Origin of the sequence: Affinirhizobium helianthi (genome assembly GCF_042680945.1) — a bacterium.
GTDB classification, from domain to species: Bacteria; Pseudomonadota; Alphaproteobacteria; order Rhizobiales; family Rhizobiaceae; genus Neorhizobium; species Neorhizobium helianthi.
In genome coordinates this window covers 99065-156735 of sequence record NZ_JBHUEQ010000006.1, presented here as the reverse complement: position 1 = coordinate 156735, position 57671 = coordinate 99065, and the positions used below count along the sequence as shown (strand labels likewise).

Here is a 57671-nt window from a genome sequence, read left to right as displayed (position 1 = left end):
GCAAGCGCGCCAATCCCCGCGCCTCCATGGAAACGAGGGCCGATTTGTCACTTCTGTGCAAACGGTCCAGAGCTGCCTGCAGTCGGGCAAGGTCCGGCGTTGCCGGATGATCTTCGGTCAGTGCGTCGAGCTTGCGGCGAAGGTCGGCGGCCGCCTCGCGGCTTCGTTCAAGCTCACGGCTGGCGGAGGTGATCGCAGCCGTGATCCCCGACCGCGTCTCGATCAGATCACGCAGTTTTCCGGTCAGCGCGGCGGGAAGGATGAGTCGATGGGGATCCTCTTCCTGCGAGCGCCCAAGGGCTTTTAAGTGCTGCCCCAGCAGGGTTTCACTTTCCCGCAACTCCAGACGGCGGCGTGGCAGGTCGCTCTCCATGCCGATGATCACGCCCCGCTCTTCCGCGATGCTGCCAATTGCCGTGGCAGCCGCACGCACCTTGTCATCGATCTGGATGTCGTCCAGTTCCCGCTCCAGCCGGGCAATCGTGCTGCCCATGGTGGCCTTCAAAGTGTGGAGGCGGGTTTCGTCACGGATCATGTCTGGCAGCAGAGCCTGCCACTCACGCGGCGGCTTCGGCAGGCTTTCATAGGCCTGAAGCTCACGAGCGAGACGCTGCACTTCCAGCGATAGCGGGTAGGCCCGAAGCCTGGCTTGAAGCTCAGCCTGCCGGCTTCTGGCGCTCCCCAGTTCCGCCAGCACATCATCATACTGCTTCTGTGCCTGTTCTCTGGTGGCGAGAAGCGAGGCATAGGCTGTAGCGTAGGTGTCGATCTGGTCGCGCTCCTTGCGCACGTCGGCAAGCTTCTGCTTCAACTCGGCCAGTTGGGTCGATCTTGCCCGCTTCTTGTGGAAGAGCTGCGTCTCCTCGTTCACCCGGTTCAGCACCGCGCTCAACTCCGCAAGGCCCGCGCTGGCCGAAAACAGCAGCTCGCCCAGGTCGCCGCGGCTTTCCACGATGGAGCGGCCGCCCTCTTGAAGCGAATGTTCATCGAGCGAAAACATGGCGCGATAGGATTCGCGGGTCAGCCCGCCCAGCGCCGAGGTGAGGAGCGCTTCCGGGAGGGGCTGCCCTGCCGGGTCGAGCAGTGAATTGCTCCGCTTCTTGACGCGGGTGAATTCCTGCTCGCGGCCGTCTATCTCCAGCCGTCCGCCAATCTGCATGGTGCTGTAGGCGTGCAGAAAGTCGTAAGGAGACTTGTCATGAATGCCGAACAGCAGGTCGAGATAGGCTGAGAATGCGGTGGACTTACCTGCCTCGTTCAAGCCATAGACGATATGCAGGTCAGGTGTCTCTGGCTGGCGTTCTCCGAAATCGAGAATGCGGTCGGTGAATTTGCCATAGCGAGTGAGGTCAAGGCGGCGCAGGCGCATCAGTCGTTCTCGCTCCGGGCTTCGGCCATTCGGGCGATCAGCTCTTCTCCACCCTCTGCAATCAGGTTTTCGAGGAATGTCTCGAATTCGGCATCGTCCTTGCCCGTTATCTGCCGTGCCTCTGGCGGCAGATCGTCCATCAGCGACTGAACCATTTCGCGTACCTGCTCGCGATAGCCAGCCGACGAGATCACCTGCTCGCGCATGATCTGGTTCAACTCCAGAATAGGGTCGCTACCGCTTGCTGGCTGGTCCGTGCTCGGTGAATGAATGTCCAGTTCGATCTTCTCAATCCAGGTCTTGCCGGTTCGTTCAGCCCTCTGCTCGGCTTCCGTGCGCAGCAAATCGAGGTCGCGCCGGATCGTCCAGGCAAGCGGGGTCGAGCCTTTCAGCCTGAGGCGAGCAACCAGATGGTCTGATCGGGTTGCCAAGCGCAGGTCCTGCAGGCTCCGTTCAATACGCTCGACAACCTCACGCCAGTCTGTCGAACCCGACAGGTCGACGCTGGCACGCTCGAACTGCGCGATGCTGGTCAGGCGTTCTTCCACCGTAACGCTGCCATCGTCATGAACCGTCACAAGGCTGATGCTCTTCTCGCCAGCCTCGTTGATATCGCGCCCTTGAGGCATTCCCGGCATGATGACCTTGCGCTGGCCCGCGTGCTCAGTGCGCTGGTGAATGTGCCCGAGCGCCCAGTAGTGAAATTCGGCGGCATGAAGATCGGCAGCCGAGCATGGCGCATACTGATCGTGGCCGGGGGCGCCCGCCAGGCTCGTATGCATGATGCCGATGTTGACGGCGCCCGGCACTGCTGGCTTGTATTTGGGCAGAAGGCTTTCTGGCGCATGCGGCTTTGCGAAACTCAACCCATGAATCGCGATCGTCTGCGCGAGATGCTTGAACTCGACGGCCTCTGCCCGCCCGGTGAACACCTTCACCGAGGGCGGCAGCACAAGCTCCTGTGTAATGCGCGAAAGCGCATCGTGATTGCCGCGAATCTTGAAGACCTTGATATTGGGCTCATGCAGACGCTGCATTTGCGTCGCCAGAAAACGCGCCGTCTTCATCGATGTCTGGTCGCCGTCATAAAGATCGCCAGCGATGATGAGTGCATCGACTCGCTCTTCCAGGCACAGATCCACAATGCGGATCAGCGCCTGGCGCGTGGCATCGCCAATCAATGCGGCAAGCTCGGGGTTTCGCAGCGAGAGCGAGCGAAGCGGCGAATCGAGATGTAAATCTGCGGTGTGAACGAACCTGAAGGCCATGTCCTGATCTAGTCGGCTTCGACGCTGGGTTCAATGTCATTCTATCTGACTGCACAACCTGCAGTCATTCGTATCCCTGAAGGCGAAACCTACCGTGTGCGTTGACATGTCGGCCTGCTTGCCGTTAGGTGCAGCTATTCCGAGGGGAGCACCAGACGGTGCTGAGATGGCGGTGAGCCGGACCCTTGAACCTGATCCGGGTCATACCGGCGTAGGAACGGAAAATCGCCATGCCAGCGCTGCTTCGCTTCATCGCCTGACCCGAATCCAAATTGGGCAGGAGTTTGCGTAGCGATGGCGCGTCCATCCACCATTGTCGACCACTTCCGGCTGATCGGTATGGCTATGCCATGACCCTTCGGCAGGCAGCGCTTTCCCTGACTGTTCTCCTGGTCTTCTGGCAGGCGATTGCGACATTGGTTGCGCCGCCCCGCTATCTGCTGCCTGCGCCATCCGCTGTGCTTGAGGTTTTTTGGCACCAGCCGGGTTTTCTGGTTCAACACACACTGTTGACTGGCTGCGAAATTCTGTTGGGCCTGCTTGCCGGATCGGCGCTGGGGGCAGTAACGGCGCTCGGCGTTGCGGCTTTTCCCAGAACAGGGCTGATGCTCTGGCCGCTGGTTCTGGTATTGCAGGCTTTCCCGGTCTTCGTGCTCGCGCCCTTGCTAGTGATCTGGTTCGGCTTTGGCATGGCGTCCAAGGTGGCGATGACGATCATCATCATTTTCTTCCCCGTCGCCTCCGCCTTTCACGATGGCCTGCGCCGAACGGATCGGGCCATGCTGGATGCGGCGGCCCTGACGCAGGCAAGCCATTGGCAAACATTGTGGCATCTACGAGTGCCCCTCGCTCTGCCCGCCCTCATCTCCGGCTTGCGCATCGCCGCGCCGCTCGCTCCACTGGGCGCGGTTGTCGGCGAATGGGTTGGGGCCTCCGGCGGTCTTGGCTTTGTGATGATGCAGGCCAATGCGCGGCTTCAAACCGATGTCATGTTCGCCGCGATGGCCATCCTCGCTCTTTTCACCGTGCTGCTCCGCTTGGTCACGGACCGGCTGACAGCCAATCTCGTCCCTTGGGCGCGCGAGGATGTCTCTCCTCTCCGCGCAGCAACGCTCCCATCAGGAAAGCTTCCATGAAAGCCAGATTCCTCGCCCTGCTCAGTGCGATCTTTTTTCTGTTCAACTCCGGCAGCTCTCTGGCTGCCGACAGGCTGAACGTGTTGCTGGAATGGTTCGTCAATCCCGACCACGCGCCATTGGTCGTGGCCCAACAGAAGGGATATTTCAGTGAGGCGGGCCTTGAGGTAACCCTCATTCCGCCATCCGACCCCTCTGCAGTTCCGCGGCTTGTGGCAACGGGACAGGCGGATGTGGGCATTCATTATCAGCCCAATCTCTATCTGGATCATGCCGCGGGGCTTCAGCTTGTCCGCTTCGGGACGCTGGTGGAGACGCCGCTGAACACTGTCACGGTTCTGGCGGATGGTCCCATCAAGAGCCTCAAGGATCTGAAGGGAAAGAAGATCGGCTTCTCGGTCTCCGGTTTCGAGGATGCCATGTTGAAGCGCATGCTGGAAAGGGAAGGCATTTCCCTTTCAGATGTCGAGCTGGTGAATGTGAATTTCTCGCTTTCACCATCGCTGATCGCCGGGAAAGTCGATGCAACGATCGGCGGTTTCCGCAATTTCGAAATGACCCAACTGCGCCTCGAAGGCCAGGAAGGCCGGGCCTTTTTCCCGGAAGAGCACGGTGTGCCGATCTATGATGAACTGGTTTTCGTGACCCGCAAGGATCTGGTTTCCGATTCTCGCCTGCCGCGCTTTCTTCGTGCCGTGGAAAAGGCATCGGTCTATCTCACCAATCATCCGGAAGAGGCGCTGCAGCTTTTCCTGAAAGCCTATCCGGACCTCGATAACGAACTGAACCGCAAGGCATTCACCGATACATTGCCGCGCTTTGCCAAGCGGCCCGCCGCGCTTGATACCGCGCGTTACCAACGCTTCGGAAGTTTCATGGCAGACAGCGGCCTTGTCGCGAAGGCGCCTGAGGTCAGCGAACTGGCTGTGGAGCTGAAATGACCGTGAGCAGATCCTTGCCGACCTCTCATCATGCGGCAGATCTTCTGGCGAAGGTCCGCGCCCGGCGCCCTCGTGTTCACTGCCTGATGAATACGGTGGTTCAGAAGTTCACGGCCGATGGTATCACCGTGGTAGGTGGCATTCCTTCCATGACCTCATCGCGCGATGAAATCGCCGATTTCGTGGCCAAGGCGGATGCTCTGACAATCAATCTCGGTACATTGGATGCGGAACGCCGTGCCGTCATCCGCATTGCTGTTGAAATTGCCAATGCCGCCGCAAAGCCATGGATCGTTGATCCCGTTCATTGCGATTATTCGCGCGGGCGCCTGGAATTCGCTCGGGAGCTGATCGCGCTCGGCCCGACCATCGTTCGTGGCAATGCAGCGGAGATGGCGCTGATAACAGATACGCGCGCGAGCTTGCGAATTCAGACGGGGCCGGTGGATTTGCTCTCGGATGGGCAACGCGCTGTCAGCATCCAGAATGGGCATGGCTGGATGGCACAGGTCACCGGAACGGGCTGCCTTTCTGGCGGCGTCATCGCGGCCTTCATGGCTGTGGAGAAAGATGCGCTTCTGGCCGCAGCCTCTGCCTTGGCGGTGACGGGTTGCTCCGCCGAAATGGCAGCGCAAGAGGCGAAGGGGCCGGGAAGTTTCGAGCCCGCCTTTCTCGATGCCCTGGCGAATATCACGACGGAAAACATTCGGGAGAGGGCGAGGATCAGTCATGAGAGTTGTTGATTATCGGCTGAACGCCATTGTGGATGCGTCGCTGCTGGATGTTGCGCCACTGGCCGAACTGGCTGCCTGCGCGGCGCGCACCGGTGCCACCCTCATTCAGTATCGGGATAAGACAGCATCGACCCGGCTGATGGTTGAACGGGCAGTGTCGATTGGCCGAGCGATTGCCGGGACAGGTGTGCCTTTCGTGATCAATGACCGGGTCGATGTTGCGCTTGCTGCGAATGCTGATGGCGTGCATCTGGGTGCGGAGGATATGGAGCCTGAAACGGCGAGGCATATTCTCGGTGCCGACGCCATCATCGGCGTGACAGTCAAGTCATTGCCTGATGCCGACAGGGCAGGCCGGGCGCCCGTCAACTATGCCTGCATTGGTGGCGTCTTTGAAACCTTGTCGAAGGTCAATCCTGATCCACCCGTTGGGATCGAGGGCTTCCGCGCTTTGCGTCGCCGCATTTACCAGCTGAATCCCCGGCTGCCCGTCGGTGCCATTGCTGGCATTACCGAGGACAGGATCAACAATGTCATTGCGTCGGGTGCGGATGGCGTTGCCGCGATTTCCGCTCTCTTTCGGATGCCGGATGCCGCCGCTGCCGTATCCGCCTTTCGCAAGCGTATCGATGAAAGCCTGAGGGAGAGTGTGTGATGACAGCGATTGCACTCACTGTGGCTGGTTCCGATAGCGGAGGCGGCGCGGGCATTCAGGCCGACCTGAAGACGTTCTCTGCGCTCGGCGTTTATGGCGCAAGCGTCATCACGGCTGTAACAGCGCAAAACACCCGCGGCGTCATAGCCGTTGAGGATATTTCAGCGGCAGTCATCGCGGCGCAGATGCAGGCAGTCTTCTCTGATCTGAAGGTAAATGCCCTGAAGATCGGCATGGTTTCGCGCATCGAGACGATCAAGACAATCGCCGACGAGCTATCGGCCTTCGGTGGTCCGATCGTGGTGGACCCGGTCATGGTTGCGACATCCGGAGACCGACTGCTGCGGGAGGATGCCATAGACGCTCTCAAGACAAGTCTGCTTCCGAAGGCTCATGTTGTGACGCCCAATCTGCCGGAAGCCGCCTTGCTGACTGGTCTTCCCATTGCCGGATCTGCCGAAGATATGCGGGAACAGGCACAGCGGATACTGGCGCTTGGTCCGCAGGCTGTCCTGATCAAGGGCGGTCATGGCGACACCACCGACAGTGTCGATTACCTTGTGACGTCCGATAACGTGCTTGTGCTTAGCGCGCAGAGGATCGCGACCAGGAATGATCATGGTACTGGCTGTACTCTGGCTGCGGCCATCACGGCAGGTCTGGCACAAGGCTTGACGCTGGTTGAGGCGGCAACAAAAGCGAAAACCTATCTGCACCAGGCACTGAACGCCGGTCGCAGTTTACAGGTCGGTGAGGGCCGGGGGCCTGTACATCACTTCCATCAATGGTGGCCCGCTTGATTGAACGCTTCAGGACGGGTGTGGAACAGGCCGTTGGAGCAGTGCTGGCCGCGTTGCTGGGGCTTCTGCTCTGTCTTGTTCTCGCCAATGTCGTAGCGCGATATGTGTTTCATGCGGGCTTCATCGGTCAGGAGGAGCTGGGCATATGGCTGCATCTTGCGCTGATATCGCTCAGCCTGCCGCTCGCTTTTCGCGGGCCTCTGGCGATGCGTTTCGATGTTTTGAACCGGCTCTTGCCGGAGCAGGCGCGGTTGTGCGCCGAAGTCTTAGCTGACGGCATTTCCACAATCGCAGCGCTGGTGCTGTTGAGCGGTGCGGTTGGCACGATTGCATCCATCGGCGGCATGTCTCCGACGCTTGGCCTGCCGGAGTGGATCCGTTTTGCGTTTGTCGCGGTCGGTGCGATTCTTCTGCTCCTCATGCTGATCCTTGATCGCCTGGCGGAGAAGAAGCACCTGCGGCTTGCTGTTTCCCTGATCCTCGCATCATTTTTCTATTGGGGCAGTCGGTCTGTGCAGTTCGAAACCGAATGGTCGCCAAGCATCTATATGGCAGTGCTGGCCGGGGTCGGGCTTCTCTCCGGGGCGCCACTAGCGCATGCCTTTCTGGCTGCAGCCTGTCTTGCTATGTCGTTCAGGAGCAGCCTGACGGAGCCGGCGCTTGTTTCTTCAACCGTCAACGGCATGTCTCGCTTTCTGTTGCTTGCCATACCCTTCTTCCTTCTCGCCGGATCCCTGTTGACCCTGTCGGGTGCGGCGGAGCGGCTGGTGACATTTGCGGCTTCGCTTGTCGGGCACCGTCGCGGCGGCTTGGCACAGACTGTTCTTCTGACCAGTGTGATCTTTTCAGGCGCATCCGGTTCTTCTGTCGCAAATGCGGCCTTCGGGGCATCAACCTTTCAGCCGCAACTGGTGAGAAACGGATATCCACCTGCTCAGGCGGGCGCGATCATCGCCGCATCCTCGGTGCTGGATAATGTCATTCCGCCATCCATCGCCTTCCTGCTACTGGCTGCAGCAACCAATATTTCTGTCGGGTCTTTGCTGGCGGGTGGTTTCGTCGCGGGTGCCTTGATGGCGCTTTGCCTTGCCGTGGCCATTCGGCTTTCGGTGAAAGGCGGTGCATCCCGTAAGGTGGCGTCGGTACGGGAGCGGTGGAGAGCAGCACATGCCGCGATCCCGGCCTTTGGCCTGGGGATCATCGTCGTGTTCGGCATCCGCTTTGGTATTGTCACCCCAACGGAAGCAGCAGCGCTTGCTGCTGGCTTCACGTTCCTGCTCGCACTTGCTGGAAAACGGCGAGGGGCGGAGATTTTCTCCAGCCTTCGCCAATCCGCGCTCGAAGCGGGAGCCATTGGCATTTTGATTGGGTCGGCGGCCCCTTTTGCCTTCCTCCTGGCTGTCGATGGTGTCTCTGAGCAGCTGACTGGGCTTGTCCATGCCTTCGGAAGCAGCCCCTGGACTGTGCTGCTGGTGGCGAACCTGATCCTGCTGGTCGCGGGGCTGATCCTGGATATTGGTGCCGCTATTCTCTTGCTTGGCCCCATTCTCCTTCCTGCCGCTGCGGCGGCTGGCATTGACCCAATCCACTTTGGCGTCATCCTGGTGGTCAACCTGATGATCCACGGACTAACACCGCCACTTGGCATTCTGATCTATGTGGTCTCCGGGGTGACCGCCATCCCGCCTGCTGATTTGTTTCGCGCTGCTCTGCCCTATCTGGCGGCGCTTCTTGTCGCCCTTGTGCTGCTGTGTGCAGGAACGCTTTTGTTCTGAAAGGTGAAGTTCATGATCTCTGCCAATCGCCGTGCCTTCCTGAAGGTAGCCGCTGGCGCATCGCTTGCACTGCCCTCCCTGCTCGGTTCTGCCCATGCCCGTGCCACACAGGTAACGGTTGCCTCTCTGCTGGGCGAGGATAAGCCCGAAACAAAAATCTGGCGGCACATTCAGGAGCAGGTTGAGGCACAACTGCCGGGTCGTTTCCGGTTCAACATTGTTACGAACGGTGCTCTGGGCGGTGAAAAGCAGGTGGCTGAAGCCAGCCGATTGGGGGCTGTGCAGGCGAGCCTCTCCACCGTTTCGGCACTTTCGGGCTGGGTGCCGGAACTGCAGCTGCTTGATCTGCCGTTTCTGTTTCGAGATGCTGAACATCTGCGCCGTGTTGTGAGCGGTGATACAGGTATAAGCTTGCAGGAGAAGCTGCGGGTGCAGAGTTTCGTTGCTTCCGGTTTCATCGATTACGGTGCGCGCCATCTGCTGACGAAGGAGCCAGTCACAACGCCGCAAGACATTCGGGGCAAGCGAATTCGCGTCATTCAAAGCCCTCTACACACCAAGCTTTGGAGCGCTTATGGTGCGGCCCCTGTGGGTATTCCGATCACCGAAACATATAACGCCCTTTCTACAGGCGTTGCCGATGCGATGGATCTGACCAAATCGGCCTATACGGGTTTCAAGCTCTACGAGGTCGTTCCCTGCATGACCGAGACGGCCCATATTCGTGCCTCTGGCGTCGTCTATTTTTCAGCTCTTTTCTGGAACAGTCTGGGCGAGGAAGAGCGGGGTGTCCTATCGGCAGCGGCGCAATCCGGCGCACGCTACTTCAATCAGTTGGTCCACGAGGATGAAGTCCGCTCTGTGGAAGTGGCCCGGCAGAACGGCGGGCAGCTCCTGCAACCTCTGGACATGGATACCTGGCGAGAAGGCGCAACATCTGTTTGGCAGGATTTTGCAGCAATCGTTGGCGGAATGGACAAGATTCACGCCGTCGTTGAGGCGTAAGGCTTGAACCCTCCTGCCGGTGCTTTTGCATCGCGTTTGGAAAGCGCATAAGCTTCAAGCGAAACCGTGTGCTGCGGTTTTGCAAAACGAACGGTGTCAAAACATGGGCTTAAAGCGTGACGAGCGAATTTGCAAACTCGCGAAACGCATTGGCAAATCGCAATGGCAGAAGATACTGAGTTTTCCGAAACCAACGGGGATGCATCGGCGGTGCCGACGGCTCGGATGTTGGCATGGGCGAAGAATTCTGCTGCCTACAGGCTGTCAAAGCGCATGATGACAGAAAAACAACTGGCGGAGGCCATCAGCCGCAAGGCGCGTCAGAAGTTCGAGGACATCACCGATGAGCAGGTGACGGCGCTCGTGCGTACGGCCGTGCAATTCGGTTATGATGTGAAAGCATTGGACGATACAACCTACGCCCAGGTTCGTACCCGCTCATCTCAACGTGTCGGCAAGTCCAGGAAGGCCATCCGCCAGACACTGGTTCAGAAGGGCGTGGCGAGAGAGATTGCCGATGAGGCGGTCAGCGACGCGGACGACCTGCGGGCAGCGGTCATCTACGCGCGGCGGCGTGCCTTCGGTCCGTTCCGCAAGGTTGGCGTGGATGAAAGGCAGAAGGCAAAGGAGCTGTCTGCCTTTGCGCGTCAGGGCTTTTCCTATGAAATCGGCAACCGCATTTTTGCGATGGATCGCGATGAGGCAGATGAGCTGCTTCTGGATGGCCCGATGTTCTGATCGATCGATCTGGTACCCGCAGGAAGATTTATTTCTGCTTTTTATTACAGATATTTAGTGTGATTTTCCTTGAATTTTAAGGGCTTTTTCTGGCGCTTTCGGTGCGAGCGGAAATGCCTCTCTAAAGGAGCCATTAACCTTTATTTTTTATTACATGCAGGTGCCATTTTGTATGCGGTCGGTATCATGCAGTTTAATAGAACCAACTATTCCAATCCCTCCCAGGACGAAGCATCGCCGGATCAGGATCCGCGCGAGCAGTTCTCGCGGGAAGCGCCGATGACGCCAGCCGTGGATCCCAACCAGGTTAATGTTGCGCAGGCGCCTTGGCAGGCGGCCTTTAGACTGGCGCCCAATGTGCGCTTTACCCGCACACCAGAAAGCGCATTGGCAAAGCCGAAGCTGCGCGCCGAGGTTAGTCCTGTTGCGCCGGAAGAACGTATGCCAGCGGCAGAGAGCCGGCTTGTGGAGCCGCTTGATGTAAATTCCCAGCATCAATATCGCGGGGAAAGCCTTGCCCCCGAATTGCTGGTCGATGCATTGCAAAATGCAGCGCAGGCCATGCAGCATCCCGTGGCGCCCTCGGCGCCGAAGGTGAAGCCGCAACCGTCACCCCGCGCGCTGATCGTGAAGCGCGCCCGTCCGAACTACAACCCGGCTGAGGAAGCCGTTGCGGTCGCGCCGCAATCCGCGCCTGAACAGGTTCAGGCCGCGCCCGCTAATGCGGTGATCTCGACGGAAACCCTGTCGGTTGCGCCTGAAAGCGTCTCGCCATGGCTGTCTGACTTCGCCTTCTTTGAAGGGGGCTTCGATGGCAGTTTCGTGCTGCCGCAAGCGCCGCAGACGGAACCAGTCGTGCCACAGCAGATGCAGCCGGTGGCGGCGGCGCAGAGGCCTGTTCCGCAGGGTTTCCCGGGGCGGCGTCCGACCGAAATCGTTCGCCAGCCGCTGCCTTCCTTGCGCGATTCGGTTGTATCGCTTTATCGCGAGGTTCGCCGCGCAGAGCGACCCGCACCTGTTCAGCAGGAAATCGAAGAACCGAGGAGCGAAGCGCAGGCTGCGGTTCGCCCGGTATCTGCCCATCAAATTACGCCTGTCGGCGGAATCCCGCCCTTCATGCTGTCGCAGCCCTGGGCGCCGGCGCTTTCGCCGCAGAGCGAGCCGGCTGTCGAGACCGTAGCATCGACCCCTGTTGCGGAGTTGCACGAAACTTCGCCTGAGTTTCCTGTTGCAGCCGCAGCGCCGGTACGCAACATCGTCTCGATCAGCCCGCGTGCGCAGATTGGTCTGCCTGGCCTCGGGGATATCAGAACCGTCCGGCCAAGCGATGAAACCTATGAGTTTCCGCCAATCTCGCTACTGCAAGAACCCTACGGCCAACAGACCGAGGCCATGCAGCCGGATACGCTGCAACAGAGTGCTGGTCTGCTGGAAAGCATTCTGGAAGATTTTGGCGTCAAGGGCGAGATCATCGACGTTCGGCCCGGCCCCGTTGTGACGCTCTATGAATTCGAACCTGCACCGGGTGTGAAGTCGTCCCGCGTCATTGGCCTCGCGGATGATATTGCACGCTCCATGTCAGCGCTTTCAGCACGTGTCGCCGTGGTACCAGGCCGTAATGTCATCGGTATTGAACTGCCGAATGCCGTACGCGAAATGGTATTTTTCCGCGAGCTTATCGAGTGTGAAGACTACTGGGAAACCAAGCATCGCTTGCCGCTTTGCCTCGGCAAGACCATCGGTGGAGAGCCGGTGATTGCGGAACTGGCGAAGATGCCCCACCTTCTGGTAGCGGGCACCACGGGTTCCGGCAAGTCCGTCGCCATCAACACCATGATCCTGTCATTGCTCTATCGGCTGCGCCCGGAAGAGTGCCGCCTGATCATGATCGACCCGAAAATGCTGGAACTGTCGGTCTATGACGGGATTCCACACCTGCTTACACCGGTGGTGACGGATCCGAAAAAGGCTGTGCTTGCTCTGAAATGGGCCGTGCGGGAGATGGAGGATCGTTACCGCAAGATGTCGCGGCTTGGCGTGCGCAACATCGATGGCTACAACACCCGTGCGGCACAGGCCCGGGAAAAGGGCGAGACCATCACCGTGAGCGTTCAGACAGGCTTTGACCGCAATTCCGGCGAGATCGTTTACGAGGATCAGGAGCTTGATCTGTCGCCGATGCCATACATTGTCGTTGTCGTGGATGAGATGGCCGACCTGATGATGGTGGCCGGTAAGGAGATTGAAGGCGCTATCCAGCGGCTGGCGCAGATGGCGCGTGCTGCGGGTATTCACCTCATCATGGCAACCCAGCGTCCTTCCGTCGATGTCATCACCGGAACGATCAAGGCCAACTTCCCGACGCGTATTTCCTTCCAGGTCACCTCCAAGATCGACAGTCGCACCATTCTGGGCGAGCAGGGTGCAGAGCATCTCCTCGGTCAGGGTGACATGCTGCACATGGCGGGCGGCGGGCGCATCATGCGTGTTCATGGTCCTTTCGTGTCGGATGCCGAGGTCGAGCATGTCGTCACGCATCTGAAGGCACAGGGGCGACCAGACTATCTGGGCACTGTGACGGAAGATGAAAACGAACTGGAAGACGAGGCTGAGGAAGATTCGGCTGTTTTCGACCGCAGCGGAATGGGTGCGGAAGACGGTGACGATCTCTATGAGAAGGCTGTGAAGGTGGTGATGAAGGATCGCAAATGCTCCACGTCCTACATCCAGCGCCGTCTGTCCATTGGCTATAATCGTGCTGCATCCTTGGTGGAACGCATGGAGCAGGAAGGCCTCGTCGGCCCGGCGAACCATGTTGGAAAGCGGGAAATCATCGCCGGAAGAAGCGGCGCTGCTGCGGACGAATAATAGACTGCTCAGCGGACCGGTGTGCCAGATTGCCACCGGTCCCAGTCGGTTCTGCTTTATGAAGCGAAAGTAACACACCAGGCCAGAGTTCGCCTGTCCGGGGGGATAACTGCGCTCATCTTTCGTTGGTGCTCGGCGGCGGAACCTATATATGTCATCCGTTGAAACAACTTCCGCGACTCGGGTCTGGCGGAACCATTGATCACAATGACACGCCGCTGATGGAACGCAACCTACTTCGCTATATATGGAAGCATACACGGCGCCAGCAGGTGTTTGTCCTGGCCATCGTACTTCTGTCCATGATCCCGTATTTTGCGGCCTTCGATCTACCCAAGCAGATCATCAACGGTCCAATACAGGGGAGCGGGTTCGAGACTCCGGATTCCACCCAGGTCTTCGGCGCGTTTGAACTGTCCATACCTTTCACTGAGCTGACTTACCGTTTTCCCGGCATAGAACTCGACCGAATGTCCATGCTGATGGCGCTGAGTGGCGTGTTCCTGCTTCTGGTCGTCATCAACGGTCTCTTCAAATTCTATATCAATACCTACAAGGGAAGGCTCGGCGAGAGGCTTCTGCGCCGCATAAGGTTCGAACTGGTCGATCGCGTTCTGAGATTTCCCCCCAGTGCCTTGAAACAGGCGCATGGTGCGGAAGTCTCTACCATGGTGAAGGATGAAGTAGAGCCTTTCGGCGGTTTTACCGGGGATGCATTCGTTCAACCGGTCATGTTGGGCGGTCAGGCGGCCGCGGCGCTTTTCTTCATTTTCCTGCAAAGCCTGTGGCTCGGACTCATAGCTTTCGCCATGGTTGCCATCCAGGTGGGCATCATCCCGAAAATGCGGCGGCGCCTGATCGATCTGGGCCGCCAGCGACAGATTACGGCCCGCCATCTCGCGGGCAAGGTCGGGGAGATCGTCGATGGCATTGATACGATTCATGCCTACGACACCAGCAATTACGAACGCGCCGACATCGCCCGCAGATTGGGCCACATCTACAAGATCCGTTACGAACTCTATCAATGGAAGTTTCTCGTCAAGTTCGTGAACAACTTCCTGTCACAGCTCACACCGTTTCTCTTCTATTCGATTGGCGGATATTTCGCGCTGAGGGGTTCACTCGATGTCGGGCAGCTCGTCGCGGTCATCAACGCCTACAAGGATTTGCCCGGTCCCTTGAAGGAGCTGATCGATTGGGATCAGTCACGTCAAGATGTGCAGGTGAAGTATGAGCAGGTCCTGGAGCAGTTTGAACCCGGGCAATTGGTCGATCCCGCCCTTCACCAGCTTAACCCGGTAATGCCTTCCTATACTGCCGAAGCCGTTGTGGCACATAACCTCACGGTGGCTGACGGCAGTGGCGCGCGCACACTGGACAATGTGAGTCTGAAAGTTGAGCGCGGCGAGACCGTGGCGCTTATCGATAATTCCGGCAACGGCGCAGAGAGCCTTGCCGAGGCTTTGGCGCGTATCGTCTGGCCGGTCGCCGGGCGTGTGAGCCTCGGCGAGACGGACCTGCTTGAATTGCCGGAAGCGATTTCCGGCAGGCGCATTACCTATGCCTCTGCCGACGGCTATTTTTTCCATGGCAGTTTGAAGGATAATCTGCTCTACGGCCTGAAACACGCGCCGACAACGACTGTCAGCTATTCCGGCGAGGATGCCAGTACCCGGCGATGGGAGGTTCGAGAAGCGGAGCTTGCTGGGAACTGCTCCTATGATCTGAACGCTGACTGGATCGACCGTCGCTCGACCTCGGTGCTGAGAGGGTTCGATGATGATCTCAAGCAATCTCTCTTGCGTGCGCTCGATGCGGTGCAACTGACATCGGATGTAATGGAACTGGCACTGCATTCCTATCTGGATCCCGAAGAGAATCCCGGCATGGCAGAGCGCGTGGTGGAGATGCGTCATGCTCTGCGCGAGGCTCTGCACGCTGAGGGGGCAGCCCACATCGTCGCGCATTTCGATCCGTCGGCCTATAATGTCGAGGCGACCGTGGCAGAAAACCTGCTTTTCGCGGCCACTCGCATGTCGGGTGCAACTGGCCGCGACGTGACCGATAGCGAGTATCTTTTCGAGGTTCTGGAAGTTACGAAGCTCTTCGACATGCTGTACGGCATGGGCTTGAAGATTGCCGAAGACATTGTTGAAATCTTCGCAGACCTGCCACCTGAGCACCCGTTCTTTCAGCAGCTGGAGCGGATCACCGCAGAAGACATCGCTCAGTATCAGCAGCTTCTTCAGCGCTTGCAGGTCAGAGGAGATGCCGGTCTATCCGAGGAAGAGGCACGCTCCATCGTTCGCCTCAGTCTGCATTATATAGAGCCACGTTTCCGCTTTGGTGTTCTCACGCAGGAAATCATGGATGCGGTTGTCGCAGCGCGGGACAGTTTCTATTCCCATCTTCCGGCCGAGCTGCAGGACCGGGTGGAACGCTACGATCCGCATCGCTACATGGCTGCGGCAACGCTGCGCGAAAACGTGTTGTTCGGCAAACTTTCGCACCGTGTGGCAGATGCCCCGGCCAGAATTCGCAAGATTGCCGGCGAAATCATGCGTGAGAAGGGACTTTTTGAGAGTTTCTTAGGCCTTGGTCTCAGTTTCGAGGTGGGGACAGGTGGCCGGCGTCTTACTCTTACGCAGCGACATAAACTTAGCCTTGCGAGAGCTCTGGTACGACGCTCGGATTTTTACGTTTTCAACCGTCCGCTTCCGGGGCTTGATCGGCGTGTGCAGGAGGAGATCGTTAAGGCTGTCCTCGATTTTCTGAGGGAACAGGACAATGATCCCGCAATTATGTGGGTTCTTTCGAACACTTCGCTGTCACGATTGTTTCATCGAGTGGTCGTATTTGACCGCGGCAAGGTCGTGGAAGATGGCACATTTGAAACCCTCGACCGAGAGAGTGGAATATTCAAATCGCTGGTTGCTTGAGGGGTGACCCTGGCTGGCGGTGAACGGGAGTGATCGGCGCCATGTTGCTGAAGGAAGAAGTGGAACTGCTGCGGAAAGTGCCCTACTTCAACCGCGTGGAACCGTGTAAGCTGAAACTCCTCGCCTTTGCATCTCAACGCGTAAGCTATCAGCCCGGCGAGTGTCTCTTCCGTGAGGGCGAAGCCTCGGATGCCGCGTATGTGGTGCTCGACGGTTCGGTCGAGCTTGCTCCCCTTCCGGCCGACGCAGAGGCTGGCTGCGTGGGCGTAAGCGGAATGCTTGGCGAAATGTGCCTTCTTTCCGATCAGCCCCGCAGATCGACTGCCATCGCCCGAACGCCCGTCGAGGTGTTGAAGATCGGCCGGGATTGTCTCTTGAAGCTGGTATCCGACAATCCGCGCATGAGTTTCGAAATCAGCCGCGTGCTTGCGCAGTCGCTGAGGGACCGGTTCAGTGAAGGGGCAAGCCCTCTGCGGTTCTCCGCGAGATAAACGAGTAGGCCGGCGCTCTATAGTCGGCGGTAGTGAAAGTAGCGCCCCTCGGCAACCGTGGGCAGGCGGGGCAGTTCTTCAAGGTGCGGATGTTCCAGCGGCAGGCCACTGACCGCCACTCCGCCAGTTGTCAGCATTCCCGCCACCATTTGCGGCAGCCATGTCATTGTAATGGCGTCCTTGTCGTCGTAACCTGTGCCGATATCTGCATGAACCAGAGCCGCACCGGCACCGATAAAGGCCTGTCCGCTCTCACGAATCTCTCCTTCCACGAAATCCTGAGGATCAGGCGTTGCGGAGTTGTGCGAAGCGAGCTTGCGGTCAAATGCAATAACGCGGCGGTTCGGAAAATTTTCTCGCAAATGGCTGAATGTGCGACCATTGCCAAGGCCGATTTCGAAGATCGGGCCCTCTGGAATGGCCAGATCATCACGTACATGATTCAGCAGGTCGCGTTGCGCACTCATGCGGTTGATGAAGCTGTCCAGTCTGCTCAAGCTAGGTTCCCTTCCAATGTCGCGATGTCTGGTCTCATGCCTTGACGATGTTGTCGAATGCCAGGCTTCGCCGGGCATAGACATTGCGGGTATCGACGACCAGCGGAACGTGTGTGGCGAGCCGCGCATAGTCCACCCCATCATGATCGGTTGCGATGACCGCCGCATCGAAACCTGCAAGGTTATCGGCTTCAGCCTGAACCGAGCGACGCCCCTTGAGATGGCCGTATTCACGTGTTCGCGGCACCTCGTCGAGGAAGGGATCGTGATATTCGACCTCAGCGCCTCGCTCGATCAGGAGTTCCATCAGACGAAGCGATGGGCTTTCGCGTATATCCGGCACGTTCTTCTTATAGGCCAGGCCCATGATCAAAATACGGGAACGACTAAGCGCCTTGCCCAAACGACGATCCAGAGCTTCCGCCAGCTTTTCGATAACATATCGAGGCATGGAGGTGTTGATTTCGCCGGCCAGCTCGATGAAGCGTGTAGGCTGTTCGAATTCCCGCGACTTCCAGGTGAGGTAGAATGGATCAATGGGAATGCAGTGACCACCAAGACCGGGGCCCGGATAGAAAGGCATATAGCCGAATGGCTTTGTCTTGGCCGCTTCGATGACATCCCAAACGTCAATGCCCATGGCGTCGTAGACAAGCTTCAGTTCGTTTACAAGCGCTATATTGACAGCCCGGAATATGTTCTCGGTGAGTTTCACGGCCTCAGCCGTGCGAACGCTGGCCACCGGCACGATGGTTTCCACCACCGACCCGTAAAAAGCCCGCATCATCGCGCTTGCCAGTTCGCCATCTCCAGCCACGACCTTGGGAATCGTCGAGGTGTTGAATTCACGATTGCCTGGGTCTTCGCGCTCCGGAGAATAGCCGAGATAGAAATCCTGACCTGCCCTCAGGCCAGCCCCTTCGAGGATAGGCCGCATAACCTCCTCCGTCGTGCCGGGATAGGTTGTCGATTCCAACACGATCAACTGGCCCTGACGGAGTGTTTTTGCGATCTCACGACAGGTGTTTTCCACGTAGGAAAGATCGGGATCCCGATAGCGTGTCAAAGGTGTCGGAACGCAGATGGCTATGACATCGCATTCTTTCAGGCGCGTAAAATCGGTTGTTGCGCAAAATCTGCCGCTTCCCGTTTCCTCGGCCAGCACGTCATCCGTGACGGCTTCGATATAGCTCTTCCCTTTATCGATCCGGACGATTTTTTCCGTATCGATATCGAAGCCCAGTGTGTGGAACCCCGCCCGCGAGATGCTCATGGCCAGTGGCAAGCCTACATAGCCGAGACCGATCACGCCGGCCTTGATCTGCTTGTCGCGAATGGCCGCAACAAGCGGATGATTGTCTTCCGGTTCGTGCTTCACACGGGTCTCCGCATTCTTCGTCTCATGTGCGATCAGTTGAGGTTCGAGAGCGCGTCTGTCAAGAGCGCCGGGAAAGTGCCGCGGCACAGCTTCATCAATAAAAACTGATGTGTGCCCCTTGCGAATCCGTCTCCGGATGCGCCTATCTCTCTGCATGAAGATTGCGTTTTATGCACCGCTGAAATCGCCAGACCATCCGGTTCCCTCGGGGGATCGCCTGATGGCGAGGCAGTTGTGGAAGGCGCTGGAGCGCGGAGGTCACGAGGTGAAGCTCGTCTCGGATCTTCGCAGTTTTTCGGCCACTCCGGATGTACCGGAGGAACTGATCCGGCAGGCACGCGACGAATCCGAGCGGATCGCCACCGATTTCGCGAAAAATGGAAAGCCTGATCTGTGGTTTTGCTATCATCCCTATTACAAATCCCCGGATTTGCTGGGTCCCGCTCTTTGCCAGCAGCACGGCATTGCCTATGTGACCGCAGAAAGCTCTTACTCGCAGCGGCGCAATATTGGTGGCTGGGCGCGCTCACAACAAAAGGTGCTGGAGGGGATTAGGCTTGCGAAGGTCAATATTTGCCTGACGCAAAGAGATCGGCAAGGCTTGCTTCACGCACAGCCTGATGCGCGATGTGCCTATGTGCCTCCTTTCATCGATACGGAACCGTTTTTGACGGTTCAACCGGAACCAGTGCCCGGAAACCTGGTGACTATTGCCATGATGCGGGCAGGCGATAAGCTCTCCAGTTATGAAGCCTTGGCAAAGGCCTTGAAACGCCTCGCCGCAGAAGAGTGGACACTGACTGTCGTTGGTGATGGTCCTGTGGCTGAAGCAGTGCGGGAGCTGTTCGCGCCGCTGGGTGAACGCGTGCGTTTCGATGGCCAATTGCCGCCAGACAAGATCGTCTCGGTGTTGAAGACAGGGGCACTCTATCTTTGGCCCGGTCACGGGGAGGCTTATGGACTAGCCTATCTGGAGGCGCAGGCTGCGGGTTTGGCGGTGGTTGCTGAGGGGGTCGCAGGGGTTCCCGAGGTCGTCCATCATAAGGTGAGCGGACTGCTGACTGCGCCTGGCGACACTGATGCCTATGCAAATGCCATCAGGCAATTGCTGCGCGATGATAAATATCGCAAGCAGCTTTCGGAGAATGCGCGCCACATGGCGCAGGAGCGGCATTCGCTAGACGCTGCATCGCGTGACATCAACAGGATTCTGGCAGAGGCCTTAGAGTGCGGAAATGAATGAGACCGAATGGTTGAGAGAACTGGATGCGCTGGCCAAGGCGGGGAAGAGGCTCGATTTTTGGCTTCGAGATGATGACGCTGTGGCAGTAACACCTGCGCTTGAGCGATTGCTGAGTTTGGTGGATGCGCAGGGTGTGCCTCTTACCCTGGCGGTTATTCCGGAAAAAACCGGCTTTCCGCTTGCCGAGCATTTGCAGGCCTACCCCTCGGTCAGTGTTGCTGTTCATGGCTGGTCGCACGAGAGCTTTTCCAGGCCGCCAGCCAAGAAGCAGGAGCTTGGCGACGAAAGGCCCCTGGCCGTGGTGTTGAACGAGATTCAGGCCGGATTGCAGAAGCTGAAGGCCCTGCATGGTCAGCGCTTCCAGCCGGTTATGGTGCCGCCTTGGAACAGAATTTCGGACCGCATTGCCGACTCACTGCCTGGACTGGGCTACGCTGCGCTTTCGGTCTTCGGGCGTGAGAAAGCAGCAGGTCTTCCTCTGATCAACACGCATGTGGACATAATCGACTGGAAGGGGAGCAGAGGCGGCCGCGATCCGGAAGCGGTTTATGCAGACTTGCTGGCTTATGCCAGACAGCCTGGCCTCGTTCTCGGCATTCTCACCCATCACCTCGTACATGATGATATGGCCTGGAGCGTGCTGGAGCGCATTCTGATGCAAACAAAGGAACATCCAGCCTGCCGATGGCTTTCCTTGGGTGACCTCTTGAATTCCTGAGGGCTACCAGGACTTCCAGCCGATCAGCAGCCCTTTGCCTTGATCTGCAGATTTTTGGCGCGCGCGTTCAACCGCTTCGATCGGGGCGCGACGCGGCAGGGTGTCAGCGACAAATGCCGCATCCGGCACGCTGAACACGGTCTGGCGAAAGAGCAGCGTCATGATCAGTGGCCCGGTTGACCACCAGGCGGGACCATCCGGCAGAAGGCGTGTTGCCTCCGGCAGTATGTCGAGAAGTCGGGCAAAAACCGGGTGGTGAGGCGGGGCTGCGATGAACGAGTTGGTCAGCAAGAGGCCACCCGCACCTGTATCTCGTGGTGTTTCTTCCGCGAGCGCTGAGAGCCCCAGCAGAGGCAGAAGATCGGCGAAGCTCTCATCGTCACGCGCAGGATACCAGTCGCAGTCCAGATAGATGCCGCCCTGCTCGTAAAGAATGAAGTAGCGTGCAACATCCACTGCGCCGGGAAAATCACCCGCCTCCATCATATCCATAAATGCGGGATGGCGCTGCACGCCAAGCGCCTCAAGATCATTCTCCCGCCATAGCTTGTAGTGGAAGCCGTTTTTTGCCGCATGGTCGCGCCAACGGGCTGCAGCCGGGGGAACGTCCAGATTGCCGAGCCAGATCTGATGCAGGACCCGTGGCACCGGCTGTCTGTTGAGGGCATTCATCTCTTTCCGCTCGACCGGCAAAACAGTGCAAAGCGGGAGCAGGAGTTCGGGTGGTGGAACGAGGCTGTACTGAAGCCCCGCCTTTCTCACGGTATCGCCGCGTTTTTTGGCGATTTTCAGCAGGGCTGACTGCACTTTGCGCGGCAGGCCGAGGGTCGTCGGGCTACCCAGCCGCGTGGCCACTGGATCCGGATGCATCGCGGCTATTTCATTCAGCAACCGTTCCGCGTCGTCCAGCTTGCCTGCCTCGATCCATTCTCTGGCTCTCTCCAGCGCTTTGCGTGCGTCCTCGGTGGGCAGTTCATTATGCGTCATCTCGGCACTTTCGATGGCGGTCGGTTTAAATGTCTATCTGACACTATAAAGGTAGATTCTATTGCGGGCGTCATCTTCCCGAAATGTTTGCACTGCACATGCCAAGGATGTGGCTGTCCTTTTTAGGCATTGTAGATAGACAGAGGCAATATGCTGCGTTACGGTCGACGAAAAGAGTGGGAACCTGCCTTATTGCTGCCTGCAATTGAGGTGTCCAGGAACAATATTGAATGACAGAGCAGTCGGATTTGCTCCGGGTTGAGGGGCTTTCCGTAACCTTTCCCCTTTGGGGTGGCAGTATCCATGCGGTCAAAGACATCAGCATGCGTATACGCCCCGGAAAGGTCACGGCACTGGTTGGCGAATCGGGCTCGGGTAAATCCGTGCTGGGTCGCGCCATCATGGGTATCGAAACCCCTGCTGCGCAGACCCGTGGACGGGTTATTTTTAACGATCCCGAGACGGGCGAGACGATTGATCTGCTGACGCTTCCGCATGACGGACGCAAGATGCGCGCCATTCGCGGCAATCGCATTGGCATGATCTTTCAGGAACCGATGACCTCTTTCTCACCGGTTCATACAATCGGCGACCAGATCGAGGAAGTTCTCAAGACGCATACCGTGCTTCCGTCAAAGGAAAGGCGGGAACAATGCGAGGAAATGCTGTCTCTGGTCGGGTTTGCCGATCCGGCGCGTGCCTTCGAAATGTATCCGTTTGAGTTGTCCGGTGGCATGCGGCAGCGCGCGATGATCGCAATGGCGCTGGTTTGCCGTCCGTCACTTCTGATTGCCGATGAACCTACGACAGCGCTGGATGTGACCATTCAGGCGCAGATTCTCAAATTGCTGCGCGATCTTCAGTCGCGTCTGGGCATGGCAATCCTCTTGATTACCCATGATCTGGGTGTCGTTGCCTCCATGGCCGATGAGGTGGTGGTGGTCTACCGAGGCGAGGTTATGGAGAGCGGCACGGTGGATGCCATTTTCCGCAATGCCGGACATGCCTACACCAAGGGGCTGATGGCCGCCGTGCCGGATTTCGACATGCCGCGTGAGGCGAGACTGAAGCCCTTGCGTGAGATCGAGGTGCATGCGGCAGGTCTGGTGGATCGCTCGGAGCGTGGTCGGGCCTCGTCGGATGTGGTCCTGAGCGTTCGCAATGTCTCGAAGTCTTTTGCCACGAAGAGAGGCGCCGGTTTTGGTGCTGTCCCGAAAACACTCGCCGTCAACGATGTGAGCTTCGATATCAAGCGCGGAGAAACACTCGGTCTTGTGGGCGAAAGTGGTTGCGGCAAGACGACGCTCAGCAAGATCCTCATGCGCGGTATTTCTGCCGATCAGGGCCAGATAACGTTCCAGTCCGAGGACGGACCAATCAACGTCATGGATGCAAAGGGCCAGGAGCTGAACATTCTGCGCCAACGGATCCAGATGGTGTTTCAGGATCCGATTTCCTCTCTTTCTCCCCGCATGACGGTGCGCAACATTGTGGGTGAGCCGCTGCAGATCCACAAGCGCGGCGATAGCCGCACGCGACTTGAGGCGGTGCGGCGTCTGATCAAGGCGATCGGCTTGCCCGATAGTACCATGAGCCGCTATCCGCACAGTTTCTCTGGTGGTCAGAGGCAGCGAATCGGCATTGCGCGCGCTTTGGCGCTCGGACCCGACCTTTTGATCTGCGACGAGCCTGTGTCCGCACTCGATGTTTCCATTCAGGCGCAGATCCTGAACCTGATGAAGGATCTCAAGCGGGATCTTGGCCTCACCTATCTGTTCATCTCCCACAATCTGGCCGTGGTAAACTACATGGCAGATCGCGTTGCGGTGATGTATGCGGGCCGTATCGTCGAGATCGCGCCTTGCGATGTCATCATGCGCAATCCGGTTCATCCCTATACCAAGAAGCTTCTGGCCGCCGTGCCGACGCCGAATCTGGACAAGCCACTGGATTTCACAGCGGTAGGCCAGCCGAGCGCCGAGGCGCGAAAGCTCTGGGCGCGGCAATTTCTGGAGGAGACGCCGGGAGATCTGGCCCATGCCGATCTGGGGCAGGGGCATCTGGTTCTGGCTCGCCGCAACGTGGATGTGCGGGAGTTGCAGCCATGATCAAGCGTCGCCATGTCCTTGGCCTGCTGGCGGGCTCACTTATCCCCGTGCGAAGCTTCGCGGCCTATCGGGATTCGGAGTACCTCAAGACTTTGAATGCAGCCGAATCACTTGCCCCGATCTCCGAGAGGCTTCCCAAATCTCCCCGGGTGATCAAGCTTTCACAGAGCGGGAAATTGCCCGGGCGGCATGGCGGGACGATCCGGATGTTGATCGGCGGACAGCGCGATATCCGCTATATGCCCATCAACAGCTATGCGCGGCTGGTCGGTTATAATGAACATCTGCAACTGGAGCCGGATATTCTCGAAAGTTTCGAGATCAGCGAGGACCGGATCTTCACGTTCCGGCTGCGTGATGGGCATCGCTGGTCTGACGGAAGCGAGTTTACCGCCGAGGACTTCCAGTATGTGTGGGATGACATGTTCCACAACAAGAAGCTGTTCAAAGGTGGTGTTCCGGCAAGCCTGAAGGTGAATGACAAGCCGCCGCGCTTTGAGGTGCTGGACCGCCTGACGGTACGTTACAGCTGGGATGATCCGAACCCGGATTTCTTGGCAGATATTGCATCGCCCTCGCCGCTGCGGCTGATGCATCCCGCTGCCTATCTCAAGCAGTTTCATGTAAAGTATCAGGACAAGAGTAAGCTCGCCAGCCTCATCAAGGAACAGGGGGTTGAGGACTGGGTGGCGTTGCATCAGAAGATGTCGCGCACGGTGCGACCGGAAAATCCCGATCTGCCAACCCTTGATGCCTGGAGGCCCCGCACACCGCCGCCAGCAGGTCGGTTCGTGTTCGAGCGCAATCCCTATTATCATCGCGTCGATGAGAACGGCCTGCAATTGCCATATGTGGACCGGGTGTTGATGGATGTCAGTTCCTCGGATCTGATCGCTGCCAAAACCGGCACAGGCGAAAGTGACCTGCAGGTCACCAATTTGGACTTTGCCGATTACACCTTTCTCAAAAATGCCGAGCAGCGCTATCCGCTCACCGTCGATCTCTGGAAGCGAATCCAGGGAACGCGTGTCGCTCTCATGCCTAACCTCAATTGCAAGGATGAGGTCTGGCGCAAGTTGTGGTGGGATGTTCGGGTACGCCGTGCGCTCTCGCTTGCCATAAACCGTCGTGAAATCAACAAGGCGGCTTTCTTTGGATTGGCCAGGGAAAGTTCCAACACGATCTTGCCGGAAAGCCCTCTTTTCAGGGCGGAATATCGGGAAGCCTGGTCTGCTTACGATCCCGCTTTGGCTAACAGGCTGCTTGATGAGGCAGGTCTGGACCGCCGCGGCAGCGGCGGCGAGCGGCTTTTGCCGGATGGCCGTTCCGCGCGGATCATTATCGAAACCGCTGGTGAGAATACCGTTGAAAGCGATGTGCTGGAACTCATTCGGGACCATTGGTACGAGGTCGGCATCAAGATCTTCGTGCGTGTCTCACAGCGTGAGCTGCTGCGTCGCCGCGTCAAAGGTGGTGAGACGATCATGACCGTGGCGCAAGGATTGGATAATGGCGTTCCCACTGCGGATATGTCGCCGAAGGAATTGGCTCCTACATCCGACGATCAGATGCAATGGCCCTTGTGGGGTCTCTACCACCAGTCCGCCAATAATGATGGCCGGGCACCGGACATGCCGGAAGCCGTGGCGCTTTACAAATTGTTTTCCGACTGGCGGGCAGCCGGGGATTTCGCCAGCCGCGAACGGATCTGGCACGCAATGCTGAACCTCTATACCGACCAGGTCTTCACCATCGGAACCGTGAACGCCACGCTTCAGCCGGTGGTTCATTCCAGCCGGCTGCGCAATGTGCCCAAGGATGGCCTCTACGGTTTCGCTCCCATGTCCTATCTCGGCGTCTATATGCCGGATACCTTCTGGTATGACGACCATGCGTGAAATGCTTCGCTACATCGCTTGGCGCTTTATGGTGATGATCCCCACACTGATCCTCATCTCCATGCTGATTTTCACGATCATCCAGCTTCCTCCTGGCGATTTCTTCGAAAGCTATGTGGAAGAACTGAAGGCGATTGGCGAAAAGGCCGATATGCAGGAGATCGAGGATCTGCGCGCCCGCTATGGTTTCGACAAGCCCATGCCGATCCGTTACCTGAACTGGGTGGGTGGCATGCTGACCGGGGATTTCGGCTATTCCTTTGAATATCGTATGCCGGTTTCGGATGTTGTCGGTGATCGCCTGTGGCTGACCATCATGGTATCCACCGTTACGATTATTCTGACTTGGTTGATCGCCTTTCCCATCGGCATTTACTCAGCCACGCATCAATATAGCTGGAGCGATTACGGCCTGACATTGCTGGGGCTGATCGGACTTGCAGTGCCAAATTTCGTGCTTGCTCTGGTCCTGATGTACCTTGCGAACATCTGGTTCGGAACCTCCATCGGGCATCTGATGGATCAGAAATATCTTTCAGCGCCGATGAGCTGGGACAAGTTCAAGTCTATTCTCGAGCATTTGTGGATTCCGGTTATCATCATCGGCACGGCTGGGACAGCCTCCATGGTGCGGCGAGTCCGCGCCAATCTTCTGGATGAACTGCATAAGCAATACGTGATGACCGCACGTGCCAAAGGGTTGCACCCTTTCAAGGTGTTGATGAAATATCCCTTCCGCATGTCGCTGAATTTCTTCATCTCCGATATCGGCTCAATCTTGCCCGCGGTCATTTCCGGAGCAGAGATCACCGCCGTTGTCCTGTCGCTGGAAACGACCGGCCCAATGCTGATCCGCGCGCTTCAGAGCCAGGACATGTATCTCGCTGGCTCTTTCCTTATGTTTCTGGCGTTTCTCACGGTTGTCGGCGTTCTGGTCTCGGATATTGCGCTTGCCATCCTTGATCCACGTATCCGGCTGCGCGGAGGGAGCACGAAATGAGCGCGAACCTTCCGACCAAGGACCAGGCCCTGCCGCATTACGTCAAGGAGGGGCCTTTTGATCCTTATGCTGACGATCAGGGCACTGCCTCATCGCTTGATGAGGCGTCTCAGCTGAAATTGATGTGGTGGCGTTTCAAGCGGCATCGATTGGCGCTGTTCTCCGGCATTGCGCTGTTGATCGCCTATTTTATGATTGTGATTGTCGAGTTCCTTGCACCTTATAAGGTTCATACCCGCAACATCGACCATATTTTTGCGCCGCCGCAGTCTGTGCATCTGTTTCACGAGGGGCAGTTTATCGGGCCCTTCGTCTATGGCCAGCAGATGACACTGGACATGACAACTTTGCGGCGCGTCTACACGGACGACAAGACGAACATCCAGCCCTTACGCTTTTTCTGCCATGGCGAACCCTACCGGTTCTGGGGCTTGGTAGAGGCGGATCTGCATCTCGTATGCCCGGCGGAAGGGGGGCAGTTCTTCCTTCTTGGAACCGACCGGCTTGGCCGCGATATCTTTTCGCGCATTCTCTACGGTGCTCGCATTTCGCTGACGATCGGTCTTTTCGGGGTCATCACCAGCTTCGTGCTCGGCATTGTGATTGGCGGTCTCGCGGGTTATTGGGGCGGCTGGTTCGATCTCGTCGTTCAGCGCGTGATCGAAGTGCTGCACTCCATCCCGACTATCCCGCTCTGGCTCGCGCTTGCGGCCATCATGCCGGCGGATTGGAGCCCGCTTCTCGTTTATCTGGGCATCACGTTCATTCTGGGCCTTCTGGACTGGACGGGGCTGGCAAGAGCCGTGCGTTCCAAATTGCTGGCGCTGCGTGAAGAAGATTACGTGCTTGCGGCCCAATTGATGGGGGCCAGCAGCACGCGCATTATCGGCCGTCATCTCGTGCCGGGCTTTATGTCGCACTTGATTGCCAGTGCGACGCTCACAATTCCCGGCATGATCCTGGGGGAGACCACACTGAGCTTTCTAGGGCTTGGTCTGCGCCCTCCGATTACCAGCTGGGGTGTCTTGCTCACGGAAGCGAGATCGGTCAGTGTCCTCGCGCTCTATCCATGGCTTTTATTACCTGTCATTCCGGTAATTTTTGTCATCCTCGCCTTCAATTTTCTCGGTGACGGGCTTAGAGATGCTGCCGACCCCTATAAGTAAATGCTCACGGATAGCGCAGGGGAGGCGTTTTCCGGCCAAAGGAACATTCAAGGAGAAGACCTGAAGCCCATGCCGAGACGCCTTGGAAACGCTCGTATTCTTATGTACAGCCACGATACTTTCGGGCTGGGTCATCTGCGCCGTTGTCGAACGATTGCCCACTCGCTGGTGGAAGATTATCGCGGCCTCAACGTGCTCATCATCTCAGGTGCCACAATTGCGGGTGCCTTCGATTATCGTGCGCGCGTCGATTTCGTGAAGATCCCCAGCGTGATCAAATTGCGCAATGGCGAATATACTTCGATGGATCGCCATATCGATCTTCAGGAAACGATGAAGATGCGCCAGTCGATCATTCGCCACACCGCTGAAACGTTTGAACCGGATATCTTCATCATCGACAAGGAGCCATTGGGCTTGCGTGGCGAGGTTGAAGACACGCTCGTTTACCTGAAGACCAAGGGAACGACACTGATTCTGGGCCTTCGGGATGTGATGGACGCTCCGCACCTGCTTGAAGCAGAATGGAAGCGCAACGACGTGCTGCGCAAGATCGGGCAACTATACGATGATGTCTGGGTCTATGGGCCACCGGATTTTTACGACCCGCTGACCGGCATTGATGTGCCGCAGTCGGTTCGCTCCAAAATGAATTTCGTCGGTTTCCTTCAACGCAAGGCCTCGCTGGAAGCAACCGCGCCGCATCCGGAGCGTGATGATTATCTGCTTGTGACCACTGGTGGCGGTGGTGATGGCGCAGATCTCGTGCGGGACGTGATTGCTGCCTATAAGGCGGATCCGACGCTTACCATCAAGGCGAATATTGTGCTTGGTCCCTACATGTCTGCCGAGCAGCGCAACGGGTTTCGCCAGGCTTGCGAAGGTCATCCCTTGCTGGAAATCATCGAGTTCGACAACCGGATGGAAGATCGGATTGCGGGCGCCAAGGCAGTCGTCGCAATGGGCGGCTACAACACCTATTGCGAAATTCTGTCGTTCGACAAGCCAGCTCTGATCGTTCCGCGAACGCAGCCGCGCGAGGAGCAGTTGATCCGTGCAACGCGAGCGCAGGAACTGGGGCTGGTCAGCATGCTTTCGGCGGAGGATTCAGCTGACAGCACGCGGTTTGCTGCAGCGATCAAGGACCTCCTTGAGCGGGATCCGCCTTCAGTCAGTGCGCCGGGCTTGCAGCTCGAAGGCTTGCCCACTATCTCCCGCATCGTTGCCGACTGCTTCAAGCGCAAGGGCGAACATCACCTATCCATCGTCCAAGGCTGAGTTTTCGTGGTCCACAAGAAGAAGATCCTTGTCCTGTTGAAGGGCTATCCCCGGCTTTCGGAAACCTTCATTGCGCAGGAGTTGCTGGGGCTGGAGCGGGCGGGCTATCACCTGGAACTGGTGGCAATGCGCCGCCCAACAGACAAAAAGCGGCATCCGGTTCATGATGAGATCAAGGCCAAGGTCTGGTACCTGCCTGAATATCTGCATGATGAGCCGTTGCGCGTTGGCAAGGCGTTCCTCTCCTGCATCAGAAAGCCAGGCTTCTTCCGGGCTCTCTCTGCTTTCCTGAAGGATCTGAAGCGCGATTTTTCGCCCAACCGCTTCCGCAGGTTTGGGCAGGCCGCGGTTCTTGTGGCGGAGTGGCCGCAGGATGCGGAATGGTTACATGTCCATTTCATCCATACGCCTGCGTCTGTCGCACGCTATGCCAGCATGATCGGGGCAACTCCCTGGACCGTTTCGGCTCATGCCAAGGACATATGGACGTCAGAGTCGTGGGAATTGGAGGAAAAGCTCCAGCATGCAGAATGGGCCGTGACATGCACGCGCGTGGGCTTTGAGCGGCTGACCGAACTTTCGCGCGGCCGAAACAATGTACATCTCAGCTATCATGGCCTCGATCTCGACCGCTTTCCGCATTTCGAGGCTGTGCGGTCTTTACGTGATGGCTCGGACGCCGCTGATCCGGTCCGGCTGCTCAGCGTTGGACGGGCAGTAAAGAAAAAGGGCTATGATGTGCTCTTGCAGGCACTTGCAAGGCTTCCGGCCGATCTCTCCTGGCATTTCACGCATATTGGCGGGGGAGATGAATTGCAGCGGCTGATAGCTTTGGCCGCCGAACTTGGGTTGGAGGGCCGCATTACCTGGAAAGGCGCGCTCGACCAACGCGAGGTTCTGGAGCATTACCGTAGCAGCGATGTGTTTGCGCTTGCGTGCCGTGTCACGGCGGATGGTGATCGCGATGGGCTGCCGAATGTCATGGTGGAGGCGGCAAGCCAGTGTCTGCCGGTGGTTTCGACACGCGTTTCCGGTATTGTTGAGCTGTTTGAGAGCGAGACGAACAGCCTGCTCGTTTCATCGGAAGACGCGATGCAGCTTGCGCATGCGCTTGAGCGAATGTTTCGGGAACCCGCCTTGCGCCAGAAGCTAGCATTGGCGGCCGAAACAAAGGTGCGCAGCGATTTCGACCATCACAACAGCATTCGCGATCTGGATCGCCTCTTCACGCTCAGCAAGGCGTAAGGCAGAAGTGTGATGGCAAGCGGGAACGGCAAACGCATTTTCTTCTATGTGCAGCACCTTTTGGGCATCGGCCATCTGGTAAGGGCAAGCCGGATCGCGCAGGCGATGGCATCTGCTGGTCTGGATGTGACGATGGTGACGGGCGGAAGCCGGATCGAGGGAATGCCGGGTGAGGGAATACGTCATGTGCAGCTGCCGGAAGTTTACGCATCGAACAGCGGATTTAGCGGCCTTGTCGATGCTGGCGGCGCAGTTGTCGATGAGGCGTTCCAGGCAAAGCGCGTCGAATTGTTGCTGGGTGCTTTCCGGGAAGCCCAGCCCCATGCCGTAATCATTGAAGCTTTTCCTTTTGGCCGGCGTCAGATGCGTTTTGAACTGCTGCCCCTCCTGGAAGCCGTCAGATCTGCAACACCAAAGCCGCTTCTCTTTTCGTCCGTGCGGGACATCTTGCAGGAAAATCGAAAACCCGGTCGTGACGAAGAGACTGCTTTGCTGGTGGAGGAGCATTTTGACGGTGTGCTGGTCCACGGGGATGAGAACTTCGTTCGGCTTGAGCAGACTTTCCCCTTAACCCATCGCATTGCGCATAAGGTGCTTTACACCGGCTTGGTGCTGCCTGACCCTGCAGCACCTTCCGAGGACCAGTACGACGTCGTGGTCTCAGCCGGCGGTGGTGCTGTGGGAGCAGGCCTTATTCAAGCAGCCCTTGAAGCAAGGGAACGGCTTGGGGATCAGCGTAGTTGGTGTGTGATCACCGGGCCGAACCTTCCAGCTGCAGAATTTGAGCGATTGACGCAACGCGTACCGCCGGAGGTTACGTTAGCGCGCTTTCGCACAGATTTTCCGGGTCTTCTGATGAACGCAAAGCTTTCCATTTCCCAGGCCGGATACAATACCGTGGGCGACTTGCTGCGTGCACGCTGCGCCAGTGTGCTTATCCCCTTCGCCTCCGGTGGAGAGACGGAACAAACAGTACGGGCGCAGAAGCTTGCTGATCTCGGTTTCGCGGTATCGCTACCAGAATCTGAACTGAATGCGCTTTCGCTCTGCCAGGCAATTGAGCAGGCTGAGCGTCAAAGACGAAAGCCAGATTTCACCATCTCAGTTGATGGTGCGTCTCGCACAGCCAACATTATTCAAGATCGGCTCTCATTGGTTTGATGTGTATGCGTTACAATCGCATCCTTGGCGGTGTGGTTCCTACGATCTGGCTGTTCAGTCGGAGCTTTGGCATACAGCCCGTTATGACAGACGCGCAGGGTTAGTGGCGACATCCACACGATCTGGATAGCACCGTCCTGAACGGCTGTGTTCCGGTCAGGATAAGCCGAATACCTCTAGGCAACGCCAAGCAAGTGCAGGTCAGGGGGGTGTCCGGACCGCGTTTACGCAGTGAGATAGAGCATTTCAGGTGATCCGGTTTTGATCGGAAATTCTCTAGCGCTTTTGCTTGTCGCTTTGTTGCCGGTCGTGCGGATTTTTCTCGTCCTGGCGGGCCAGTTCGCGGTCAATTGTTGCACGGTCTCCTTCGGCGGGAGCCTGTTCGGGTTTCTTGACATCGTCTGCCATACTCGCCTCCTTGGTTCACCAGTACAACAGTCTGGCAGGCGCTAGGTTCCCGTGGGGGGGACGGGCAGAGACCAGAGCATTTCCGGTGAAAACGGGGTCACCTGAAATCCTCTATATCTCTGCTTTTACGCAGTCCGGACGCAAAACCGCTAACGCACTTTTGCTGGACGTGCTTTAGATGGCGGGGCGTGCCAATTGTTGTGGGTCCGGTGCGAGGCAGCGTGCGATACGGGTTCTGCCTACGTCGATGACATGGCGCATGGCAGCGATGGCGCGTTCAGGATCACGCGAGGCGATGGCATGAACAATCTTGAGGTGATTATCCGCCACTTCATGGATGGTGGAAGCGGAGGAAGCGGGCGAGGAGAGCCGGAAGGAGATGGCAAGTGCCGCCTCGATCAGCGCACTGGCAGAGCGCATGAAAGGATTGCCTGACATGCGCGCTATGGCCAGATGAAATTCGAGGTCCACCTTGGCAATGGTTTCTGGCGTATGGGAAACATCATCGAACTGAGCGGCAATAGCATAGAGCGCGACGATATCGTCGCTCGTTGCGCGTAAGGCTGCGGCGGCTGCAGCGGCAGGCTCCAGAGCCAGGCGCATTTCTGCCAGATATTCAATGAAGACCAGGTCAATTCCAGCATCGCAACGCCAGCCCAGCACGTCCGGATCAAAGAAGTTCCATTTGTCGCTGGGCAGCACACGGGTTCCAACCTTTGCCTTTGGCTCAATAAGCCTCTTGGCTGCCAGTGTCTTCATTGCTTCACGCAATACCGTGCGTGATACATTGAATCGTTGAGACAACTCGGCATCGCCGGGAAGGATTGACCCCTCCCGTATCGCGCCAGAAACGATTGCACTACCGAGTTCCGTTACGACATGCGCGTGGCTGCTGCCGCGTTTCTTACCCGTGATGGTCGTTTCGAGAAGGCTCACTCAAATCCCCTTAGGTTGCGCCCTTCATGGCGCGCGAGCTGGAATACCAGATGATGCTGCGCTGCAGTGCAATAAACACGAACAGCAGAATGCCAATAACGATTTTCGTCCACCAAGACGAGAGGGTTCCATCAAACACAATGTAGGTCTGGATGAGCCCCTGGATGAGAATGCCAACCAGCGTGCCCGCCACGAGACCGGAACCACCCGTGAGCAGAGTGCCGCCGATGACGACAGCCGCAATGGCATCCAGTTCCACGCCGACAGTTGCCAATGAATAGCCCGACGACGTGTAAAGCGTATAGGCAATTCCAGCGAGACCGGAGAGGAAGCCGCTCAGGGCGTAGATCCCGATAAGAGTACGTCCGACCGGAACGCCCATGAGTTCTGCGGACTGTGGATTGCCGCCGAGCGCATAGACATTGGCCCCAAAGCGGGTGCGGCTGGCAATCAGGCTGCCAATCGCAAAGATGATGAGCATTAGCATGGCCATTGCCGTCAGCCGTCCTCCGCCCGGAAGGCGTAGCGAGAGGCTCTGGATGGCATCGATGAAGGGATGCGAAATCGGCACGGATTGCGTGGAGACAAGATAGGCCGCGCCGCGTGCGAGGAACATGCCCGCCAGCGTTACGACAAATGGGGGAATGGATAGAAACCGGATCATCGCACCCATGCCCGCACCAAACGCAGTGGACATGCAAAGCACCAGAATGAATGCTGTCATTGGATGCAGTTCATAGGAGCCAACCGTCACCGCGACGAAGACGCTGGTGAAAGCAATAACGGAGCCGACAGAGAGATCTATGCCGCCGGACAGGATGACGAAGGTCATGCCAACGGCTGCAATGCCGAGGAATGCGTTGTCCGTCAGCAGATTGGCGATGACGCGTGTGGAAAACATGCCAGGGAACTGCGTGACACAAACCGCATAGGCCAGAAGGAAGACCACCAGCGTTGCGTAGAAGGGAAGATTGCGGGAGTTGCTCACGAGGCGGTCTCCTTCGCGTGCGGCTGTACGGCAGGCGCTTTTGTCTTGGGTGCTCTTAGAAATGTGGTCAGAAGACCAAGTGCGGGCGATTGCAGGGTCAAGACGATTATAATGATGACGGCCTTGATGATCAGGTTGAATTCCGGCGGGAAGCCCGACACCAGAATGCCTGTGTTGATGGACTGTATGATCAAGGCGCCGATGAGGGAGGCTACCAGCGAGAAGCGTCCGCCATTCAAGGAAGTACCGCCGACAACCACCGCAAGAATGGCGTCCAGTTCCAGCCAGAGGCCGGCATTATTGGCATCCGCGCCGCGAATATCTGCGGTCACAATCAATCCTGCAACGGCTGCCATGACGCCCGAGACTGCATAGACGAAGAAGAGAAGCGCCTTGGCCTGAATACCTGCCAGCATGGCGGCGCGCCGATTGATGCCAATCGCTTCAATAAGATAACCAAGCGCTGTCTTGCGCACCAGCAGCCCGACCAATATGCCTGTGAGAAGCCACAGAATGACAGGAACGGGAACGCCTGCAAACGAGCCGGACCCAAGAGTGGAAAAGCTGTCATTATTGAACGTCAGGATCACGCCTTCCGTGATCAACTGCGCGATGCCGCGTCCGGCCACCATGAGGATGAGCGTCGCGATGATGGGCTGAATATCGAGAAGTGCAACGAGAACCGCATTCCAGATTCCGCAGGCAAGCCCTACCAGAAGCGCCACAGTGATAACCACCGGCAAGGGATAGCCGTCTGCAATCAGCGTTGCCGCAACTGCGCCACATATCGCGATAACCGCGCCGATGGAGAGATCGATGCCGCGCGTGGCTATTACGAGTGTCATGCCAATGGTGAGCAGCGCGACCGGTGCTGCACGAACGAGGATATCGATCAAACTGCCGTAGAGACGGCCGTTCTGAACTGTGATCGAAAGGAAACCCGGAGAAATGGCTGTAATCAGGCCGAGGATGACGGCGAGTGCCACCAGTTGCGGTGTGATGCGCCGAAAAAGCGTGAGCGCACTGCTCATTCTGCGGCCTCCATCTGCTGCGGCTTTGCAATGGCCTGCATGATATTATCTGCGGTGATCTGCGACCCGGAAAGTTCCGCCACGTGCTGACGGTCCGCCAGAACGATGACGCGATGGGCGACGGCCGTCAGTTCTTCCAGCTCTGAAGAGATAACGACAAGCGACATGCCTTGCTCGCAGAGCCGCTCGATCATTTTCAGAATCTCGGTATGGGCACCAATATCGATGCCTCTTGTTGGCTCGTCCAGGATGAGCAGCCGTGGCTCCGTTGCCAGCCAGCGCGCCAGAATGGCCTTCTGCTGGTTACCGCCGGATAGAAATTTGATCGGGCGGTTGGGATCAGGCGGGCGAATGTCGAGAGAGCGGATATATTCCTCTGCCAGCTCAAGCTGTGCCTTGCGAGAAATGGGTTTCGCCCAGCCTTGTCTGCCCTGCAAGGCGAGTGCGATGTTCTCGGCGATGGAGAAGTCGCCGATGATGCCGTCCGTCTTTCGCTCCTCCGGGCAAAATCCAAAGCGTTGCGCAATGGCTGCCTTGGGCGAGGTGAGGGATACGGGCTGGCCATCCACCAGAGCCTGGCCGCTATCCGGTTGATCGACACCAAACAGCAGAAACGCCGTTTCCGTACGACCGGACCCCAGAAGTCCGGCAATGCCGACCACTTCGCCGGGGCGGATCTTGAGATCGAAAGGTGCGACGCTTCCCCGCTTGCCATAGCCTTCAAAATGGAATGCCGCCGGGGTCGCATCATTCTCATCCGGTTGAACGGCAGCAGCCTCATGCGTGAGAAACTCGAACTCCCGGCCCAGCATCATGGAGATGAGTTCAAGACGTGGAAGATCGCGCAGAACCCTGGTGCCGACCAGCTTGCCATTCCGCAGCACCGTGGCGCGATCTGCAATGGCATAAACCTGGTTCAGGAAGTGGGTAATGATGATGATGCCAAGCCCTTCGCTGCGCAACTGGCGAAGAACTGCAAACAGCATCTCCACTTCCTGCGCGTCTAGGCTGGCGGTCGGTTCGTCCAAAACCAGCACCTTGCCGGAAAGGTCGACAGCACGGGCAATCGCGATGATCTGCTTCACGGCAACGGAGTAGCTCGAAAGAAGCGCATCGACATCAATATCAAGGCCATAGCGCGCGAGCAGGGCACGGGATTTTTCCCGCATAGCCTTGCGGTCGACCATGCCGAACCGGCGCGGCTGCCTGCCAAGGAAGAGATTTTCGGCAACCGAAAGGTTCTCGAGCAGATTCACCTCCTGGTAAACCGTGCCGATACCCAGCGCTTGTGCCTGCGCGACGTCTGTGGGGAAAATCTCTTCGCCATCAAGTCTGATCGTGCCTTGATCGCGCTTGTAAACGCCGGTGAGGATTTTGATGAGCGTGGATTTTCCAGCGCCATTCTCCCCGAGGAGAGCATGAACCTCGCCACGCAGCAGCGAGAAATCCACATTATCGAGAGCGGTATTGCCGAGGAAGCTCTTGCCAATGGAGCGCGCTTCCAAAAGGGGTGCCTGATCGGACATGTGTTCGACCCATCATATGAGCGGATATGGACCCTACTGGGTTTACACGGCTGATCGCATCAGCCTGATTCTCCGCTCCAACCAAACTGGTGACGGAAAAGGCGCGCGTTCTGGCGCGCCTTCACCACACAGCGAGGGCGGTGCGTTGGCTAGTATGGAAACTCGGCCAACGCAGGCCGGATGTTGTCTTAGTAGCCGAGACCCTTCTTGGACTCGTAGACCTTCATCGGGTCATCCTTGGCCGTATAGAGCTTGGATTCAGTCTGGATCCACTTTGGCGGCTCTTTCTTTTCCTTCAGATACGCCATCAACGCATCGAATGCCGGACCCGCCATGTTGGGTGTCAGTTCCACGGTGGCATTGGCTTCGCCGGCTGCCATGGCCTTGAAGATATCTGGAACTGCGTCGATGGAGACAACCTTGATATCGGTGCCCGGCTTCAGGCCAGCTTCCTTGATCGCCTGGATGGCACCAACGGCCATGTCGTCATTATGGGCATAGACTGCGCAGATGCCCTTGCCGCCACCTTCCGCCTTGATGAAGCTTTCCATGACTTCCTTACCCTTGGTGCGGGTGAAGTCCCCGGTCTGCGAGCGCACGATCTTGATGTTGTCATGGCCCTTGATGGCTTCTTCGAAGCCTTTCTTGCGGTTGATGGCAGGCGAAGAGCCCGTGGTGCCTTGAAGTTCGACCACCTTGCAATCCTTGCCAGCTACGTCTTTCACAAGGAAATCGCCAGCTACCTTGCCTTCATGAACCGTGTCGGACGTAACGGCTGTCAGATAAAGATCCTTAGGTGCTTCTATTTCGCGGTCGAGAAGGATCACAGGAATTTTTTCTTCCTTGGCTTCCTTCAAAACAGCATCCCAGCCGGTTGCAACAACCGGTGCAACGAAAATCGCATCAACGCCCTGAGCAATGAAGCCACGAATTGCCTTGATCTGGTTTTCTTGCTTCTGCTGTGCGTCCGCGAACTTCAAGGTCACGCCGCGCTTTTGGGCTTCCTGCTTGGTAACCGTCGTTTCAGCAGCTCTCCACCCCGATTCCGAACCGATCTGCGAGAAGCCAACCGTCATGGCCTGCGCTGAAACGCTAGCTGCCAAAGAAATGGAAAATGCCGCCGCAATCGTTGCGAGTGCCTGTTTCATCTTTATCCTCCCAGAGATGATCAGCAGTGAACGGCGGCAGAAAGATCATATAATAATACTTTTGAGAAGTGCTATTTTGTGAATCCCCCAAAAAAATCGTGTGACTCTGAAGTTAAATCGATATAAATGCCTCACATAGCCTTAAAGCCCTGTGCTGTCATGGTTTCCATGCGGCATGGAAGCCTTCGGTGATGTGCTTGACAAGGGGTCTCTGCACCTAATAGTCATATTTTTGAAATCGCGCTTTGGCGCAGGGAGGTGCCACGGTTTGCCGTGGCTTCAAAAAGACGGACATCGGGTTAAAATGTTGAGACTTCTGCAGGTTCTGGTCGATGGGCAGCCGCGCGTGGTTGCTTGGGATGGTGAGGGCGACGCTCTCGTTGTCGAGGGTGTTTCTTCTGTTTACGAGCTGGCATCGAAGGCCATCTCGGCGGGCCGCTCCTTCGCAGAGCAGATCGCCGAGCAGCCGAAGGGTGCTGTTGTCGATCTGCAAAAGGCGCAGGCTGAAAAGCGCCTTCTGATCCCCGTTGCGCATCCTGATCCTGCGCATTTCATTGTTGCAGGTACAGGGCTCACCCATCTCGGCTCCGCCGATGGTCGTGACAAGATGCACAAGGCTGCGCAATCGACTGAAAAGCCAACCGATTCGATGCGCATGTTCCTGATGGGCGTTGAAGGCGGCAAGCCAAAGGCTGGTGAAGTCGGTGTCCAGCCTGAGTGGTTCTACAAGGGTGACGGCAGCCAGCTGCGCGCCACGGGTGAGGAGCTGGTTTCCCCTTCTTTTGCGCTGGACGGCGGCGAAGAGCCGGAACTGGCTGGCATCTATCTCATCGGCCCGGATGGTACGCCCTTCCGCCTCGGCTTCTGTCTCGCCAATGAGTTTTCAGATCACGTGACCGAGAAGGGCAACTATCTCTGGCTCGCGCATTCAAAGCTTCGTCAGGCCTCTCTCGGCGCCGAGCTTCTGGTTGGAGATCTGCCCGATCACGTCGAGGGCACATCGCGCGTTCGCCGCGGCGATCAGGTGATCTTCGAGAAGCCCTTCCTGTCGGGTGAGGCGAATATGTCGCACACGATTGCGAACCTCGAGTATCATAACTTCAAGTATGATCTCTTCCGCCGCCCTGGCGATCTGCATGTGCACTTCTTCGGTACGGCGACCCTTTCCTTCTCCGAAGGCGTGAAGACCGAGGTGGGTGACGTGTTCGAAATTTCTGCGGCACCTTTCAAGCTGCCTCTTTCAAACCCGCTGACCGTTGCGAAGGAAACGCCTGTTTCCATTCGCAAGCTCTGATTGGAGGTGGCTATGCCTTCCATTCGTCTTGCAATCGTTGGTCTGGGGAAGATCGCTCGAGATCAGCATCTCGGTGCGATTGAAGCCACGCAGGGCATCGATCTCGTGGCTGTCGCCAGCCGTAATGCCGCTCTCGATGGCATTGCATGCTTTCCCGATATTCACACTTTGCTCGCATCCGGTGTCGAGGTCGATGCGGTTTCGCTTTGCACGCCGCCGCAGGGCCGGTTCGAGCAGGCACGTGCTGCCCTTCTTGCGGGCAAGCATGTGATGCTGGAAAAGCCTCCGGGTGCGACAATCGCTGAGGTCTTTGCGCTGGAAGCCCTGGCGCAGAAGCAGGGCGTCAGCCTCTTTGCGACCTGGCACTCGCGTGAATCTGCCGCTGTTGAGCCTGCCCGCAAGCTTCTGAGCGAGCGCAAGGTTCGCTCCGTGGAAGTCGAGTGGAAGGAAGATGTGCGCCACTGGCATCCCGGCCAGGCGTGGATCTGGGAGCCGGGCGGCCTGGGCGTTTTCGATCCGGGTATCAACGCGCTCTCCATCGTTACGCGCATCATGCCGGAAAGCTTCCATCTCGTTTCGTCCGAATTGTCCTTCCCGGCCAATCGGGCAGCGCCGATTGCGGCGGACCTCACATTTGAAAGTGCCGGTGGCATCAAGGTTTCTGCAGCGTTCGACTGGCGGCAGACAGGTCCGCAGACCTGGGATATTCGTGTTGAGACCGATGAAGGCCCTGTCGTTCTGACACATGGCGGCAGCCGTCTCATTGTCGATGGGAAAGCGCAGATCGTTGAAGAGGATCGCGAATACCGGAATCTCTATGGTCGTTTTGTCGAGTTGGTCGGGTCTGGCCGCTCGGATACGGATTTTTCGCCGCTGGTGCACGTCGCGGATGCCTTTATGCTTGGCCGCCGCAATGTTGTTGAGTCCTTCGAGGACTGATTTCGCCAGCTGAACCCATTTCCTGCTTGAGAAGACAATCATGAGCAACTCTGACAATCTCCCTTCCAAAACTGGCCCGAATGGCAAGCTGCGTTCGCGTGCATGGTTCGATAATCCTGCCAATGCCGATATGACGGCGCTCTATCTTGAGCGCTACATGAACTTTGGCCTCAGCCAGGCCGAGCTTCAGTCGGATCGTCCGATCATCGGTATCGCACAGACCGGCTCTGACCTGTCCCCTTGCAACCGCCATCACCTGGAACTGGCGAACCGCCTGCGCGAAGGCATTCGTGAAGCTGGCGGCATTGCCATCGAGTTTCCGGTTCACCCGATTCAGGAAACCGGCAAGCGCCCCACGGCTGGCCTTGACCGTAACCTTGCCTATCTGGGCCTTGTTGAAGTTCTCTACGGCTATCCGCTGGACGGCGTTGTCCTGACGATTGGCTGTGACAAGACAACGCCTGCCTGTCTCATGGCGGCGGCCACGGTCAACATCCCGTCGATTGCTCTGTCCGTCGGTCCCATGCTGAACGGCTGGTTCCGCGGCGAGCGGACCGGATCCGGTACGATTGTCTGGAAAGCCCGTGAACTTCTGGCGAAGGGCGAAATCGATTATGCCGGTTTCGTCAAGCTGGTTGCATCGTCTGCGCCGTCCACCGGCTATTGCAACACCATGGGCACTGCGACCACGATGAACTCGCTGGCAGAAGCCCTGGGCATGCAGCTGCCGGGCTCCGCAGCCATCCCGGCACCCTATCGCGACCGTCAGGAAATGGCTTACCTCACCGGTTTGCGCATCGTTGAAATGGTCAAGGAAGATCTGAAGCCTTCCGACATCATGACAAAGGAAGCCTTCATCAATGCGATCCGCGTCAACTCCGCTATCGGTGGTTCGACCAATGCGCCGATCCATCTGAACGGTCTGGCCCGTCACCTGGGCGTAGAGCTGACGGTTGATGACTGGCAGACCTATGGCGAAGAAGTGCCGCTTCTCGTCAATCTGCAGCCGGCTGGTGAGTATCTCGGCGAGGATTACTACCACGCAGGCGGTGTTCCCGCTGTCGTCAACCAGCTGATGCAGCAGGGCCTCATTCATGAAGATGCCTTGACGGTCAACGGCAAGACCATTGGCGAGAACTGCCGTGGCGCCGTGATCGAAGACGACAAGGTTATCCGTCCCTACGATAAGCCGCTGAAGGAGCGTGCAGGGTTCCGTGTTCTGCGCGGCAACCTGTTCTCTTCCGCCATCATGAAGACCAGCGTGATTTCGAAGGAGTTCCGTGATCGTTATCTTTCGAACCCGAACGACCCGGACGCCTTTGAAGGCCGTGCCGTCGTGTTCGATGGACCGGAAGATTATCACCACCGCATCGACGATCCGGCACTTGGCATCGATGCCAACACGGTGCTTTTCATGCGTGGCGCAGGTCCGATCGGTTATCCGGGCGCGGCTGAAGTGGTCAACATGCGCGCACCAAGCTACTTGCTGAAGGAAGGTGTAACCTCCCTGCCGTGCATCGGCGATGGCCGCCAGTCGGGTACGTCCGGCAGCCCGTCCATTCTCAACGCATCGCCGGAAGCGGCAGCAGGCGGTGGCCTGGCACTGTTGAAAACTGGCGACCGCGTGCGTATCGATGTGGGTCGCGGCAAGGCCGACATTCTGATTTCTGACGAAGAACTCGCAGAGCGCCGTCGCGAATTTGAAGCGAATGGTGGCTACAAGTATCCGAAGCACCAGACACCGTGGCAGGAAATCCAGCGCGGTATCGTGGGGCAGATGGAGACCGGAGCCGTTCTGGAACCGGCTGTGAAATATCAGCGCATTGCACAAACGGAAGGTATTCCGCGCGACAATCACTGATAGAAAAGGAACAAGCGAATCTTGCGGAGAGCAGGATTCGCTTGCGAACACTGGCGGGCTCGATGGGGGCCTCGACCAAGGAGGAGAGCAGATAATGAAAATGATGAAATACTTGACGACTGCAGCAATGTTTGCCGCCATGGCATTCGCTGCACCTGCTGGCGCAGCCGAAAAGGGCCTGGTTGGCGTTGCGATGCCGACGAAGTCTTCTGCCCGCTGGATCGCCGACGGCGACAACATGGTCAAGGTTCTCAAAGAACGCGGTTACGATGTTGACCTGCAGTATGCGGAAGACGACATTCCGAACCAGCTTTCTCAGATCGAAAACATGATCACCAAGGGAGCCAAGGTTCTCGTTGTTGCTTCGATCGACGGCACCACACTGTCTGACGTTCTCCAGCAGGCTGCTGACCAGAAGATCAAGGTTATCGCTTACGACCGCCTGATCCGTGACACGCCGAATGTTGACTACTACGCAACCTTCGACAACTTCCAGGTTGGCGTTCTTCAGGCAACGACTCTCGTCAAGGCTCTGAAGGCTGACACGGAAAAGGGTCCGTTCTACATCGAACTCTTCGGCGGTTCTCCGGACGATAACAACGCCTTCTTCTTCTACAACGGCGCGATGAGCGTTCTGCAGCCGCTGATCGACAAGGGCGTCCTGAAGGTTGGTTCCGGTCAGGTTGGCATGGACAAGGTTTCCACACTGCGTTGGGACGGTGCAACCGCTCAGGCGCGTATGGATGCCATCCTGTCCGCATTCTACGCCGACAAGAAGCTCAATGCAGTTCTGTCTCCCTATGACGGTATCTCCATCGGTATCCTCTCCTCGCTCAAGGGTGTAGGCTACGGTTCTGGCGACATGCCGATGCCGTTCGTTTCCGGTCAGGATGCTGAAGTTCCGTCCGTCAAGTCGATCATCGCTGGCGAACAGTACTCCACGATCTTCAAGGACACGCGCGAACTGGCCAAGGTGACCGTGGACATGGTTGATGCGGCGATGAACGGCAAGGAGCCGATCGTCAATGACACCAAGACCTACGACAACGGCAAGAAGATCGTTCCGTCCTACCTGCTGAAGCCTGTTGCAGTCGACAAGTCCAACTGGAAAGAAATCCTGGTTGGCAGCGGCTACTACAAGGAAGACCAGCTGAAGTAATTCTATCATTAACAGTGCGGCGGCGCGTTTGCTCGTGCCGCCGCATTCTTTGTTTCCCATCGGAGATGATGGCATGCTCGCACCTGTCACTGCGGCCGAGCGCCCACCGATCTTGGAAATGCGCGGCATCTCCAAATCGTTCGGCGTGGTCAAGGCCTTGACTGACGTCAGTTTCACCGTTCGCGAAGGAGAAATCCACGCGCTGGTCGGTGAGAATGGCGCTGGCAAGTCCACCCTCATGAAAGTTCTGTCCGGCGTCTATCCGCACGGATCCTACGACGGCTCCATCCTGTTTGCGGGCGAGGAGCGGCAGTTCCGCAACATCAACGATTCCGAAGCTCTCGGTATCATCATCATTCACCAGGAACTGGCACTGATCCCGCTGATGTCCATTGCCGAGAACATCTTTCTCGCCAATGCGCCATCTCGTTTTGGCGTGATCGACCGTTCTGCGGTGCACGAGCGCACAAAGGCGCTGCTGGCCAAGGTTGGCCTGAACGAGCAGCCTGATACGCTCATCACGAATTTGGGCGTTGGTAAGCAGCAGCTGGTTGAGATTGCAAAGGCGCTGTCAAAAGACGTGCGTCTGCTTATTCTCGATGAGCCGACGGCTTCACTCAACGAAAAGGATAGTGCTGCGCTTCTGGAGCTTCTGAAGGAGTTCAGAAACCAGGGCATCACGTCAATCCTCATCAGCCACAAGCTGAACGAGATCTCGGAAGTCGCAGACCAGATTACGGTTTTGCGCGACGGTCGCTCGGTCGGCACGATGGACTGTCATGCTGGCGAGATTTCCGAGGACGAAATCATTCGGCGCATGGTCGATCGTGACATGGAAAGCCGTTACCCCAAGCGCGAGCCGAAGATCGGCGACGTCATATTCGAAGTCGATAACTGGTCGGTTTATCACCCGCAGCATTCGCACCGTCAGGTGGTCAAGAATGTTGGCATGAAGGTCCGTGCTGGCGAAGTGGTCGGCATCTCGGGCCTTATGGGTGCGGGGCGCACTGAATTCGCCATGAGCATTTTCGGTCGTTCCTGGGGCCGCAACATCACTGGTACGGTCCGCATGAAGGGCCAGGAAGTGGATGTATCGACCGTCAATAAGGCAATCGATGCAGGTCTTGCCTATGTGACGGAAGACAGAAAGCATCTCGGGCTGATCCTGGCAGAGGATATTCGCAAGAATATCTCGCTTGCCAATCTACCCGGTGTTTCTAACCGCGCCGTGATTGATGACATCGCCGAGATGAAGGTGGCGCAGGAATTCCGCGCGCGTATGCGCATCCGCAGCCATAATGTCTATCAGGAAACGGGCAAGCTTTCTGGCGGCAACCAGCAGAAGGTTGTTCTGTCGAAGTGGCTCTTTACCGGGCCTGATCTGCTCATTCTTGACGAGCCGACACGCGGTATCGACGTCGGTGCGAAATACGAAATCTATTCCATTATCAACGAACTCGCGGATGCCGGAAAGGCAGTCGTGGTGATCTCCTCCGAAATGCCGGAGCTGATCGGGATTTGTGATCGCATCCTGGTCATGCACGAAGGTGAATTCGTCGGCGAAGTTGCCGGCGAGGGCGCCACGCAAGAGAACATCATGCGCGCCATCATGCGCCGCAAGGGGAGAGACGAATGACCACGAACGAAACATCCGCGTCCGCGCGCCCTTCGGCGACCGCGTTCCTGAAGGATAATCTTCGCGAATACGGGATGCTGCTGTCGCTGCTCGTAATCGTGATCTTTTTCCAGGTTGCGACCGGCGGCATTTTGCTGAAGCCGTTGAACCTCACCAACATCATCATGCAGAATAGCTATATCGTCATCATGGCGCTGGGTATGCTGCTGATTATTGTAACGGGCCACATTGATCTGTCCGTTGGTTCGGTGGCTGGCTTCATCGGCGCAGTCGCGGCCATGATGATGGTTCAGTACAATTTCGACTTTGTAACCGCAGGCATTCTCTGCCTCATCCTCGGTGGCGTCATCGGGGCGGTGCAGGGTTATTTTGTCGCCTACTTGAAGATTCCGTCGTTCATCGTGACACTCGCAGGCATGCTTGTGTTCCGCGGCTTCATGATTGCCGTATTGAGCGGTCGTTCGATCGGTCCGTTCGATGTGACTTTCCAGAGGTTGTCATCGGGCTTCATCCCCGAGTTCATCTCCTCGGAAGGTGGCATTTATCTGACTTCGCTCGCGCTGGGCGTTGCTGTGGCTGCCTTCCTCGTCTGGCAGAACATCAAGAACCGTGGACGGCGCGTTTCGCATGGGGTCGAGACCGAGCCTTTCGGTTTCTTTGTCGCCAAGAACATCGTTGTTCTCGCTGCCGTAAGCTACGTCGCGTACCTCATTGCTTCGCACCGCGGCATGCCGAATGTGCTGATCATCATGGCACTTCTTATTGCTGCCTATGGGTTCTTCACAAACCGCACAATCATCGGCCGTCAGATCTATGCTGTCGGCGGTAACGCACGCGCTGCTGAACTGTCCGGCATCAAGACGAACCGTCTGGTCTTCTGGACCTTCGCCAACATGGGCGTGCTGGCGGCTCTAGGCGGTCTCGTGGTTGCTGCGCGTCTGAACAGCGCCACTCCGAAGGCTGGTGCTGGTTTTGAGCTGGACGTCATTGCAGCCTGCTTCATTGGCGGTGCTTCTGCCTATGGCGGCGTCGGCAAGGTGACGGGTGCAGTTATCGGCGCGTTCCTGATGGGCGTTATGAATAACGGCATGTCCATCCTTGGCATCGGCATTGATTACCAGCAGGTCATCAAGGGGCTGGTATTGCTCGGCGCGGTGTGCGTGGACGTTTATAACCAGCGGCGCTAACAGGTTTCTGAACAGATTAAAGGCCGTAGTCTCGCTTGAGACTGCGGCCTTTTTTGTTTTCACTCCGAGCCAGCAGCACATGTGTGCACCCTTTTGCCTATGAGAGCGGGATCAAAAAAAGAAAATCAGAGCGCGAGAGGCGGATCTTGAATGCCAGTGCATAGAATATCCCGGGAGCCATTCCCATGAGTTGCGCATTTCGCATCTGTTGTCGTGCAGTTGTATTAAGAAACACGAATAGTTGGCGGCGGTGAATACGACCGAATGTCAACGTACGTTGTACTATGGTTGTTTCGAATTATATCAATATTAATCAAAATGAAGGCTAAATGCGCGCAAACGCAAGTTTCGTTCTTGCTGTGATGCCATTGGAGCAAGCTGTGCCACGCCTCAACATCAACAACCTCATTCTGTCCTTCGCGGTAATTGTAACGCTGGGTCTTGTGCTTGGCATAGGTTTACAAACAGCCACGTTTGAAAAACTGCGCGTGAAGGGGCCGGTTTATGATCAGATCGTGGACGGCAAGGATCTGGTAGCCGATATTCTGCCGCCGCCCTTGTTCATTGTTGAAGCCTATATGCTGGCAAACGAAGCCTCTATTGAGCCGAGCTTGATGCCATCCAACCTGCAGCGCATAGCCGCGCTTGCAGATGCCTATGGACAGCGGCGGACATTCTGGTCGCAAAAGGCTCTGCCGCCTGAAATTCGTACCGGACTGGATGATGTGCTGGCGAAGGGCGATGTTTTCTGGCAGCGTATGAATGGCGATTTCCAAAAGGCGGCCAGCCAAGGCAAGCCCGAAGATGTGCAGCAATCCCTCTCCCTCCTTCGCGAAGCCTTCAATGTCCATCGGGACGCAGTGGTTGCCCTGGCAACCACCTCGGATAAATGGCTTGGTGGCTCCGAGGCGATTGCAACGAGCACGGGCCAGACCATGAAAATCCTGGCGCTGACGGGCAGCGCGCTATCTGTCATCATCTTCCTGGCCGGTCTTTGGCTGGTCCGTCGCCGTGCCATCATGCCGCTGCTCGTCCTCTCTGAGACAATGCGGCAGCTTGCGGGCGGCAAGCTTACAATCAAGGTGCCGTTTCTCTCACGTCAGGATGAAATCGGAAGCATCGCCACATCCGTTGATGCGTTCCGGCTGGCAGGCATCGAGCGGGAACGTCTGCAAGCTGAAATCGATCTGCGACGTCAACAGAACGAAAACGCTCTGGCAGAGCAGGCGCGCCTGCAGGCCGAGGAGGCAGCCCAGCTGAAGGTTGTAACGGAGGCGCTTGAGACGGGATTGAAGCGGCTGGCTGACTGTGATGTCAGCTTCCACATAGATACGCCTTTCGAAGCCCGGTTCGAAGCTTTGCGCCTGGATTTCAACCAGTCCATCGCCACATTTCGCAGCACCTTGCAACAAGTCCTTGCCCGGACTTCTCATCTGGAAGAGCGTGCGTCGGCCATGCGCGAGGCTGCTGCCCAGCTTGCCCGCCGGACGGAACAACAGGCAGCCGCAGTTGAGCAGACATCAGCCTCGCTGGTGCAGGTGACAGCCAATATTCAGTCTTCGTCTGAAAGGGCTGAAGAGACACGCCTTTTGGTTCAGGAAGCCAAGCAATCGGCAACCGACTCCACCCAGATTGTCAGCGATGCGGTCGGCGCCATGAAGCGCATCGAAAGTGCATCCGAGCAAATTGGCCAGATCATCGATCTTATTGATCAGATTGCTTTCCAGACCAATCTCCTGGCTCTGAATGCAGGGGTGGAAGCGGCACGAGCGGGCGAAGCGGGCAAGGGGTTTGCCGTGGTGGCGCAAGAAGTGCGGGATTTGGCACAGCGATCTGCCTCAGCGGCGCACGATATTACGGCACTTATCCGCAGTTCTGCTTCGGAGGTGTCATCCGGTGTTCAGCTTGTCGGTCAGGCACGTTCGGCACTCGGGCGTATTAACGAGTTTGTCGCAGAGATCGACCTGAAGATGGATGCCATCACCAATGCATCGAAGGAACAGACCCGGGGTTTGCAGGAAATCAGCTCCGCTGTCGGCTCTATCGATCAGATGACGCAGAAGAATGCCGTGATGGTGGAGGAAACATCTGCTGTCAGTGAGTCCGTCGCGGCCGACGCCAGCAACCTTGCCATTCTGGTGGGACGCTTCAGAATTGGCGAAAGCGCTGGCCGAGCCAATGCTCGCGCCGAGGGACTACGCAGAGCCGGCTGACATCCTCACGCAGCCTGGCGCGCACTTTTCAGTCTGATCTATATCTGAGAAGGCATGTCCGGTCCTGCATAAGGGCCGGATTTTTCTTGTCCTGCGGATCGGCGATCCTGCCCATTTAGACCAGCTTTAAGTTTTATTTCACGCAAAGGGCTGGTTTGTTTCTAACTATGGCTCAAAGGTACATAAGAAAGCCCGGACATTTCGCGTCGGACTGCCATACACTTCTTGCACAGAGCGGAGGTTTTCCCGTCGAGGAGGGCGGGGAAACGATCAGGCAGAGCTATCGTGGCGAGGAGGAGACCTGTCCACGATAGCTGCCCCCGCACTATTTCGAATGCACTTCTTTGGAGGAGAAGAACGTGACTTCGCATTGCAAGCTCAACTTCGCGCACCCGCCCGCACGCCCTGGCGAAAAGCCCGACTTTTCTTCCCATGAAATTCCCGAGGCCGGGGTGCTTCCGCTTCTTCCGCATGACGTGGAAGCTTCAGATTGTATCGATCATGCCAACTCTCTGATCCGTGTCATGGACGATGCGGGGCATGCAGTCGGTCCTTGGGCAGACTATCTTGGCATGGCTGATATCGAGCTTTTGCGAGCCGGTCTGCGCGATATGATGATGTCGCGCATTCTGGATATGCGGATGCTGAATGCACAGCGCCAGGGAAAGATGTCCTTCTACATTCAGGCTGTAGGAGAGGAGGCGATAGCCTGCGGCTTTCAACGCAATTTGCGCCAAGGCGACATGAACTTTCCAACCTATCGGCAGCAAGGACTTTTGATCGCCGGCGGCTACCCCCTGGAAAAGCTCATGGGGCAGTTCTACTCCAACAGCTTCGATCCGCTGGAAGGGCGGCAATTGCCCACGCTCCATTCAGCGCGGGACTATGGCTACTTTACCGTTTCCGGCAATCTCGGCACGCAATATGTGCATGCTGTCGGCTGGGCCATGGCCAACGCGCTGACTGGCAAAGAGAATATTGCGATTGGCTGGATTGGCGATGGCTCGACAGCCTCAAACGATTTTCACACGGCCTTGCTTTCGGCCTCGTCCTACTGGCCGCCGGTCGTCCTCAATGTCGTGAACAACCAGTGGGCAATTTCTACCTATACCGGCGTGGCGCGCGGACATGGGCGCACCTATGCGGCAAGGGCGCTCGGCTACGGTATTCCCGCCATTCGAGTGGACGGGAATGATTATCTGGCGGTGCTTTCGGCCTCGAAGTGGGCCACGGAGCGCGTTCGCGCCGGTCACGGCCCCATTCTTGTGGAATGGTACACCTATCGGGTGGGCGCGCATTCATCGTCAGACGACCCGAGCGCCTACCGTGCCAAGGATGAGGCGCTGGCCTGGCCGCTGGGAGACCCGATTGAACGGCTTAAGCAGCACCTGATTGTGCGGGGGGAATGGACCGAAGAGCGGCATGTCCAAGCCGAGGCGCAGATCCTTGCCGAAGTGATGGAGGCGCAGAAGAGGGTTGAAGCTGCAGGAACCATGATCGATCCGCAGCCCATTCCTGGCGCAAGCATCTTCAAGGGTGTCTATGCGGATATGCCTGAGCATATCCGCCGCCAGAGGCAGGAAATGGGGGTCTGATATGGGCAAGATGACAATGATCGAAGCCTTGCGCGATGCCATGGATGTCATGCTGGCGCGGGATCCGAAGGTGGTCATATTCGGCGAGGATGTCGGATATTTCGGCGGTGTCTTCCGTTGCACATCAGGACTTCAGAAGAAATACGGCGAAGAACGCGTGTTCGATACGCCGATCAACGAGAGTGCGATTGTCGGGCTGGGCATCGGCATGGCGGCGCAAGGCATGAAGCCCTGCGTTGAGATTCAATTCGCGGATTATGTCTATCCTGCCTATGACCAGATTACGCAGGAAGCGGCGCGCATTCGTCATCGCTCCAATGAAGATTTCACCTGTCCGATTGTTATCCGCATGCCCACCGGCGGCGGCATCTTTGGCGGGCAGACACACAGCCAGAGCCCAGAAGCCTTGTTCACCCATGTGGCAGGCTTGAAAGTGGTGCAGCCCTGCACCCCTTATGATGCCAAGGGGCTTCTGATTTCAGCCATGGAAGGCGAGGATCCAGTTATCTTTCTTGAGCCGAAGCGGCTCTATAACGGACCCTTCAATGGCGACCACAAGGCGCCTGCGCAAAACTGGAAGAACCATGTGCTCGGCGAAGTGCCGGAAGGGCATTATTCGGTTCCGATTGGAAAGGCGCGTATTCATCGCGAAGGCGGCGCGGTGACCATCCTGACCTATGGGACGATGGTTTTCGTTGCGGAAGCTGCCGTGGCGGCGCTCGGGGTGGATGCGGAGATCATCGATTTACGTTCGCTGCTGCCCCTCGACCTGGAAACCATCGAGGCTTCCGTGCGCAAGACGGGCCGCTGCGTTGTGCTGCATGAGGCGACCAAAACCTCTGGTCTGGCGGGGGAAATCATAGCCTGTGTTCAGGAGGCCTGCTTCTATCATCTCGAAGCACCGATTCAGCGCGTCACGGGCTGGGATGCGCCTTATCCACATGCGCTCGAATGGGATTATTTCCCTGGTCAGGAGCGCGTGGCCCGCGCTCTGCAAGCAGTGATGGAGGCTTGATATGGCAATTCGGACAATCAGGCTCCCGGATGTTGGCGAAGGCGTGACTGAGGCCGAACTGACTGAAATTCTCATCAAGGAAGGTGATGTGGTCCGGGAGGACGATCCAATCGCCGCCGTGATGACAGACAAGGCAACCATTGAAATTACATCTGCCTATAGCGGCAAGGTCATATGGATCGGCGGTGAGGTGGGCAAAAGCATGGCCATTGGTTCGGATCTTGTCCGGATCGAGGATGATGCAAACTCATCAGAACCAATCCTTCAATCCTTGTCTGAAACTCCACTGGTAGAACAGCTGAAAGGGTCAAAGGTAGAAACGAAACAGGCTTGCCCCCTTCAAGAGGAGGCGTCGCGACCTGCGGTAGCGGCTTCGAAAGTCTCACCTCCTGCAGCCGCCATTCCTGTTCGGGCGGAAGGCGCATCAGTTTTGGCGTCGCCAGCGGTGCGGTCGAGAGCAAGGAGCGGGGGCATCGATCTTCGCGCGGTTGCGGGAACTGGACCCGCCGGACGCATCACCCATGACGATCTCGACCGCTTGTTCAACCAAGCGGGTTCTGCCGCGCCTGCCCCTGGGAAGTTCACGCAGAAGGAAGTGGTGGAAACGGTCAAGGTTGCGGGTCTGCGCAAGATGATCGCCAGACGCATGAGTGAGGCCAATGCCGCTATTCCGCACATTACCGTTGTGGAAGAAGTTGACGTCACCGAACTCGAGGCGCTTCGCGCCAAACTCAACGAGGCGAGGGGTGACAAGCCGAAGCTCACGCTTTTGCCCTTGATGGCTGCCGCGCTCGTGAAGGCCAAGGACGGCTGCCCCAAGATCTTCGCGCGCTATGACGATGAGGCGGAGGAGGTTCACTATTCCAGCGCTGTCCATATCGGCATCGCCACCATGACCGATGCTGGCTTGATGGTGCCGGTGCTGAGAGATGCTCAATCAGCAGGTCTCTTTGAAATTGCAGCCGAGTTATCACGCCTCTCTGAAGCCTGCCGCGCGGGCAAGGCCAAGCGCGAGGAGCTTTCCGGCTCAACCATTACCATCACCTCGCTTGGCAATCTGGGCGCGATTGCCACGACGCCGATCATCAATAAGCCGGAAGTTGCCATCCTTGGCGTCAACCGCATGGCGGTTCGGCCAAGCTGGAACGGCAGCGCCTTCGTACCGCGCACCATGATGAATATATCGGCCAGCTTCGACCATCGTATCATTGACGGTTGGGATGCGGCGGTCTTCGTTCAGAGGATGAAAACCCTTCTCGAAACGCCAGCCCTGATTTTCATGAAGGATTGATGGAATGACCGATCTTTCATGCAAAGTGCTGGTTCTTGGTGCTGGCCCCGGCGGCTATGTCTGCGCCATTCGCTGTGGGCAATCGGGGCTGGATACGATTATCGTGGAGAAAGCCGCACCAGGCGGAACCTGCCTCAATGTCGGGTGCATCCCGTCCAAGGCACTGATCCATGCTGCCGAGCAATTTCATACGGCCAGATCTATGGCAGATGGACATTCTGCTCTCGGCATATTCGTCGCTGAACCCACCATCGATATGGCAAGGACGGTGGCCTGGAAGGATGGCGTGGTCAGACAGTTGACCGGCGGTGTTTCCGGCCTCTTGCGCAAGGCTGGCGTTCGCAGGATCGATGGTTTGGGCAGGATTGTTGATGGAAAGTGCGTTGAGGTCCAAACCCGCGATGGCACGCTGCGAATTCGTTGCGAAAGTCTCGTCATTGCCACGGGTTCACGTCCCGTCGAACTGCCGTCTCTGCCCTTTGGCGGGAACATTCTGTCTTCTACCGAAGCGCTCTCGCTGACGGAACTGCCGCGAAGCCTTGCTGTTGTGGGTGGTGGCTACATAGGGCTGGAAATTGGCACGGCCTATGCCAAGCTCGGTGTCAATGTCTCCGTGTTTGAGGCTCAGCCGCATATTCTGCCGCAATATGATGAGGAGCTTTCAAAGCCAGTTCTGGCCAGATTGAAGGCGCTTGGGGTAAAGGTGCATCTTCGTGCCGTTGCCGAGAGTTACGATCATTCGACCCGGATGCTGACAACACGCATCAATGATCAGCAGCACCAGACGGAAGCGGAAAAAGTGCTTGTGACCGTGGGGCGCAAGCCGGTTCTGGATGAGGCCGCAGTGAACGTCCTTGGCCTCGATATGAATGGCCGCTACCTACGCATTGACGAAAAATGCCGTACCTCCATGCGTGGGGTCTATGCCATTGGCGATGTGACGGGTGAGCCAATGCTGGCGCATCGCGCCATGGCGCAAGGCGAAATCGTGGCCGAAATCCTGGCTGGGCATAATGTGGCGTGGGATAAACGTGCCATGCCTGCGGTCTGCTTCACCGATCCGGAACTGGTCGTGGTTGGTCTTTTGCCTGATCAGGCTAGGGCGGAAGGCCATGATGTAAAGGCTTCGACCTATTCTCTTCGTGCCAATGGCCGAGCGTTAACGCTTGAACGTCAGGATGGCTTTGTCCGTATCGTGCATGAGCGCCAGACGGGCCTTGTGCTCGGCATACAGGCTGTGGGCGAGGGCTGTGCGGAAATGGCCGGAGAATTTTCGCTCGCTATCGAAATGTGCGCGACGGTGACGGATATCGCCGCTACGGTTCACGCGCATCCGACACTGGGAGAGACTGTGCAGGAAGCAGCCTTGATGGGACTGGGCAAGGCGTTGCACGCTTGATGTTATGAGGAATTGACATGGATTTTTCACTGTCTGAGGAACAGATTGCCATTCGGGAAATGGCTGAGAGCTTCGCTCTGGAGCAGATTGCGCCACATGCGATCGAGTGGGACCAGGACAGACATTTCCCGGTCGATGTCATTGTTCAGGCGGCAGGTCTTGGCCTTGGCGGCATCATGGTTTCTGAAGAATTTGGCGGTTCCGGCCTTGGTCGCGTGGAGGCCGTTCTGGTTTATGAGGCTCTCGCCAAGGGTTGCCCGGCCATTTCCGCCTATCTCTCCATCCACAATATGGTTGCCAGCATGATCAACAAGCATGGCACATCAGCGCAGAAGCAGAAATATCTGCCACGTCTTTGCGCGGGAGAGGTTCTGGCTTCCTACTGCCTGACAGAGCCTGCATGCGGCTCTGACGCTGCGGCACTGACCACCCGTGCCGAGAGGGAAGGTGAAGCCTACGTCCTGAGCGGGCAGAAGATGTTCATCTCTGGCGCTGGCTCGACCGATCTTTACGTCGTGATGGCGCGCACGGGTGGTCCCGGTCCCAAAGGCATTTCGGCATTTCTGGTCGAGAAGGATGCGGAAGGGCTGTCTTTCGGTGCCAACGAGAAGAAAATGGGCTGGAGCGCCCAGCCGACCCGCACCGTCATGCTGGATCGGGTGAAGGTATCTGCCGATGCCATGCTGGGCCCGGAAGGTGCGGGCTTCAAGCTTGCCATGGAAGCGCTGGATGGTGGTCGCACCTCGATTGCAGCCTGCTCGCTGGGCGGTGCCCAGTCTGCCTTCGACAAGGCGCTTGCCTACACGAACGAGCGCAAGGCCTTCGGACAAAAACTCAGCGAATTCCAGGCTCTACAATTTACACTGGCGGAAATGGCCATTGATCTGGAAGTGTCACGCACCTTCCTGTGGCGCGCAGCTCAGGCGCTTGATGCCGGTAGCAGCGATGCAACGCGCCTGTGCGCAATGGCCAAGAAGCATGTGACGGATGCCGGTTTCGAGGTTGCCAACCGTGCTCTGCAACTTCACGGTGGCTATGGCTATCTTGCGGATTACGGTGTGGAGAAGATCGTGCGCGATTTGCGCGTTCACCAGATCCTTGAGGGCACGAACGAGATCATGCGGCTGATTGTGGCCCGGTCAGTTTTGGCCGAAGCCTGAGAAAGTCATACGCACACGGAGGACTTGAATTTATGAGTTACCAGACCCTTCTGATCGAAAAGCGCGATAATGTTCTTTTGGTTCGCCTGAACCGCCCGGAGGCGCTGAACGCGCTGAATTCCACCGTGGCGCAGGAACTGATTGCCGTAACTGCAGAGGCGGATGCCGACGACAGCATTGGCTGCCTCGTGTTGACCGGCAGCGAGAAGGCTTTTGCCGCCGGTGCGGACATCAAGGAAATGCAGCCGCTGACATTTCAGGATGTGGCGGTGACTGACAAGTTCGCCGAATGGTCGCTTTTTACAGGACGGCGCAAACCAATCATTGCTGCGGTTGCCGGTTATGCGCTGGGCGGCGGATGCGAGCTTGCCATGATGTGCGATTTCATTCTCGCAGCCGATAGCGCAAAGTTCGGCCAGCCGGAAATCAAGCTCGGCACGATTCCTGGCATGGGCGGTTCCCAGCGCCTCACGCGCTTTGTCGGCAAATCCAAGGCTATGGACATGGTTTTGACAGGTCGCATGATGGATGCCGCCGAGGCAGAACGCTGCGGCCTCGTATCTCGCGTAGTTCCGGCAGCGGAGCTGGTGGAAGAGGCGGTGAAGGTTGCCGCGGTCATTGCTTCTATGTCTCAGCCCGTTGCGGCGATGGCCAAGGAAGCCGTCAACCGTGCATTTGAGACCACTTTGACGGAAGGTCTGATCGCGGAGAGACGCCTGTTCCATTCCACCTTCGCCCTGGATGATCGCAGCGAAGGCATGGCCGCCTTCGTGGAGCGCAGGGCACCCGACTTCAAGAACCGCTGAAGCTCTGAGCCACAGCCGTCAGTCGGTTTTCCGTGAGCCGACTGACGAAACAGCAATAGACATACAATCTTTGGGAGGAGGTTGCTGTGTTTCATTCCAGCATGACATTCGATCTGGGCGAAGACATCGCCGCGCTGCGGGAAACAGTTCACACCTGGGCCCAAGAGCGCGTAAAGCCCATGGCGGCTGAGGTGGATCGCAGCAACAGCTTTCCCAATGCGCTGTGGAAGGAAATGGGCGAGCTTGGCCTTCTTGGCATTACTGTTGGCGAGGAGTTCGGCGGCGCTGGCATGGGCTATCTCGCCCATACCGTGGCGGTTGAGGAAATCGCACGCGCCTCTGCATCCGTCAGCCTATCCTATGGCGCGCATTCAAACCTCTGCGTGAACCAGATCAAGCTCAATGGCTCCGAGTCGCAGAAGCAGAAATACCTGCCAGCACTTGTTTCCGGTGAGCATGTCGGAGCGCTTGCCATGTCTGAACCGTCAGCCGGTTCCGATGTGGTCTCCATGAAGCTGCGTGCCACCAAGCGGAACAGCTACTATGTTCTGAAGGGCAATAAGTACTGGATTACAAACGGTCCGGATGCCGACACGCTGGTAGTCTACGCCAAGACCGATCCAGAGGCGGGATCGAAAGGCATCACCGCCTTCATCGTTGAGAAAAGCATGAAGGGCTTTTCCACCAGTACGCATTTCGACAAAGTGGGAATGCGCGGCTCTAACACCGCAGAACTGGTTTTCGATGATGTTGAAGTGCCGTTTGAGAATGTTCTGGGCGTGGAAGGGCGCGGCGTTCGCGTGCTCATGTCCGGTCTCGATTACGAGCGCGTGGTGCTTTCCGGCATAGGTCTCGGAATCATGGCGGCCTGCCTGGATGAGGTGCTGCCCTATGTGAGCAGTCGTGAACAGTTCGGTCAGCCGGTTGGCAATTTCCAGCTCATGCAAGGAAAGATTGCCGATATGTATGTCGCGCTCAACACCGCACGCGCCTATGTCTACGAAGTGGCAAAGGCTTGCGATCGCGGGCAGGTGACGCGGCAGGATGCAGCGGGGGCTGTGCTCTATGCCAGCGAGCAGGCCATGGTGCAGGCGCATCAGGCGGTGCAAGCGTTGGGCGGCGCTGGTTACCTGAATGACAGCGCAGTTAGCCGCCTTTTCCGCGATGCAAAGCTGATGGAGATTGGTGCTGGAACTTCAGAGATCCGGCGCATGCTGATCGGTCGTGAATTGATGGCAGCAATGGCCTGACGCATGCCTGGCACCAGGAGGACTGGATGAAACTGAAATCCCAACACATCGCCGGATCGGAGAGCGCGAAGACAAATCGCGCCGCGCACTTGGCCATGCTGGAGACCATCCGCTCTGCCGCGGTTTTTGCCGCAGAAGGTGGGGGAGCCGAGGCACGCAATCGCCATGTTTCGCGGGGCAAGATGTTGCCGCGCGAACGGGTGGCCAATCTACTGGATATTGGCTCGCCCTTCCTTGAGATTGGTGCGACTGCTGCCTTTGGCATGTATGAGGATGCGGCGCCGTGTGCCGGTCTGATCGCTGGTATCGGACGTGTTGAGGGGCAGGAGGTGATGGTTGTTGCCAATGACGCAACTGTCAAAGGCGGCACCTATTATCCCATGACAGTGAAGAAGCATCTTCGTGCGCAAGAGATTGCCGAAGCTTGCCGCCTGCCTTGCATCTATCTGGTCGATAGCGGAGGTGCCAATCTACCCAATCAGGATGAGGTCTTCCCGGATCGGGATCACTTCGGGCGCATCTTCTACAATCAGGCCCAGATGAGCGCGCAAGGGATCGCGCAGATCGCGGTGGTCATGGGGTCTTGCACGGCTGGTGGCGCCTATGTGCCAGCCATGTCCGATGTCTCGATTATCGTTCGGGATCAAGGCACGATTTTCCTGGCCGGACCTCCCCTCGTGAAGGCCGCAACCGGGGAAGTGGTGAGTGCCGAAGATCTCGGCGGCGGCGACGTTCACACCCGCCTTTCGGGTGTGGCGGATTATCTGGCGGAGGATGATGGCCATGCGCTGGCTTTGGCACGGCGCGCAGTGGCAAATCTCAACTGGAAAAAGCCTGCCAGTGTTGAATGGGCCGCGCCGGAAGAGCCAGCCTACGATCCCGCCGAAATTTTCGATGTAGTTCCTGCCGACCTGCGCACGCCTTACGATATCCGCGAAGTCATTGCCCGCATTGTTGATGGTAGCCGGTTTGATGAGTTCAAGGCCCGGTTTGGCGAAACGCTGGTCACCGGCTTTGCCCATCTGCGAGGATGCCCCATAGGTATTGTTGCGAACAACGGCGTGCTTTTCTCCGAAAGCGCCCAGAAAGGCGCGCATTTCGTCGAGCTTTGCTCTCAGAGGGGCATTCCGCTGATCTTCCTGCAGAATATCACCGGCTTCATGGTGGGCAGGAAATATGAAAACGAAGGCATTGCCCGCCATGGGGCCAAGATGGTTACGGCCGTTGCCACCACCTCGGTTCCCAAGATCACAATGCTGGTTGGTGGCTCTTTCGGTGCTGGCAATTATGGCATGGCTGGCCGCGCTTTTTCGCCGCGTTTTCTCTGGACCTGGCCGAATTCTCGCATCTCCGTGATGGGTGGGGAGCAAGCGGCTGGCGTTTTGGCAACTGTGCGCCGCGAGGGCATTGAGCGGAAAGGCGGTCAAT

General features: G+C 57.5%; 46 protein-coding genes and 1 riboswitch (2 of these 47 running past the window's edge). Of the genes, 35 read left to right on the top strand and 11 right to left on the bottom strand.

The annotated features are described in order from the left end of the window. Positions 1–1369, bottom strand: the beginning of a protein-coding gene (locus ACFSE1_RS05805) for an ATP-binding protein (RefSeq protein WP_377397739.1). 2099 nt of this gene lie to the left of the window's left edge; 1369 of the gene's 3468 nt are visible here — the first part of the coding sequence; the start codon lies at positions 1367–1369; its stop codon lies off the left edge, out of view. Further along, positions 1369–2637: a metallophosphoesterase family protein gene (locus tag ACFSE1_RS05800; RefSeq protein ID WP_377397736.1), complete on the bottom strand. Its 1269-nt coding sequence runs from the start codon at positions 2635–2637 to the stop codon at positions 1369–1371. The genes ACFSE1_RS05805 and ACFSE1_RS05800 overlap by 1 nt, the downstream gene beginning before the upstream one ends. 132 nt (positions 2638–2769) lie before the next feature. Continuing rightward, positions 2770–2872: riboswitch (TPP riboswitch) on the top strand. Positions 2873–2987: 115 nt separating this feature from the next. Here ACFSE1_RS05800 and ACFSE1_RS05795 point away from each other — a divergent pair. The 11 genes from ACFSE1_RS05795 (at position 2988) to ACFSE1_RS05745 (ending at position 16722) form a co-directional block, all read left to right on the top strand. Next, complete coding sequence (locus ACFSE1_RS05795) at positions 2988–3773, top strand: ABC transporter permease (RefSeq protein WP_377397733.1); 786 nt, start codon at positions 2988–2990, stop codon at positions 3771–3773. Continuing rightward, on the top strand, positions 3770–4714 hold the full coding sequence (locus tag ACFSE1_RS05790) for an ABC transporter substrate-binding protein (protein WP_377397728.1): 945 nt from the start codon (positions 3770–3772) through the stop codon (positions 4712–4714). The genes ACFSE1_RS05795 and ACFSE1_RS05790 overlap by 4 nt, the downstream gene beginning before the upstream one ends. After that, positions 4711–5457, top strand: coding sequence for a hydroxyethylthiazole kinase (locus ACFSE1_RS05785; protein ID WP_377397725.1), 747 nt, complete (start codon positions 4711–4713; stop codon positions 5455–5457). Before ACFSE1_RS05790 ends, ACFSE1_RS05785 begins: the two co-directional genes overlap by 4 nt. Beyond that, the gene (gene thiE, locus ACFSE1_RS05780; RefSeq protein ID WP_377397722.1) at positions 5444–6103 is read left to right on the top strand and encodes a thiamine phosphate synthase; all 660 of its coding nucleotides are present in this window, start codon (positions 5444–5446) and stop codon (positions 6101–6103) included. The genes ACFSE1_RS05785 and thiE overlap by 14 nt, the downstream gene beginning before the upstream one ends. Further along, entirely contained in the window at positions 6103–6903 is an 801-nt protein-coding gene (gene thiD / locus ACFSE1_RS05775) for a bifunctional hydroxymethylpyrimidine kinase/phosphomethylpyrimidine kinase (RefSeq protein WP_377397719.1), read from the top strand. The genes thiE and thiD overlap by 1 nt, the downstream gene beginning before the upstream one ends. Further along, the gene (locus tag ACFSE1_RS05770) at positions 6888–8678 is read left to right on the top strand and encodes a TRAP transporter large permease (protein ID WP_377397716.1); all 1791 of its coding nucleotides are present in this window, start codon (positions 6888–6890) and stop codon (positions 8676–8678) included. Before thiD ends, ACFSE1_RS05770 begins: the two co-directional genes overlap by 16 nt. Positions 8679–8690: 12 nt before the next feature. Then, entirely contained in the window at positions 8691–9683 is a 993-nt protein-coding gene (locus tag ACFSE1_RS05765; RefSeq protein WP_377397713.1) for a TRAP transporter substrate-binding protein, read from the top strand. Positions 9684–9845: 162 nt separating this feature from the next. Further along, entirely contained in the window at positions 9846–10421 is a 576-nt protein-coding gene (recX, locus tag ACFSE1_RS05760; RefSeq protein WP_377397710.1) for a recombination regulator RecX, read from the top strand. A gap of 186 nt (positions 10422–10607) precedes the next feature. Further along, positions 10608–13289: a DNA translocase FtsK gene (locus ACFSE1_RS05755; RefSeq protein ID WP_377397707.1), complete on the top strand. Its 2682-nt coding sequence runs from the start codon at positions 10608–10610 to the stop codon at positions 13287–13289. 221 nt (positions 13290–13510) lie between these two features. Further along, entirely contained in the window at positions 13511–16231 is a 2721-nt protein-coding gene (locus tag ACFSE1_RS05750; protein ID WP_377397704.1) for an ABC transporter transmembrane domain-containing protein, read from the top strand. Between the two features lie 41 nt (positions 16232–16272). Further along, complete coding sequence (locus ACFSE1_RS05745) at positions 16273–16722, top strand: cyclic nucleotide-binding domain-containing protein (RefSeq protein ID WP_377397701.1); 450 nt, start codon at positions 16273–16275, stop codon at positions 16720–16722. A 17-nt stretch (positions 16723–16739) separates the two neighbouring features. Here the strand turns inward: ACFSE1_RS05745 and ACFSE1_RS05740 are convergent, their stop codons facing one another. Together ACFSE1_RS05740 and ACFSE1_RS05735 are read right to left on the bottom strand one after the other, a co-directional pair. Then, a complete protein-coding gene (locus ACFSE1_RS05740) occupies positions 16740–17219 on the bottom strand; it encodes a class I SAM-dependent methyltransferase (protein ID WP_377397698.1) in 480 nt (159 codons plus the stop codon). Between the two features lie 34 nt (positions 17220–17253). Next, a complete protein-coding gene (locus ACFSE1_RS05735) occupies positions 17254–18597 on the bottom strand; it encodes a nucleotide sugar dehydrogenase (protein WP_377397695.1) in 1344 nt (447 codons plus the stop codon). A gap of 154 nt (positions 18598–18751) precedes the next feature. On the opposite strand from ACFSE1_RS05735, the gene ACFSE1_RS05730 reads away from it, so the two are divergent. Together ACFSE1_RS05730 and ACFSE1_RS05725 are read left to right on the top strand one after the other, a co-directional pair. Beyond that, positions 18752–19840 carry a glycosyltransferase family 4 protein gene (locus tag ACFSE1_RS05730; protein WP_377397692.1) on the top strand — a complete coding sequence of 363 codons (1089 nt, stop codon included), beginning with the start codon at positions 18752–18754 and terminating at the stop codon, positions 19838–19840. Further along, positions 19833–20558, top strand: a complete 726-nt coding sequence (locus ACFSE1_RS05725) for a polysaccharide deacetylase family protein (RefSeq protein ID WP_377397689.1) — start codon at positions 19833–19835, stop codon at positions 20556–20558. Before ACFSE1_RS05730 ends, ACFSE1_RS05725 begins: the two co-directional genes overlap by 8 nt. A gap of 3 nt (positions 20559–20561) precedes the next feature. Here ACFSE1_RS05725 and ACFSE1_RS05720 read toward each other — a convergent pair whose 3' ends face one another. Beyond that, complete coding sequence (locus ACFSE1_RS05720; protein ID WP_377397686.1) at positions 20562–21545, bottom strand: glycosyltransferase family 32 protein; 984 nt, start codon at positions 21543–21545, stop codon at positions 20562–20564. Positions 21546–21775: 230 nt separating this feature from the next. On the opposite strand from ACFSE1_RS05720, the gene ACFSE1_RS05715 reads away from it, so the two are divergent. The 7 genes from ACFSE1_RS05715 (at position 21776) to ACFSE1_RS05685 (ending at position 31401) form a co-directional block, all read left to right on the top strand. Continuing rightward, the gene (locus ACFSE1_RS05715) at positions 21776–23653 is read left to right on the top strand and encodes an ABC transporter ATP-binding protein (RefSeq protein WP_377397683.1); all 1878 of its coding nucleotides are present in this window, start codon (positions 21776–21778) and stop codon (positions 23651–23653) included. After that, entirely contained in the window at positions 23650–25551 is a 1902-nt protein-coding gene (locus ACFSE1_RS05710; RefSeq protein ID WP_377397680.1) for an ABC transporter substrate-binding protein, read from the top strand. The genes ACFSE1_RS05715 and ACFSE1_RS05710 overlap by 4 nt, the downstream gene beginning before the upstream one ends. A gap of 1 nt (position 25552) precedes the next feature. Next, entirely contained in the window at positions 25553–26551 is a 999-nt protein-coding gene (locus ACFSE1_RS05705; RefSeq protein WP_377397878.1) for an ABC transporter permease, read from the top strand. Further along, complete coding sequence (locus tag ACFSE1_RS05700) at positions 26548–27717, top strand: ABC transporter permease (protein ID WP_377397677.1); 1170 nt, start codon at positions 26548–26550, stop codon at positions 27715–27717. Before ACFSE1_RS05705 ends, ACFSE1_RS05700 begins: the two co-directional genes overlap by 4 nt. Positions 27718–27786: 69 nt before the next feature. Next, entirely contained in the window at positions 27787–28995 is a 1209-nt protein-coding gene (locus ACFSE1_RS05695) for a glycosyltransferase family protein (RefSeq protein ID WP_377397674.1), read from the top strand. 6 nt (positions 28996–29001) lie between these two features. Continuing rightward, entirely contained in the window at positions 29002–30240 is a 1239-nt protein-coding gene (locus ACFSE1_RS05690) for a glycosyltransferase family 4 protein (protein ID WP_377397671.1), read from the top strand. A 12-nt stretch (positions 30241–30252) separates the two neighbouring features. Continuing rightward, positions 30253–31401 (top strand): glycosyltransferase family protein, encoded by a 1149-nt coding sequence (locus ACFSE1_RS05685; RefSeq protein WP_377397668.1) that lies wholly within the window; start codon positions 30253–30255, stop codon positions 31399–31401. A gap of 276 nt (positions 31402–31677) precedes the next feature. Here the strand turns inward: ACFSE1_RS05685 and ACFSE1_RS05680 are convergent, their stop codons facing one another. The 6 genes from ACFSE1_RS05680 to ytfQ form a co-directional block, all read right to left on the bottom strand. After that, positions 31678–31809, bottom strand: a complete 132-nt coding sequence (locus ACFSE1_RS05680; RefSeq protein ID WP_377397665.1) for a hypothetical protein — start codon at positions 31807–31809, stop codon at positions 31678–31680. A gap of 174 nt (positions 31810–31983) precedes the next feature. Next, on the bottom strand, positions 31984–32745 hold the full coding sequence (locus ACFSE1_RS05675) for a FadR/GntR family transcriptional regulator (RefSeq protein ID WP_377397662.1): 762 nt from the start codon (positions 32743–32745) through the stop codon (positions 31984–31986). A gap of 10 nt (positions 32746–32755) precedes the next feature. Then, positions 32756–33733 carry a galactofuranose ABC transporter, permease protein YjfF gene (yjfF, locus tag ACFSE1_RS05670; protein WP_377397659.1) on the bottom strand — a complete coding sequence of 326 codons (978 nt, stop codon included), beginning with the start codon at positions 33731–33733 and terminating at the stop codon, positions 32756–32758. Continuing rightward, complete coding sequence (locus ACFSE1_RS05665; protein ID WP_377397656.1) at positions 33730–34764, bottom strand: ABC transporter permease; 1035 nt, start codon at positions 34762–34764, stop codon at positions 33730–33732. Before ACFSE1_RS05665 ends, yjfF begins: the two co-directional genes overlap by 4 nt. Continuing rightward, positions 34761–36290 (bottom strand): sugar ABC transporter ATP-binding protein, encoded by a 1530-nt coding sequence (locus ACFSE1_RS05660; protein ID WP_377397653.1) that lies wholly within the window; start codon positions 36288–36290, stop codon positions 34761–34763. Before ACFSE1_RS05660 ends, ACFSE1_RS05665 begins: the two co-directional genes overlap by 4 nt. A gap of 188 nt (positions 36291–36478) precedes the next feature. Then, on the bottom strand, positions 36479–37438 hold the full coding sequence (gene ytfQ, locus ACFSE1_RS05655) for a galactofuranose ABC transporter, galactofuranose-binding protein YtfQ (protein ID WP_377397650.1): 960 nt from the start codon (positions 37436–37438) through the stop codon (positions 36479–36481). A gap of 304 nt (positions 37439–37742) precedes the next feature. Between ytfQ and araD1 the strand changes: the two genes are divergently transcribed. The 15 genes from araD1 to ACFSE1_RS05580 form a co-directional block, all read left to right on the top strand. Beyond that, positions 37743–38732: an AraD1 family protein gene (gene araD1, locus ACFSE1_RS05650; RefSeq protein ID WP_377397647.1), complete on the top strand. Its 990-nt coding sequence runs from the start codon at positions 37743–37745 to the stop codon at positions 38730–38732. Between the two features lie 12 nt (positions 38733–38744). Further along, entirely contained in the window at positions 38745–39671 is a 927-nt protein-coding gene (locus ACFSE1_RS05645) for a Gfo/Idh/MocA family protein (RefSeq protein WP_377397643.1), read from the top strand. A gap of 40 nt (positions 39672–39711) precedes the next feature. Further along, complete coding sequence (locus ACFSE1_RS05640; protein ID WP_377397640.1) at positions 39712–41532, top strand: IlvD/Edd family dehydratase; 1821 nt, start codon at positions 39712–39714, stop codon at positions 41530–41532. 94 nt (positions 41533–41626) lie between these two features. Beyond that, positions 41627–42691, top strand: coding sequence for a multiple monosaccharide ABC transporter substrate-binding protein (gene chvE / locus ACFSE1_RS05635; protein WP_377397637.1), 1065 nt, complete (start codon positions 41627–41629; stop codon positions 42689–42691). Positions 42692–42764: 73 nt separating this feature from the next. Further along, a complete protein-coding gene (mmsA, locus tag ACFSE1_RS05630; protein WP_377397635.1) occupies positions 42765–44327 on the top strand; it encodes a multiple monosaccharide ABC transporter ATP-binding protein in 1563 nt (520 codons plus the stop codon). Further along, the gene (gene mmsB, locus ACFSE1_RS05625; protein ID WP_377397632.1) at positions 44324–45514 is read left to right on the top strand and encodes a multiple monosaccharide ABC transporter permease; all 1191 of its coding nucleotides are present in this window, start codon (positions 44324–44326) and stop codon (positions 45512–45514) included. Before mmsA ends, mmsB begins: the two co-directional genes overlap by 4 nt. A 329-nt stretch (positions 45515–45843) precedes the next feature. Next, the gene (locus tag ACFSE1_RS05620) at positions 45844–47727 is read left to right on the top strand and encodes a methyl-accepting chemotaxis protein (RefSeq protein ID WP_377397629.1); all 1884 of its coding nucleotides are present in this window, start codon (positions 45844–45846) and stop codon (positions 47725–47727) included. A gap of 359 nt (positions 47728–48086) precedes the next feature. After that, on the top strand, positions 48087–49322 hold the full coding sequence (locus tag ACFSE1_RS05615) for a thiamine pyrophosphate-dependent enzyme (protein ID WP_377397626.1): 1236 nt from the start codon (positions 48087–48089) through the stop codon (positions 49320–49322). A 1-nt stretch (position 49323) separates the two neighbouring features. Then, positions 49324–50337 (top strand): alpha-ketoacid dehydrogenase subunit beta, encoded by a 1014-nt coding sequence (locus ACFSE1_RS05610; RefSeq protein WP_377397623.1) that lies wholly within the window; start codon positions 49324–49326, stop codon positions 50335–50337. 1 nt (position 50338) lies between these two features. Next, the gene (locus tag ACFSE1_RS05605; protein WP_377397620.1) at positions 50339–51628 is read left to right on the top strand and encodes a dihydrolipoamide acetyltransferase family protein; all 1290 of its coding nucleotides are present in this window, start codon (positions 50339–50341) and stop codon (positions 51626–51628) included. 4 nt (positions 51629–51632) lie between these two features. Further along, positions 51633–53027, top strand: coding sequence for a dihydrolipoyl dehydrogenase (gene lpdA, locus ACFSE1_RS05600; RefSeq protein WP_377397617.1), 1395 nt, complete (start codon positions 51633–51635; stop codon positions 53025–53027). A gap of 17 nt (positions 53028–53044) precedes the next feature. Continuing rightward, a complete protein-coding gene (locus ACFSE1_RS05595) occupies positions 53045–54187 on the top strand; it encodes an acyl-CoA dehydrogenase family protein (RefSeq protein ID WP_377397614.1) in 1143 nt (380 codons plus the stop codon). A 32-nt stretch (positions 54188–54219) separates the two neighbouring features. Next, the gene (locus tag ACFSE1_RS05590; RefSeq protein WP_377397611.1) at positions 54220–54993 is read left to right on the top strand and encodes an enoyl-CoA hydratase; all 774 of its coding nucleotides are present in this window, start codon (positions 54220–54222) and stop codon (positions 54991–54993) included. A gap of 101 nt (positions 54994–55094) precedes the next feature. Beyond that, complete coding sequence (locus ACFSE1_RS05585) at positions 55095–56243, top strand: isovaleryl-CoA dehydrogenase (RefSeq protein ID WP_465269759.1); 1149 nt, start codon at positions 55095–55097, stop codon at positions 56241–56243. 26 nt (positions 56244–56269) lie between these two features. Beyond that, positions 56270–57671, top strand: partial view of a carboxyl transferase domain-containing protein gene (locus ACFSE1_RS05580; RefSeq protein ID WP_377397605.1) — the 5' portion only. It continues 203 nt past the right edge of the window; 1402 of the gene's 1605 nt are visible here — the first part of the coding sequence; its start codon is at positions 56270–56272; its stop codon lies beyond the right edge, outside the window.

Coding starts and splice junctions, on each gene's coding strand:
- ACFSE1_RS05800 (WP_377397736.1), bottom strand. CDS start 2,637: ATGGCCTTCAGGTTCGTTCACACCGCAGATTTACATCTCGATTCGCCG.
- ACFSE1_RS05795 (WP_377397733.1), top strand. CDS start 2,988: ATGACCCTTCGGCAGGCAGCGCTTTCCCTGACTGTTCTCCTGGTCTTC.
- ACFSE1_RS05790 (WP_377397728.1), top strand. CDS start 3,770: ATGAAAGCCAGATTCCTCGCCCTGCTCAGTGCGATCTTTTTTCTGTTC.
- ACFSE1_RS05785 (WP_377397725.1), top strand. CDS start 4,711: ATGACCGTGAGCAGATCCTTGCCGACCTCTCATCATGCGGCAGATCTT.
- thiE (WP_377397722.1), top strand. CDS start 5,444: ATGAGAGTTGTTGATTATCGGCTGAACGCCATTGTGGATGCGTCGCTG.
- thiD (WP_377397719.1), top strand. CDS start 6,103: ATGACAGCGATTGCACTCACTGTGGCTGGTTCCGATAGCGGAGGCGGC.
- ACFSE1_RS05770 (WP_377397716.1), top strand. CDS start 6,888: ATGGTGGCCCGCTTGATTGAACGCTTCAGGACGGGTGTGGAACAGGCC.
- ACFSE1_RS05765 (WP_377397713.1), top strand. CDS start 8,691: ATGATCTCTGCCAATCGCCGTGCCTTCCTGAAGGTAGCCGCTGGCGCA.
- recX (WP_377397710.1), top strand. CDS start 9,846: ATGGCAGAAGATACTGAGTTTTCCGAAACCAACGGGGATGCATCGGCG.
- ACFSE1_RS05755 (WP_377397707.1), top strand. CDS start 10,608: ATGCAGTTTAATAGAACCAACTATTCCAATCCCTCCCAGGACGAAGCA.
- ACFSE1_RS05750 (WP_377397704.1), top strand. CDS start 13,511: ATGGAACGCAACCTACTTCGCTATATATGGAAGCATACACGGCGCCAG.
- ACFSE1_RS05745 (WP_377397701.1), top strand. CDS start 16,273: ATGTTGCTGAAGGAAGAAGTGGAACTGCTGCGGAAAGTGCCCTACTTC.
- ACFSE1_RS05730 (WP_377397692.1), top strand. CDS start 18,752: ATGAAGATTGCGTTTTATGCACCGCTGAAATCGCCAGACCATCCGGTT.
- ACFSE1_RS05725 (WP_377397689.1), top strand. CDS start 19,833: ATGAATGAGACCGAATGGTTGAGAGAACTGGATGCGCTGGCCAAGGCG.
- ACFSE1_RS05720 (WP_377397686.1), bottom strand. CDS start 21,545: ATGACGCATAATGAACTGCCCACCGAGGACGCACGCAAAGCGCTGGAG.
- ACFSE1_RS05715 (WP_377397683.1), top strand. CDS start 21,776: ATGACAGAGCAGTCGGATTTGCTCCGGGTTGAGGGGCTTTCCGTAACC.
- ACFSE1_RS05710 (WP_377397680.1), top strand. CDS start 23,650: ATGATCAAGCGTCGCCATGTCCTTGGCCTGCTGGCGGGCTCACTTATC.
- ACFSE1_RS05705 (WP_377397878.1), top strand. CDS start 25,553: ATGCTTCGCTACATCGCTTGGCGCTTTATGGTGATGATCCCCACACTG.
- ACFSE1_RS05700 (WP_377397677.1), top strand. CDS start 26,548: ATGAGCGCGAACCTTCCGACCAAGGACCAGGCCCTGCCGCATTACGTC.
- ACFSE1_RS05695 (WP_377397674.1), top strand. CDS start 27,787: ATGCCGAGACGCCTTGGAAACGCTCGTATTCTTATGTACAGCCACGAT.
- ACFSE1_RS05685 (WP_377397668.1), top strand. CDS start 30,253: ATGGCAAGCGGGAACGGCAAACGCATTTTCTTCTATGTGCAGCACCTT.
- ACFSE1_RS05680 (WP_377397665.1), bottom strand. CDS start 31,809: ATGGCAGACGATGTCAAGAAACCCGAACAGGCTCCCGCCGAAGGAGAC.
- ACFSE1_RS05665 (WP_377397656.1), bottom strand. CDS start 34,764: ATGAGCAGTGCGCTCACGCTTTTTCGGCGCATCACACCGCAACTGGTG.
- ACFSE1_RS05660 (WP_377397653.1), bottom strand. CDS start 36,290: ATGTCCGATCAGGCACCCCTTTTGGAAGCGCGCTCCATTGGCAAGAGC.
- ytfQ (WP_377397650.1), bottom strand. CDS start 37,438: ATGAAACAGGCACTCGCAACGATTGCGGCGGCATTTTCCATTTCTTTG.
- araD1 (WP_377397647.1), top strand. CDS start 37,743: ATGTTGAGACTTCTGCAGGTTCTGGTCGATGGGCAGCCGCGCGTGGTT.
- ACFSE1_RS05645 (WP_377397643.1), top strand. CDS start 38,745: ATGCCTTCCATTCGTCTTGCAATCGTTGGTCTGGGGAAGATCGCTCGA.
- ACFSE1_RS05640 (WP_377397640.1), top strand. CDS start 39,712: ATGAGCAACTCTGACAATCTCCCTTCCAAAACTGGCCCGAATGGCAAG.
- chvE (WP_377397637.1), top strand. CDS start 41,627: ATGAAAATGATGAAATACTTGACGACTGCAGCAATGTTTGCCGCCATG.
- mmsA (WP_377397635.1), top strand. CDS start 42,765: ATGCTCGCACCTGTCACTGCGGCCGAGCGCCCACCGATCTTGGAAATG.
- mmsB (WP_377397632.1), top strand. CDS start 44,324: ATGACCACGAACGAAACATCCGCGTCCGCGCGCCCTTCGGCGACCGCG.
- ACFSE1_RS05620 (WP_377397629.1), top strand. CDS start 45,844: ATGCGCGCAAACGCAAGTTTCGTTCTTGCTGTGATGCCATTGGAGCAA.
- ACFSE1_RS05610 (WP_377397623.1), top strand. CDS start 49,324: ATGGGCAAGATGACAATGATCGAAGCCTTGCGCGATGCCATGGATGTC.
- ACFSE1_RS05605 (WP_377397620.1), top strand. CDS start 50,339: ATGGCAATTCGGACAATCAGGCTCCCGGATGTTGGCGAAGGCGTGACT.
- lpdA (WP_377397617.1), top strand. CDS start 51,633: ATGACCGATCTTTCATGCAAAGTGCTGGTTCTTGGTGCTGGCCCCGGC.
- ACFSE1_RS05595 (WP_377397614.1), top strand. CDS start 53,045: ATGGATTTTTCACTGTCTGAGGAACAGATTGCCATTCGGGAAATGGCT.
- ACFSE1_RS05590 (WP_377397611.1), top strand. CDS start 54,220: ATGAGTTACCAGACCCTTCTGATCGAAAAGCGCGATAATGTTCTTTTG.
- ACFSE1_RS05585 (WP_465269759.1), top strand. CDS start 55,095: ATGACATTCGATCTGGGCGAAGACATCGCCGCGCTGCGGGAAACAGTT.